Below are 57671 nucleotides of genomic sequence, written 5' to 3' on the forward strand. Positions count from 1 at the left end.
GTCCTGAGCCAGGATCAAACTCTCCGTGAATGTTTTCCCGTAATCGGGATCACAACACGAGAGCGGAACGACCGATCGGAATAAGAACGGTCGTTCACAGCGTCCTCGCTGTTGTTGCCCACCGGACCGGTAAAGGCCGGCAGGACTTTTCAAAGGAACCACCAACCTGCCGAAGCAGGCCGGGGTATCAACATATCTGGCGTTGACTTTTGGCACGCTGTTGAGTTCTCAAGGAACGGACGCTTCCTTCGGTCCCGTTTCACCGGGCNCCGGGCGCTTCCCTTCGTTCTTGCGTTTCCGACTCTATCAGACTCTTTCGCGTCCGATTCCCGGTCGAAGCGGGCTGCTTTCCAGTTCTTCGCTTTCGCGTTTCCCTTTCCGGCGATTCCGACTCTACCAGACTCTTTTCCGTTCCGTTTCCGGTTCGAATTCGATTCCAGTGGCCTGCGGAGGGCCTTTGCCTTTCGGCGTGGCCGACTTTATCAGAGGTTCTCGGTCGGAATTCTCCGCCGTGGCGAGCAGCTTCCCGGCGCACACGTGCGCGGGCTGCTTCCCGTTCAGGCGGAGACGTAAACGTACTGGAGCGGGGCTCCCCGATGCAAATCGGGAAGCCCCGCTCCAGGTGGGCGGCCGCCGGGGTCAGACCTCGACGACGACCGGAAGGATCATCGGGCGCCGGCGGTAGGTGTCGGACACCCACTTGCCCACCGTGCGCCGGACCAGTTGCTGGAGCTGGTGCGGCTCCATCACACCGTCCTGGGCCGACTTGTTGAGGGCGTCCTCGACCTTGGGCACGACGGCCGTGAACGCGCCGTCGTCGATGCCCGAGCCACGGGCCTGGATGTGCGGGCCGCCCACGATCTTGCCCGAGGAGCTGTCCACCACGATGAAGACCGAGATGATGCCCTCGTCGCCGAGGATGCGGCGGTCCTTGAGCGAGGTCTCCGTGACGTCGCCGACCGAGAGGCCGTCGACGTACACGTAGCCCGCCTGGACCTTGCCCACGATCTTGGCCTTGCCGTCGACGAGGTCGACGACGACGCCGTCCTCGGCGATGACGATGTGGTCCTTCGGCACGCCGGTCAGGGCACCGAGTTCGGCGTTGGCCCTGAGGTGGCGCCATTCGCCGTGGACCGGCATCAGGTTCTTCGGCTTGCAGATGTTGTAGAAGTACAGCAGCTCGCCGGCCGACGCGTGACCCGAGACGTGGACCTTGGCGTTGCCCTTGTGGACGACGTTCGCACCCCAGCGGGTGAGGCCGTTGATCACACGGTAGACCGCGTTCTCGTTCCCCGGGATCAGGGAGGACGCGAGGATCACCGTGTCACCCGGGACGATCCGGATCTGGTGGTCGCGGTTGGCCATGCGGGACAGGGCGGCCATCGGCTCGCCCTGGGAGCCCGTGCAGACCAGCACGACCTCGTCGTCGGGCAGGTCGTCGAGCGTCTTCACGTCCACGACGAGGCCGGCCGGGACCTTCAGGTAGCCCAGGTCCCGGGCGATGCCCATGTTGCGGACCATCGAACGCCCCACGAAGGCGACCCTGCGGCCGTACTCGTGGGCGGCGTCCAGAATCTGCTGGATGCGGTGGACGTGGCTCGCGAAGCTGGCCACGATGATGCGCTTCTGCGCGTTGGCGAAGACCGTCCGCAGGACGTTGGAGATGTCCCTCTCCGGCGGGACGAAGCCGGGGACCTCGGCGTTCGTCGAGTCGGAGAGCAGCAGGTCGATGCCCTCCTCGCTCAGCCGCGCGAACGCGTGGAGGTCGGTGAGGCGGCCGTCCAGCGGAAGCTGGTCCATCTTGAAGTCGCCGGTCGCGACGGCCAGGCCCGCGGGGGTGCGGATGGCAACCGCGAGAGCGTCCGGGATGGAGTGGTTGACCGCGATGAACTCGCAGTCGAAGACTCCGATGCGCTCACGCTGTCCCTCGGCCACCTCGAGGGTGTAGGGACGGATGCGGTGTTCCTGGAGCTTGGCCTCGATGAGCGCCAGGGTCAGCTTGGAGCCGATCAGCGGGATGTCCGGCTTCAGGCGGAGCAGGAAGGGGACACCGCCGATGTGGTCCTCGTGGCCGTGCGTGAGGACGATGCCCTCGATGTCGTCGAGGCGGTCCCGGATCGTGGTGAAGTCCGGCAGGATCAGGTCGATACCGGGCTGCTCCTCCTCGGGGAAGAGCACGCCGCAGTCGACGATGAGCAGGCGGCCGCCGTACTCGAAGACCGTCATGTTGCGGCCGATCTCGCCCAGGCCACCGAGCGGGGTGACCCGCAGGCCGCCCTTCGGGAGCTTCGGCGGGGTACCGAGTTCAGGATGCGGATGACTCAAAAGACTCTCCTTACCACGCGCGCCACGTACCGCTGAGGGCACGTGGCGCGCATGTCATTCGTGCACTTGCTGTTGTCAGAGGGTGTTCCGGTCGCGAGTCTCCTCGCGTATTCAGTTGTGAAGTCCGTGGTTACAGGTGTACCCCGCCGGCGGCGAGATCGATCTTGAGCTGGGCCGTCTCCTGCGCGGTGAGTTCGACCATGGGCAGGCGCAGCGGCCCCGCGGGCAGTCCCTGCAGGGTGAGTGCGGCCTTGGTGGTGATCACACCCTGGGTGCGGAACATGCCGGTGAAGACCGGGAGCAGCTTCTGGTGGATCTCGGTGGCCTTCTGCACGTCGCCCCCCAGGTGCGCCTCCAGGAGCGCGCGCAGCTCGGGGGTGACCACGTGCCCGACGACGGAGACGAAGCCGACCGCCCCGACCGAGAGCAGGGGCAGGTTCAGCATGTCGTCGCCCGAGTACCAGGCGAGGCCGGACTGGGCGATGGCCCAGCTGGCGCGGCCGAGGTCACCCTTGGCGTCCTTGTTGGCGACGATCCGGGGGTGCTCGGCGAGCCGGACGAGCGTCTCCGTGTCGATCGGTACCCCACTGCGGCCGGGAATGTCGTAGAGCATGACCGGCAGCCCGGTGGAGTCCGCGACGGCACCGAAGTGCCGCAGCAGGCCCTCCTGCGGGGGCTTGTTGTAGTACGGGGTGACCGCGAGGAGGCCGTGGGCGCCGGCGCGCTCGGCGGCGCGGGCCAGCTCGATGCTGTGCCGCGTGTCGTTGGTCCCGACGCCGGCGATGACGTGGGCCCGGTCTCCCACGGCTTCGAGGACCGCCCGTACGAGCTGGTCTTTCTCCACGTCGCCGGTGGTCGGGGACTCGCCCGTGGTGCCGTTGACGATCAGGCCGTCATTGCCTGCGTCCACCAGATGGGCGGCGAGCCGCTGGGCGCCGTCGAGGTCGAGAGCGCCGTCCGCCGTGAAGGGCGTGACCATAGCGGTGAGGACCCGCCCGAAGGGGGTCTGCGGAGTGGAGATCGGAGCCATGGGTAACACGCTACTCGTTGCTCGGAGCGCCGGGTCCCCTCGGGGGACGGAGAAGAGGAGCCCGGCACTGCCTGCTCGGGGGTTCAGGCAGTACCGGGTCCGTTTGATCAGCCTAGATGAACTTCTCGAAAGCCCGCAATACGGACACCGCCTACGGGGCTACCCGGCCGTTTTTATTGAAGGCGGCATGAGTGAGCGGCATCAGGGTCTGCCAGTGCTGCTCCATCTGTTCGCCGACCATTTCGATCTCGCGCTGCGGGAAGGACGGGACCTTCGCCAGCTCGTGCTGGGTGCGCAGGCCCAGGAAGTGCATCAGCGAGCGGGCGTTGCACGTGGCGTACATCGTCGAGAACAGCCCGACCGGGAGCACCGCGCGGGCCACCTCACGGGCGACTCCGGCCGCCAGCATCTCCTGGTAGGCCTCGTACGCCCGGCGGTAGGAATCCTCCATGACACGGCTGGTGAGCGCGTGCTGTTCCGGGGTCCCCTCGACGAACTCGTACTTCCCGGGCCGGCCCTGCTGGATCAGCTTGCGCGACTCCCCCGGGACGTAGAAGACCGGTTCGAGCTCCCTGTAACGGCCCGATTCCTCGTTGTACGACCAGCCCACGCGGTGCCGCATGAACTCGCGGAACACGAAGATCGGGGCGCTGATGAAGAAGGTCATCGAGTTGTGCTCGAACGGGCTTCCGTGCCGGTCGCGCATCAGGTAGTTGATGAGCCCCTTCGAGCGCTCGGGGTCCTTCGTGACCTCCTCCAGGGACTGCTCACCGGCCGTCGACACACGGGCCGCGAAGAGCACGTCGGAGTCGGTGGCAGCCGATTTCACCAGGTCAACGGTGACATCGCTTCGGAAGTGGGCCTTCGTGGGCTCGGGGGTCTCGGTCACCGGCGGGGGTCCTTCCAATGGCGTCGCTCGTGCGGCGTCCACTCTACGGGCCCCCGGGGTACGCCTCCGTCAGCGGGAAATTCTCGGACGGATCGGCGATTCGGGGCACCGATCGGGCCGTCCGTACGTCTGACTCGACAGCAGCACCCGTCACAGAGTTCAAGGAGAGCTTCCTCATGTTCCGCCGGCGTGAATCCGTCCCGTTCTCGTTCGTAGCCGAGGCCGACCGGTTCCGCAGCAATGTCACTCCGCCTCCCCGCGAACGGGCCAGCGTCTCGCAGCTGGCCGGCCGCTCCCTCGTGGGACTCACCCTCATCGCCGGTTTCGCCGGGGCACTGCTGTTCGGCGTCCCCGCCCTCGAGACCGGCACGGCACCGTCGCACGGCCAGACGTCCGAGGCGTCGCAGCACCGCTGACCCGTACGGGGCCCCTGGGGTGGCCGCCCCGGGGGCTGCTCGGTAGCCTCACCGGGCACAGCAATCGAGCGTGCTTGTGAGTGAGGATCAGTCGTGCCCCTGCCCTTCCTGACGGCCGACCGCGCATTCGACGCGGGCGCGGAGGACATCGCGCTGCCGTTCGACGACCACGACAGCTGGCGGAGGCCCTACCGGCCCGGTCCGTGGCGGGTCTCGGCGGCGGCCACCCTGCTGCTGCTGGCGTCCTTCGTGCTGCTCGCGGCCATGGTCATCTCGTTCGCCGGATCGCTGTCCGGCGCCACCGCGTGCTTCGCCCTCGCGGGCGTGGCGATCATCTGCGCGCTGCGGCTGCTGCGCGTGGGCGCGTGGGTCAGCCGGCACGGTGTCCGCCGGGTGGGCTTCCTCCGTACGACCACGGTGCCGTGGGACCGGACCGAGTCGGTCCGCACGGTCCAGCAGCCGGTGCGGTGGCTCGGCTTCCCGCGCACCGTCCAGGGCCAGGCCCTGATCGTCGTACGGCGCGGCGGCGAGGCGCTGCCGCCACTGGTCACGGACCACAACGCCGACTTCCTGGCCCGTGCCGAGGCGTTCGAGCGCGCCACCGACACGATCGAGGCCTGGGGCGACGAGTACCGCACCGGCTGACGCCGGTATGACACACGGACAAGCCGGTGCGGCGCCTCTCAGGCGCGTACCGGCTTGTCCGCGTGCAGGGCGATGGCACGCTGCATCGCCTTGCGGGCCCGTGGGGTGTCCCTGGCGTCCTGGTAGGCGACGGCCAGCCGGAACCAGCAGCGCCAGTCGTCCGGGGCGTCCTCGGTCTCCTCGCGCCTCCGCGCGAACACCGCGTCGGCCGAGGCACGGTCGATACGCCCGGACGGGGTGCGCACCAGCTCGTCGACGGGCAGGCCGCCCTCCGCGTCCAGTTCCGCCGCCAGGGCGTTGGCCCTGCGGACGAACTGGGTGTTCTTCCAGAGGAACCAGACGCCGATGGCCGGCAGGATCAGCACCGCCACGCCGAACGTGACCGTCAGCAGCGTGCCGTGCCGGATGAGCAGGACGCCACGGCTGCCGGCAAGGACGAAGTAGAAGACCAGGACGGCGGCGGTGACGGTGTAGGTGAGCTTTGCGCGCATGGGGGGTGCCCCGTCAGTTCAGGTCGAGGAAGTGTTCCAGGCCGAAGGTGAGGCCGGGAGTGGCCACCACGCGGCGGGTGCCGAGCAGGATGCCCGGCATGAAGCTGCTGTGGTGCAGTGAGTCGTGGCGCAGGGTGAGGGTCTCGCCCTCGCCGCCCAGCAAAACCTCCTGGTGGGCGAGGAGGCCGCGGAGCCGGACCGAGTGGACCGGGACCCCGTCGACGTCAGCGCCCCGGGCGCCGTCCAGCGCCGTGGCGGTGGCGTCCGGCTGCGGGGCGCAGCCGGCCTTCTCGCGGGCCGCGGCGATGAGCTGGGCGGTGCGGGTGGCGGTGCCGGAGGGGGCGTCCGCCTTGTTCGGATGGTGGAGCTCGATGACCTCGACGGACTCGAAGTAGCGGGCGGCCTGCTCGGCGAACTTCATGGTGAGGACCGCGCCGATGGAGAAGTTCGGCGCGATGAGCACTCCGGTTCCGGGGGAGCCGGCGAGCCAGGTGTTCAGCCGCGCGAGCCGTTCGTCGGTCCATCCCGTGGTGCCGACGACCGCGTGGATGCCGTGCCGGACACAGAAGTCGAGGTTGTCCATCACCGACCCGGGGGTGGTGAGCTCGACGACGGCCTGGGCGCCGGTGTCCGTGAGGGTCTCCAGCCTGTCGCCGCGGCCGAGTGCGGCCACCAGCTCCATGTCGCCGGCGGCCTCGACGGCTCGCACCGCTTCGGACCCGATGCGTCCCTGGGCGCCGAGAACGGCCACGCGCAGCTTGCTCATGTGCTCTGTTTCCTTACGGGATTAGGAGACCGCTTCGTGGAGGCGGTCCGCCTGCTTGTCCTTGAGGGGGCCGATGACCGAGAGCGAGGGCCGGTGTCCGAGGACTTCGGCCGCCACCGCGCGGACCTCGTCGGGGGTGACGGCCGCGATCTTCGCCAGCATGTCGTCGACCGACATCTGCTCGCCCCAGCACAGCTCGCTCTTGCCGATGCGGTTCATCAGGGCGCCCGTGTCCTCCAGGCCGAGGACGGTGGAGCCGGCGAGCTGGCCGACGGCGCGTCCGATCTCCTCGTCGCCGAGGCCGTCGCTCGCCACCCGGTCGAGCTCGTCGCGGCAGATCTTGAGGACGTCGTGCACCTGGCTGGGCCGGCAGCCCGCGTAGACGCCGAAGAGTCCGCAGTCGGCGAAGCCGGAGGTGTACGAGTACACGCTGTAGGCGAGACCGCGCTTCTCCCGTACCTCCTGGAACAGGCGCGAGCTCATGCCGCCGCCGAGCGCGGTGTTCAGGACACCGAGGGCCCAGCGGCGCTCGTCGGTCCTGGCCAGGCCGGGCATGCCGAGGACGACGTGGGCCTGCTCCGTCCTGCGGTTCAGCAGCTCGACCTTGCCTGCCGTGCGCAGGGTGCGGGTGCCTTCGCGCGGCGCCGTGGGGACGGCGTCGGTACGGGACAGGGCGCCGGCCCGCTCGAAGGCCCTGCGGACCTGGCGTACGACCGTGGCGTGGTCGACGTTGCCCGCGGCGGCGACGACCAGGTGCGTGGGGTCGTAGTGCTTCTTGTAGAAGCGGGCGATCTGGCCGCGGTTCAGCGCGTTGATCGTGTCGACGGTGCCGAGGACCGGCCGGCCCAGCGGGGTGTCGCCGAGCATGGTGTGCGCGAACAGGTCGTGCACGCAGTCACCGGGGTCGTCCTCCGTCATCGCGATCTCCTCGAGGATGACGCCGCGCTCGGCGTCGACGTCCTCGGAGGCGATCAGCGAGCCGGTCAGCATGTCGCAGACGACGTCGATGGCCAGCGGCAGGTCGGTGTCCAGGACCCGCGCGTAGTAGCAGGTGTACTCCTTCGCCGTGAAGGCGTTCATCTCTCCGCCGACCGCGTCGATCGCGGACGAGATGTCGAGTGCGCTGCGCTTGGCGGTGCCCTTGAAGAGGAGGTGTTCGAGGTAGTGCGTCGCGCCGTTCAGGGTGGGCGTCTCGTCGCGTGACCCGACGTTGGCCCAGATCCCGAAGGTGGCGGAGCGTACGGAGGGCAGGGTCTCGGTGACGACCCGGAGGCCGCCGGGGAGAACGGTGCGGCGGACGGTGCCGATGCCGTTGGTGCCCTTGAGGAGCGTTTGGGTACGGGCGACGGCCCGCCCCTCGGAGGAGGGGCGGGCCGTCGTCACGGAACTACGCGACGTCACTGGGCGGCGTCGTCCTTCTTCTCGTCGGCCTCTTCGCCCTCGATCACGGGGATCAGGGAGAGCTTGCCGCGGGAGTCGATCTCGGCGATCTCGACCTGGACCTTGGCACCGACGGCGAGCACGTCCTCGACGTTCTCCACGCGCTTGCCACCGGCGAGCTTGCGGATCTGCGAGATGTGCAGCAGACCGTCCTTGCCGGGCATGAGGGAGACGAACGCACCGAAGGTGGTGGTCTTGACGACCGTACCCAGGTAGCGCTCGCCGACCTCCGGCATGGTCGGGTTGGCGATCGCGTTGATCGTGGCGCGGGCCGCCTCGGCCTGCGAGCCCTGCTGGGCACCGATGTAGATGGTGCCGTCGTCCTCGATCGTGATGTCGGCGCCGGTGTCCTCCTGGATCTGGTTGATCATCTTGCCCTTGGGGCCGATGACCTCACCGATCTTGTCCACCGGGATCTTGACCGTGATGATCCGCGGGGCGTTCGGGGACATCTCGTCCGGGACGTCGATGGCCTCGTTCATGACGTCCAGGATGTGCAGACGCGCGTCACGGGCCTGCTTCAGCGCGGCGGCCAGGACCGAGGCGGGGATGCCGTCGAGCTTGGTGTCGAGCTGGAGCGCGGTCACGAACTGCTTCGTACCGGCGACCTTGAAGTCCATGTCGCCGAAGGCGTCCTCCGCACCGAGGATGTCGGTGAGGGCGACGTAGTGGGTCTTGCCGTCGATCTCCTGGGAGATCAGGCCCATGGCGATACCGGCGACGGCGGCCTTGAGCGGCACACCGGCGTTCAGCAGGGACATGGTGGAGGCGCAGACCGAGCCCATGGACGTCGAGCCGTTGGAGCCCAGCGCCTCGGAGACCTGGCGGATCGCGTAGGGGAACTCCTCGCGCGACGGAAGCACCGGCACGATGGCGCGCTCGGCGAGCGCGCCGTGGCCGATCTCGCGGCGCTTGGGCGAGCCCACGCGGCCGGTCTCACCGACGGAGTACGGCGGGAAGTTGTAGTTGTGCATGTAGCGCTTGCGGGTCACCGGGGAGAGGGTGTCCAGCTGCTGCTCCATGCGGAGCATGTTGAGGGTGGTGACGCCCAGGATCTGGGTCTCGCCACGCTCGAACAGCGCCGAGCCGTGCACGCGCGGGATGGCCTCGACCTCGGCGGCGAGCGTACGGATGTCCGTGACGCCGCGGCCGTCGATGCGGACCTTGTCCTTGATGACGCGCTCGCGGACCAGCTTCTTGGTCAGCGCGCGGTAGGCACCGGAGATCTCCTTCTCGCGGCCCTCGAAGGCCGGGAGGAGCTTCTCGCCGGCGATCTCCTTGATGCGGTCCAGCTCCGCCTCGCGCTCCTGCTTGCCGGCGATGGTGAGCGCCTTGGCGAGCTCGGTGCTGACGGCGGAGGTGAGCGCCTCCAGGACGTCGTCCTGGTAGTCGAGGAAGACCGGGAACTCGCCGGTGGGCTTGGCGGCCTTGGCGGCGAGGTCGGACTGGGCCGTGCAGAGCGCCTTGATGAAGGGCTTCGCGGCCTCGAGGCCGGCGGCGACGACCTCTTCGGTCGGGGCCTCGGCGCCGTCCTTGACGAGCTGGATGGTCTTCTCGGTGGCCTCGGCCTCGACCATCATGATCGCGACGTCGCCGTCCTCCAGGACGCGACCGGCGACGACCATGTCGAAGACGGCGTCCTCGAGCTCGGTGTGCGTCGGGAAGGCGACCCACTGGCCCTTGATCAGGGCTACCCGGGTGGCGCCGATCGGGCCGGAGAAGGGCAGGCCGGCCAGGATCGTGGAGGCGGAGGCGGCGTTGATCGCGACCACGTCGTACAGGTGGTCGGGGTTGAGCGCCATGATCGTCTCGACGATCTGGATCTCGTTGCGCAGGCCCTTCTTGAAGGAGGGGCGCAGCGGGCGGTCGATCAGGCGGCAGGTGAGGATCGCGTCCTCGGAGGGCCGGCCCTCACGGCGGAAGAAGGAGCCGGGGATCTTGCCGGCCGCGTACTGCCGCTCCTCGACGTCCACGGTGAGGGGGAAGAAGTCGAGCTGGTCCTTGGGCCGCTTGGAAGCGGTGGTGGCCGACAGCACCATGGTGTCGTCGTCCAGGTACGCGACGGCGGAGCCGGCGGCCTGCTTGGCCAGGCGGCCCGTCTCGAAGCGGATGGTGCGGGTGCCGAAGGTGCCGTTGTCGATCACGGCTTCGGCGTAGTGGGTCTCGTTCTCCACTAGTGATTTCTCCATACTCGTCGTCTTTCGTCCTGCCGCCCGTGTGGCGGAGGACGGTGCGGAGAAGCGCACCGTGTGTGCGGGCCGGTCTTCGATCGAAGCTCCCGGGCGTTGACCCCCGGGGGCCACTACCGAGGACCGGCGGCGGCCGTCAGGCGCCTCTCCTCGTTCTTGTGTTGTGCGTCCAGGTTACTGAGCGGAACCCCTGTCCCGCACGTACAGCAAAGGGAGCGGCCCCCTGGAACCGGGGAACCGCTCCCTCTCACAGCGTGCTTACTTGGCGCCGCCGGCCGCACCACGGCGGATGCCGAGGCGGTCGACGAGCGCACGGAAGCGCTGGATGTCCTTCTTGGCCAGGTACTGAAGGAGGCGGCGACGCTGGCCGACCAGGATCAGCAGACCACGACGGGAGTGGTGGTCGTGCTTGTGCGTCTTGAGGTGCTCCGTCAGGTCCGAGATCCGGCGGGAGAGCATGGCGACCTGGACCTCGGGGGATCCGGTGTCACCCTCCTTCTGGGCGAACTCGGACATGATCTGCTTCTTCGTAGCGGCGTCGAGCGGCACGCATACTCCTCTGAGTGTTCGATGCGCCCACGAGTGCCCCTGGTCTTGACCGCAGGGGAGCTTCCGTGACTCGGAGGCGAAGGTCCGATGAGCGCAGTCCCCAGGGATGATCCGGGAACGCGTACACAAACGGCCACCAGTCAGAGTACCAGCCGTTCCGGGGCTCCTCCGACGGGCGTCAGCCGGTCATGGCGCGGGCCCGTGCGTAGACGTCGAGTACGGCCAGGCAGAGCGGGACCAGGGAGAGCAGCAGGGCGCTCTCCGTGAGGTCGAGGAGGCGGCCCCAGAACGGGGAGAGGCCCTTGCGCGGGATGATCAGGCCGATCGCGGTGAGCAGGGCGGCGCCCGCCGCGACCGCCGCCGAGAGCCAGATCGTACGGATGTCCAGCGAGCCCCGGTCCCCGTAGCGCACCAGGTCGTACAGCAGGTCGGCCGGCGGGTTGAGCGAGAGTCCGAGGACGAGCAGGGCGATCGCGCCGAGGCCGGCCACCAGGACGCAGGTGACCTGGGAGGAGTACCGGAAGAGGCGGGCGCGCAGCAGCATCGCGAGCCCGGCGGCCAGGGCCAGGACCTGCCCCCAGATGTCGTCGGAGAAGCCGAGGACCGCGGCGGATCCCACGACGACCGCGGAGCAGCCGCCGACCAGGCCGAGGAGCATCTCGTGGCCGCGGCGGGCCTGGGCGGCGATGCGGTCGGCGTCGACGGGTTCGGCCTCGGGGGTGGCGCCGGGCTCGGCGAAGGCCTCGTCGTAGCCGGCGGGTCCGGGGCGGGGGGCGGCGTAGCCGATGGGCAGCCGGGCGAAGCGCGCGGAGAGGCCGGGCAGGAAGGCGACCAGGCCGAGGGCGACCGGGGCGCAGACGGCGGCGGTCCGGGTGGCCGTGGCCTCGGTGAGGATCGCGACGAAGGTGGCGAGGGTGCCGACGGTGGCCAGGAAGGTGGCCGCGACGAAGGGGGCGTCACCGCTCGGGGTGAGGGCGACCAGGACGACCGAGGCGAGCAGGACCGCGACGCAGCCGAGCAGGAACTGCAGCCGGCCGGGGCCCTGACCGGCGTCGGGGCCGATGACGCCGGAGCCCGCGATGAGGACGAGGGGCAGGGCGCCGAGGCCCAGGGCGACCGCCGTGGCCCGGTCCGCGTAGACCCGGGCGCGCACTCCCGCGAAGGCCGTCAGCAGGAGTCCCGCGGAGCCGGCGATGATGCCGGGCAGGCTGTGCATGTCGTGCCGCACGGGGTCGGCGAACCAGAGCACGAAGCCCATCAGGACGAGCAGCAGCACGCCGCCCACCAGCCCCGCGCCGCGCAGGAGTTCGTCGCTCCACAGGTGGCGGTCGCGGGTGACGGCGGAGGCGACGGCGTCCGAGACGTCGTCGAAGACGGCGGGCGGCAGTGACTGCGCGAAGGGCCGCAGGCTGAGGAGTTCGCCGTCGAGTACCTGCTGCGCGGCGAGGGTGCGGGCGCCGTCCAGGACGGTGCCGTCGCGGCGTACGAGGTGATAGCCGGTCGGTGTTCCGGCCGCCTGGGTCTGGCCCGTGAGACGCAGGATCTCGGGGTAGACGTCGGCGACGGCGATGTCCTCCGGGAGGGCGACGTCGATCCGGCTGTCGGGTGCCACGACAGTGACGCGGCAGAATCCCGTCGCTGCGGTCGTACTCACGTGTCTGGTCCCCCTGATTCGCGGTTGCGCACAGTGCGCGCGCCACCCTACCGGGAGGGGGGAAGGCGATCGGCACGTAGGATCACCGTCGCGCGGATCGAAGTCCGCAGCAAACGCAGCCACGGGGGCGTCGGTGCGGACAGAACCGGCCTTCCGCCCGTCCGTACCGAGGGATTGATGTTCCGGTGAGCCAGATCGTCGTGAAGCGTCCTCCGCGGTCTCTGCCGCCGGAAGTGCCCGTCGAGGAATTGGTGTTGGAGGCTCCTCCCGAACTGCCCCGCGGGCAGCAGGAGGGCATGCTGATGCAGATCCTGCCGGTGCTCGGCATGGGGTCGTCGGTGGTCTTCTTCTTCTCTCCGCAGGCCCCTCCGTTCATGCGGATCATGGGCGTCCTGATGCTGGTCTCGACCGTCGGTATGGTCGTCGCCCAGATCGTCCGGCACCGCCGTGGTACGCAGGGGCAAATGGGCGATGTCCGACGTGACTACCTGAAGTACCTGGCGCAGACGCGCCGCGCGGTGCGCAGGACGGCCCGCGCGCAGCGCGACGTCCAGCTCTATCTGCACCCCGCGCCGGAGCAGTTGTGGTCGGTGGTGGCCGAGGGCAGCCGGGTCTGGGAGCGACGCGTCGGCGACAACGACTTCGCCCAGGTGCGGGTGGGCCTGGGCGCCCAGCAGCTGTCGACCCCGCTGGTCGCCCCCGACACGGCTCCGGTGGACGAGCTGGAGCCGATGTGCGCGGGGGCGATGCAGCAGTTCCTCGCGGTACACGGTTCGCTGGACGGGCTGCCGATGGCCGTGTCGATGCGGGCGTTCTACCACGTGACGGTGTCGGGCCGGCCGGAGTCGGCGCAGTCGACGGCGCGCGCGCTCGTGGCGCAGCTGGTGACCCTGCACTCCCCCGAGGACCTGATGGTCGCCGTCGTGGCGGCACCGGGGGCGGTGGCGCGGTGGGACTGGACGAAGTGGCTGCCGCACACGCAGGTGCCGGGGCAGGTCGACGGTGCCGGTACGAGGCGGCTGTTCGGCGACGATCTGGGTGAGCTGGAGACGCTGCTGGCGAGCCGGCTGGACGGGCGGCCGCGGTTCGGCCGGGAGAGCCAGCCGGTGCTGGACCAGCCGCACATCGTAGTGGTGCTGGACGGTGGGATGGTGCCGCCCGACTCGCTGTTCGCGGCGGCCGAGGGCCTGCAGGGTGTGACGATCGTCGAGGTGGTGCCGGGCGAGCTCGACGAGCCGCGCGGCGGCCTGTCGGTGGTGGTACGGCCGGGGCTGCTGCGGCTGGAGTCGGGTGCCGGTCTGGCGTACGAGGGCGTGCCGGACAGCCTGTCGCCGGAGGCCGCGGAGGCGCTGGCGCGGCAGCTGGCGCCGCTGCGCACGGGCGGGGGTGACGACGACGAACCGCTGCTGGCCAACCTGGACTTCACGGACCTGCTCAACCTGGGGGACGCGGCTTCGGTCGACGTGGCCCGCACCTGGCGGCCCCGCTCCGTGTCGGAGCGGCTGCGTGTGCCGATCGGCGTGGGCGAGGACGGCCAGCCGGTGATGCTGGACCTGAAGGAGGCCGCGCAGGACGGCATGGGCCCGCACGGGCTGTGCGTGGGCGCGACGGGTTCCGGGAAGTCGGAGCTGCTGCGGACGCTGGTGCTGGGGCTCGCGGTCACGCACTCCTCGGAGACGCTGAACTTCGTGCTCGCCGACTTCAAGGGCGGTGCGACGTTCGCCGGGATGTCGCAGATGCCGCACGTGGCGGCGGTCATCACCAACCTCGCGGACGACCTCACCCTCGTCGACCGCATGGGAGACGCGATCCGCGGTGAGCTGCAGCGGCGCCAGGAACTGCTGCGCTCGGCGGGCAACTACGCGAACATCCACGACTACGAGAAGGCCAGGGCGGCGGGCGCGGCGCTGGAGCCGCTGGCCTCACTGGTGCTGGTGATCGACGAGTTCTCCGAACTCCTCACGGCCAAGCCCGACTTCATCGACATGTTCATCCAGATCGGCCGCATCGGCCGCTCGCTGGGTGTCCATCTGCTGCTGGCGTCGCAACGTCTGGAGGAGGGCAAGCTGCGGGGGCTGGACACGTACCTCTCCTACCGGATCGGTCTGCGGACCTTCTCGGCGGCGGAGTCGCGTACGGCGCTGGGTGTGCCGGACGCGTACCACCTTCCGTCGGTGCCGGGTTCGGGCTACCTGAAGTTCGGTACGGACGAGATGACCCGCTTCAAGGCGGCGTACGTGTCGGGGACGTACCGGACGGGCGGTCCCGACCTGTCGGTGGGGCAGCTGCCGATCGAGCGGCGGCCGGTGGTGTTCAGCGCCACCCCGGTGCCCGTCGTCTACGCGGCGCCCGATCCGGCGCAGTCGGCCGCACGGGCGGCGGCGGACGACGAGGCACTCGCGGACACGGTGCTCGACGTGATCGTGCGGCGGCTGGAGGGTCAGGGGGTGCCGGCCCACCAGGTGTGGCTGCCGCCGCTGGACCGGGCGCCGACGCTCGACCAGCTGCTGCCGGGGCTCGCGCCGACCGCGGAGCGCGGGTTCACGGCGACCGAGTACACCCGGCCCGGCGGTCTCACCGTGCCGCTCGGACTGATCGACAAGCCGTTCGAGCAGCGGCGTGAGGTGCTGTACCGGGACTTCTCCGGTGCGGCCGGTCACATGCTGGTCGTGGGTGGTCCGCAGTCCGGCAAGTCGACGATGATGCGGGCGCTGATCTCCTCGTTCGCCCTCACCCACACGCCGCACGAGGTGCAGTTCTACGGGCTGGACTTCGGCGGTGGCGGTCTCGTCTCGCTGGCGGAGCTGCCGCATGTGGGCGGCATGGCGTCACGGCTGGATCCGGAGCGGGTGCGGCGTACGGTCGCGGAGGTCGGGGGTGTGCTCAACCGGCGTGAGGAGTTCTTCCGCGCCCACTCCATCGACTCCATCGCCACCTACCGGCGTAAGCGCGCCCAGGGCGAGCTGCCCGGCGAGGCGTGGGGCGACGTGTTCCTGGTGATCGACGGCTGGGGCGGCTTCCGCGCCGAGTACGAGGGGTTGGAGCAGGTCGTCACGGAGATCGCCGCGCGCGGTCTCGGGTACGGCGTCCACGTGGTGATCACGGCGGCCCGTTACATGGAGGTGCGGGCGGCGCTGAAGGACCAGATCCTCGGGCGGCTCGAACTGCGGCTCGGTGACGTCATGGACTCCGAGTTCGACCGCAAGGTCGCGGCGAACGTGCCCACGGGTGTGCCGGGTCGTGGTCAGGTCCCGGAGAAGCTGCACTTCATGGGTGCCCTGCCGCGCATCGACTCCGTGAGCAGCGGCGACGACCTCTCGGAGGGCACCGCCGCCTTCGTCGGGGCCGTGAGGTCGAACTGGGCGGGTCCGGCGGCGCCTTCGGTGCGGCTGCTGCCGCGCAAGCTGCCGGCGGACCAGTTGCCGAAGGGCTTCGAGTTCCCTGAGCGGGGCATCGCGATCGGGATCGACGAGACCTCGCTGGAGCCGGTGTTCGTCGACTTCGAGACGGACCCGTTCTTCCTGATCTTCGGCGAGAGCGAGTCGGGCAAGACCAACCTGCTGCGGCTGATCGCCAAGCAGATCGCGGAGCGCTACTCCCCCGACGAGGCGAAGCTGGTCGTGGGCGACTACCGGCGTGCCCTGCTGGGTGCGCTGCCGGAGTCCCATCTGCTGGAGTACGCGCCGATGGCGAGCGCCATGCAGATGCACATGGAGGCGCTCGCGGGGGTCTTCTCCCGGCGCCAGCCGCCCACGGACGTGACACCGCAGCAGCTGCGGGACCGCAGCTGGTGGTCGGGACCGCAGATCTTCATCGTCGTCGACGACTACGACCTGGTCGCCACGAACGCGGGCAATCCGCTGGCCCCGCTCGCGGAGTACCTGCCGTTCGCCCGGGACACCGGGGTCCGGTTCATCATCGCGCGGAACTCGGCGGGTGCGTCGAGGGCGATGTACGAGGGCTTCATGCAGCGCATCAAGGAACTGGGCGCGCAGGGCGTGGTGCTGGCCGGCGACCCGTCCGAGGGCGAGCTGATCGGCTCCGTACGCGGCCACGCGATGCCGCCGGGGCGCGGGTACTTCGCGTCGCGCCGGCGCGGGACCCCGCTGGTACAGACGGGACGGCTGCCGGAGCAGCACTGACGCCGGGGCGGGCCGGGGCGGGCCGGGGTACGGTCCGCCCCGGGCCGCCTCGCCGGAATGTTCCGTGTACTAGCCTCTCTCGGAGCGACCCGCCCGGAGTCCGGGTCCGGGCCACCGGCCGGGACGGCCGGCCGCTGGAGCATCGGTACGACGGGGGATTCGATGGGCTTCGACGAGGAGTGGGGCCTGCTGCGTGCCGGGGCCACGCACCAGCAGGACACGTCCATGCGGTTGAACGGTGCGGACGACGGGCCGTTGCCCGGTCCCGGGGGTCAGACGGACCTGGCGTCCACCCCTGCGGAGAAGAAGGCCGCGGCCGACACCATGGAGACCGAGCCGGAGCCGGACACCAGGAAGGCCACCGACCGGGCGGACGAGTCCTCCGCCGCGGCCGTCAAGGAGTTCGGCGGCCGGGACACCGGGGCGGGTCCGAAGAAGGTGACGGAGCCCTGGGACAAGCAGGTCAAGGTCCTCATGGGCCGGCGCTCCGCCGAGAAGAACGCCCCTCGGGGGGCCTCCGCTCCTTTCGGCGGCAACGAACCGGAGATCCACTCCCGGTTCGCTCCCGTCCTCAGGCCCCGGTCGGCCCGTAGGCCTCCGGTCTCGACGGACGGTAGAGGCGTGCCTCCGACGGCGGACCGACGAGAGCGGGGTGCGCTCACGCGCACGTCCCGCTACGGGGCGCACTGCGCGGCGGTACTGGTGGCGGCGCTGCTGACCGGCTGCCAGGCGGACGGTGGCAGTGGGGCGGGTGTACCCGTGAGCGTCAAGGGCCTCGCCGAGATGGCGGAGGAGGTCGGCCCCGACGGCACGGACACCTGCCCGCTCCCGTACGACTTCGCGCAGGCGGTGTCCGACGCCGGGATCACCGGCGAGGTCGCCGCCGGCCCGGTGCCCGGCGGCTCGGAGGGTCCCGCGGTCACGGCGGAGAACGGCTACGAGGCCGACGAGGACACGCCGTTCGCCGGCAACCCCGGCGGGCTGGTCAGCTGCTGGTTCCACGTGGGCCGGCAGTCGGTGGAGGTGCACCTCATCGCGGCGGAGAAGCCGCAGCCGGAGTACCTGCTGACGCCCGTGATGCGAGAGGTGAGCGATGAGGACGTTCCCGCGCTCAACGCCTATCTGCGTGCGACGGGCAAGGGCGAGCCGGGCCGGCCGGTGCTGGGCAGGACCGGCGACTACGCCAACGTGCGGGTCGAGCCGGACGGCGAGGGCCACGCCGCTCTTCTGCTGACGCTGGGCGACACGGACACGGACCGCCTCGACGAGCGGCAACTGACGGCCCTGAGCCGGGCCCTGTACGGACAGATCAGCTAAGGGCTGCGCCCGCGACAGCCTGCGTACGAAGACGACGAGTGCGACGGGTGACGGGGACGCTGCCGGAGCAGTGCCTGGACCACTTCCCGGGAGCGTTCAAGGATCTGCGACTGATCCGACGGGCGCGCCGTGCAGGCCGGAGTCCGCGATCGTCCGGTTCCGGTGACCCCCGGGCGGCGGAGCAGGAATAATCAGTGGCCAGGCCGTAAGCACGAACACCCGGTGGTGGGCGCTTCTCCGCCGGGAAGAAAGGCGTCCGATGGGCACTCAGCAGGAGAAGGACGAGCTGTACGCACTCGACATCTCGGGGGTGGAGTGGCTGAGCGCCCCCGGCACCGAGGAGGCCGAGGAGCGGGTGGAGATCGCACATCTGCCGGGCGGGGCCGTCGCGATGCGGTCCTCGCTGGATCCGGAGACCGTGCTGCGCTACACGGAGGCCGAGTGGCGGGCCTTCGTCCTGGGGGCGCGGGACGGCGAGTTCGACCTGAAGTAGCCGAACCAGGGTCGCCGTCACACGGAAGAGGGGCACGCCCACCTGGCGTGCCCCTCTTCCGTGTACCGGTGGCCGGGTCAGTACGCCTCGTCGAACAGGCGCGAGGCCTTGACGTCCGTGGAGCGGTAGCTGTCCTTGCCGTTCTCGATGATCTTCGCCGTCTGCTCGAGACGGTCCTTCATGTGGTCGGCCTTGCCCTTGTACTTGCCCTGGAGGACGACGTACCCGGCGTGGGCGTCACCGTCCCACGTGTCGGTGACGACCTTCAGGGCGGCGTCCATCTCCTCGAGGTCCTTGATGATGTTGCGCGAGACCACACGGATGCGGTTCGCCATCTCCTGGACGCTCTCGTACTTGACCTTGGTGTTCGGATCTCCGGCCATCTGTCTGCTCCTCCGTGATCAGGCGTGCGGCGTGTGCGTGGGTGCGGTGGGGCTCAGATGTTGTTGAGCCCGGACGTGTTGCCCGAGGACGCCGACTCCTTCACGGCGGCGAAGGCCGCACGGACCTCGTCGTCGTTGGCGTTGCTGAGGTTCTTCGTCTGGCTCACACCGTTGAGGAGTACCTGCAGCAGGCGGCGGATCTCGTCGTGGTCCTCGTTGATGGTGATCTGTGCGGACGTGAATCCGCCGGCACCGACGCCGGTCCAGCCGGCACTGACGGTGGCGAGGATGTCGGCGAGCTCGCGGGACTGCTTGGACACCGCCTCGGCCGTCTCGATGATCTTGTTCTTCGCCTGGACGATCGGATCGTCGGCAAGTCCGAAACCGGAACCGGTGTTGCTCATCCGGAAGTCCTATCTCTCAGTTCCCGGGCCTGCCCGCAGGTCGCGGACAGGGTTGTACTGCGCGGGTTCCCAGAAGCGTCCGGCGGCGCTGACGCACCCCGGAACCGGACTCGGCCACTTCTCGTTCCCCCGTCACACACGTGAAGTCCGGTCCCACCCTAGTCATATCGTCAGCTCTCCCCAACCGGTCTCCGCGGGGAGAGATCCAGTTCACGGACGGCGTGTTCAGCGCGGGGCGCGCCGCCGCCGGACATCCCGGACGACCGTCGCGGTGCCGGCCACGACACCGACCAGGACGACCGCGAGGGCGAGTGTGTAGGTGGCGTAGCGCTCGCTGCGCTCCTGCGAGGTCTCCGACATCGCCAGGTGCGCGGGTTCGGGCGCGGGCGCCTTGGGCGGCGCCGGGTCCGGGCGCGCGGCCTGCAGCGGTACGTCGTCCTTGTCCCCCGCGAGTGCCCGGACGGGGTCGACGACGCCCCAGCCGACGTAGGCGTCGTGGCCCGTGACGGAGCGTTCGGCCGTCTGCTCGATGCGGGCGACGATCTCGTTGGGCTTCCAGTCCGGGTACTTGGCGACGAGGAGGGCCGCGACACCCGCGACGTAGGGGGCGGAGAAGCTGGTGCCGTTGTCGGTGCACTGGCCGTCGCCCGGGACGGTGGAGACGATGTCGACGCCCGGAGCGGCGACGCCGACGAACTCACCGGCCTGGGAGAAGGCGGCGCGTTCGTTGTTGCGGTCGGAGGAGGCGACGGCGAGCACACCGGGGAAGGCGGCCGGGTAGGTCGTCTTCAGCTTGCCGTCCATGCCGTCGTTGCCGGCCGAGGCGACCACGACGACGTCCGCGGCGAGCGCCCTGGCCACGGCCCTGCCCAGCGCCGAGTTCTCGGTGAGCGGCTTGGTGGTGTCCTGGGAGATGTTGATGACGTCGGCACCCTTGGCGATCGCGTGGTCGATCGCGGTGGCCATCGTCGTGTCCTTGCCGCTGTTCTTCTCGTCGTTCTGCCGGATCGGGATGATCGTGGCCTCGGGGGCCAGCCCCACGAAGCCCGTTCCCTCACGCGGGCGGGCGGCGATGATGCCGGCGACCTTGGTGCCGTGCCCGACCTCGTCGGTGGTCCCGTCGCTCCTGCCGCCCTTGAGGAGGTTGCGACCGGCGGAGGTGTCCACGGCCTTCCTGAGCTGCGGGTTCGCGGTGTCCACGCCGGTGTCGATGACCGCGACCCGGACGCCCTTGCCCTTGGTGTCCTGCCAGAGTTCGTCCAGCATGACGCGCTGGAGGGGCCAGGGGCGGCCCTCGAACTGCTTCTTCATCGGGAAGGTGCATTCGCCGCTGCCGTCCAGGGCCGGGCCCGCCGGGCCTTCCGGTCCCGCTGCGGCGTACGCGCCGGCCGGCCACGCCAGTGCGGCGAGTGCGGCGGTGGCGGCCGTCAGTCCGGCCGTCTTGCGGTACATCATGTGTTCCTCTCCCCCGGTCCCGCGTTCGTCCCCGTGGTACGCGCGGTCAGGAGCCCTGGGGCTGGCGGGCGCTGTTGGTGTCGAGCCGGGGGCCCTTGGACAGGAACTCGGACCAGGCGATGGGCACGAGCGAGGGGGTGACCTTCTCGTACCCCAGGCGGATCTGGGCCTGGCTGGCCTCGGGCCTGCCGTCCTGGGCCTCCGGCTGGTCCCCGGCGCCGATGTCCGAGCGCTCGGCGTCGCTGTCGCCGTTCGCCTGCACCGCGTACCGAAGTCCGGTGTCGGTCACCAGGAAGAGCGACCCGTCGGGCCTCGTCTGCTTGCCCCGGACCTGGGTGTAGAGCAGGCCGCTGCCGGGGGTGACGTAGGTGCTGGTGCCGCCGGCGTTGATCGCGGCGGGGTAGGCGGTCCCCGCCCAGGTGGTCAGGGTCGTACGCCCCCTGTCGTCGACCTTGCGCAGCACGCTGCACACCGTGTCACGACTGCCGCTGCCCGTGGTGGAGTTGACCTGTACGGCCTTGTGCGCGGGCCACCGGGCGGCCTGGCCGGCGAAGGTCCGCGTGTCGGGCACGAAGTCCTGCAGACCGACGGACCGGGCCTCGCTGTCGAGGTTGAGCTGCGCGGTCTGCGGGGAGTTGATCAGCAGCCAGGCGGTGAACTCGGAGACCGGCTGGACCGTGCCCTCCAGGACGACGTAGAAGGCCGTTCCCTCGCCGGTCCTGGTGCGCAGGACCATGCCGACCTTGTTCTCCTCGGCGGAGAGCTGGCCCTCGATGTGCGCGGGCGCGCCGACCGTACCGGGGATGCGCGGGAAGACGAGCGGGCTGCCCTCGTGGAGGGTGGCGAGCCAGTCGTCGGTGACGGGCTGCGGCCGGCGGCTGCCGACGAGCGCGTTGGTCAGGTGGCCGTCGTCGGTCGCGCTCTCGTCGATGCGGTACTTCGTGCCGCTCGCGTCGACGAGGTAGCGGGCCTCGTCCTGGCCCTGTACGTAGAGCACCTGACCGCCGCTGAGCTGTTTGCCGCCCTCGGTCAGCGCGTTGTCCCGTTCGGCGAAGACGAAGGCCGCCTTCTGCACGGAGTTGCCCTTGCCGCCGGGCTGTACGCAGACCGCCCACCGCTTCGCGGTGCCCGCGTCCTTCGCCTCCGGAAGCCGGTCGGGGGCGTACGGGATGCCGAGGATCGGGCCGCGCGGCGGCTTCCCGGCGTCCAGGATGTCGTCACCGACCTGGACGACGTCGAACTGCTGCGGAGTCAGCAGGAGCCGGGCGGAGGCGAGGTTGAGCACCGGGTGGAGCAGGGTCTTCCTGTCCTTGCCCTTGCCGGTGCTGAGCACGACGTAGCGGGTGGTGGACTTCTTGCCGACGATCACCTTGGTGCCCGGCTTGTCCCAGTCCTTGGGCGCCGTGGGCTTGAACATTCCCCACGCCCCGAATCCCGCCATGATCAGCGCGCCGACGACCAGGCTCGGGACGACGGCACGCAACGGGCGCGGGGCGCCCTCCTCGGTACCGGTGGGCGAGGGTTGGAGGAAGGCGGCCACCGTGCGCTTCTTCGCAAAGGTGTACGCGTTGAGCTCGTCCCGCCGTGATGCCATGAGTGTGTCTGTCTCCCGTGTCTCCCCGCGCGGCCCAGGAGCGTGCGCCTCCCCGCCCCCTGTGCCGGACCCCGGATGCCGGACCCTGGTGCCGGACCGGCCCCCTACTATGCCTGCTGATCGCGCGTGCCTGCGGGGCGGGTAGGGTGATCCAGCCGCCGAAGCCCCGGCGGGAGCGGGGCGAGCGGGTGGAGTTGGGGCCTTATGAACGGGGGAATGCCGGAATGATGGCTTCCGCGACACGGAGACGTCCGGCCGGGAACACGCAGCCGCCGAGGGGGCCCGGAGCGGGCGGCCCGGCAGGTTCCCGCCGCCGTTCACGCACGTCCACGAACGGCCCGGCCGGCCCCGGCGGCGCTGCCGCGCCCCGCCTGGACGGACGGGCCGGACAGATCGGTTCGTTCCGATTGCAACAACTCGTACTGGTCGAGATCGCGGCCGCGCTGCTGCTCGCCGCCTGGGTGATCGAGCCGCTGCTCCTGGTGCCCGCCGGTGTCGTCGCCGCGGTCCTGGTGCTCCTCGCCGTGGTCCGCAGGCACCGCCGTTCGCTCCCGGAGTGGCTGGGCACCGTGCTCGCGCTGCGTGCCCGCGGCCGCCGTGCGGCCTCCTCGGTGGTGCCCGCGGGCACGGAGCCGGGACTGGCACCCGCCGTGGAGTGCGAACCCGCCCTGCGCACGTACTCGTTCAGCGACCGTGACCGGCGCCCGGTCGGGATGATCGGCGACGGTACGTACCTCTCCGCCGTGCTCCAGGTCGAGTCGGACGCCACCGCCCTGCGGCCGGACCGCTCGGCCCGCCCGCTCCCGCTGTCCCTCGTACGGGAGGTGCTGGAGGTCGACGGGATCCGGCTGGAATCGGCGCAGATCGTGCAGCACACCCAGCCCGCGCCCGCCCCGCACCTCCCGCCGCAGTCGGTGGCCGCGCGGAACTACGGCCCGTTGCAGGCGCGGACGGGTTCGCCCGCGCTGCGGATCACCTGGATCGCGCTGAAGCTGAACCCCGAGCTGTGCCCCGAGGCGGTGGCCGCACGCGGCGGTGGCCTCGTGGGGGCGCAGAAGTGCGCGGTTCGGGCGGCGGACCAGCTGGCGAGCAGGCTGACCGGGGCCGGGTTCCGTGCCACGGTGCTGACCGAGCAGGAACTGACCTCGGCCGTGGCCACGTCGGCGTGCGTCAGCCCGCTGGCGATGGCGCAGGCCAGCCGTACGGAGACACCCGGCCGCCGCACCGAGGAGACCTCACGGACCTGGCGCTGCGACGACCGGTGGCACACGAGCTACTGGGTGAGCCGCTGGCCCCACCTGGGCGGCGGCGGCGCCTCGATGCCGCAGCTGGTCGCGTTGCTCACCTCGATACCGGCACTGGCCACCACGTTCAGCCTGACGCTGGGGCACGGCGACCGTTCGGCCGTCTCGGTCACCGGACACGTCCGCATCACCGGGCGCAGCGACGAGGAACTCCTCGCGGCCCGTCACGAACTGGAGCGCACCGCTCGGGGGGTCAAGGCGTCGCTGGTGCGGCTCGACCGCGAACAACTGCCCGGCGTGCTCGCCACACTGCCGCTCGGGGGTACCCGCTGATGTCCGCCACCTCCCCTGCCCGGGCTCGGCTGGGTTTCGGTCTGATCGGTCCGCGCCGCGGCCGGCACACGGTCTCGGTCGACGAACTGGCCTCGCTGGCCGTGCCCGTCGGGGACGACGGCACGGTGATCGGTGTGGACGCCGAGGGCCGGCCCGCGGTGCTGGGCATCAACCGGCCCACCCCGTACGAGGTCACATTGATCGGCGGACTCTGGACGGCCCAGGTACTGGCACTGCGCGCGGCGGCGACGGGGGCCCGGATCGCCGTGGAGACCGGACGGGCGCAGGCCTGGACGGGCCTGGCGCAGGCGGCGGGTGGCGGGCAGCCGTGCATCGCGCTGCACGAGGTGGGACGGGTGCCGCCGCAGGGCGCTTCGGCCGGGTCCCCGGTGGTCGTGGTGCGGGACTGCGGCATGCGGCCGCCGCGCGGCCGTGTGGTGGCCGGGCCCTGGCAGTCCGTGGTCACGCTGCTGCCCTACCTGAGCCCGGTGGCACCCCGGTTGATGGAGAAGTCCGCTCTCGTCGGCGTCCAGCGGGTCTCCCCGGACGAGGCGGCACAGATCGGGCGGATCCTGAACCTGCCGCCCGCGGAGACGCAGGCGCTGTCCACCCTGGCCGACGGGGTCACGTTGTGGTGCGCGGGCGGGGACCGGCAGTTCGTCATGACCCAGGCCACCGACGCCGAGTCAGGACTGCTGGGCAGCGCGCGCCGCATGGACTGAGCGGTCCGCGGGAGAGGCCCCGCCGGGGTACGGACTGGGCCGGAGCGGCCGGTGGCGGGCCCGGCCGTACGCAGCCACCGTGGGGCGGACGCCGGCCCGGTTCGCGGCCCCGGTCGCGCGACAGGTCCGTACGGAGCCCCGGTGGCCCGCGTGGCCGTCGCGACGGAAGCCCGGTCGCGCGACCGGGCGGCGATCCGGGGCGTACGGGCGCGGGTGTCCGCTTCCCCCTCACGTCCGGGGCGCCCGGTTCACTTGTATACGGTGCCCGGCCTACCGGACAGTTCTTCCGTGCGGTACGGCCTGCCGCACCGCCCCCGATGGCGATTAGGGTGGGTGGGGGCGTGGCAGAGGAACCTGCGGGCAGGCACTGCGCGTCGCAAGGGGGAGAGCCGGGCGCACCGGACGACGGGAACGGTCGCCCCCACCCACCACGGCACAAGGGTGCTCGACCACACCAGGAGGCAAAGTGAACGGCGATCGGGACGAGATCCGCGGGGGATGGAACGCACCCGTCGACGAGTCGTCCGACGCGGAACCCGCCGAGATGACGGGTGAGTTCACCATCGACTACACCCCGCCGGCCTGGTACACGCAGAACGCGTCCGGGGAGTCGTCGGGCGGAGCGGGCTCGCACCTGGCGCCCCCGCCGCCGCAGGGCGCTCCGCTGGCACTGCCCGGCCTGCCGGCCGGGGGCGGTTTCGAGCCGAACTGGCCGCCGTCCGTGCCGCCCGCGGCCGCGTCACCGGCTCCGCCCTCCCAGCCCTCTCCGTCCTCCACCTCGCCGTCCGCGCCCACCGCACCGTCCTCCGAGCCCGGGCCCGTGCCGGCCGCCGCTGCTCCCGGCCCCTCCGGGCAGGCGGAGCCGGAGGCGGGAGCCGGCCCGGACGCGTTCGGCGGCGGTGATCTGGAGAGCGGCGCGACGATGCGGTTCTCACCCGCCGCGCTGAAGCGGGAGATCGCGCAGCGCGAGGCCGCCGATGCCGCGGGCAGCGCCTCGGCTCCGGCGGAGGCGCACACCCCGGACGCCGGCCTGCCCGGGTCCACCGGCGACTCCGCGGGTGACCCGGGTACCGGGGAGAGGAGTGACACGGCTCCGTCCGCGGCCGGGGACGGGAGCGGCACGAACGGCTCCGCGGCGAGCGGGGAGACGGCTTCGGAGAGCGGGAGCGATATCGTCCCGGGCGCGGACGCGGACTCCGTGCCGGCCGGCGCGCATGCCGTCCCCGACTCCGTACCGGCCGACGCCCCCGCCGGCGCGTCCGGGCCGAAGACCGCACCGCCGGATGCGGATCCGCAGGACGCGGTACCTCAGGACCGGGCGCCCGCGGGCACGCCGACGACCGGTGCCGCACCGGCGGAGGCAGCACCGTCCGGGGAGCCCCAGGACGCCGTACCGTCGGACGTGCCGGCGCCGTGGTCCCCTACGCCGCCCGTGCAGGGCGCCCTTCCGCCCCTCCCGCCCGCCTTCCAGCCGGCCGCGCCGCAGCCCGGTGCGCCGCAGTCCGCGCCGCAGTGGCCGGCGGCCACGCCCGCGCCGTCCGCCGAGGCGCAGGGCGGCTACGGCTTCCCCCAGGCCCCCGCGCCCGCACCCGCCGCTCCCCTGCCGCCGGCCCGGACCGACGCACCGCCGCCGCAGGGTGGTTACGGCTTCCCCCAGCAGCCGCAGCAGTTCCCGGCGCAGGGCGGCTACGGATTCCCGCCCGGCCCCCCGCACGCCCCCAGGCCGCATCTCCCCGCGCAGGGCGCCCCACTCCCCCCGCAGGCGCCCTATCCTCCCCAGGCCCCGCAGGCCGCGGCGCCCCCGCAGCAGCAGTCCCTGCCGCCCCAGGGCACACCGCAACTCCCCGCCCCGCAGGCCCCGCAGGCCGCTCAGCAGCCCGACGCCTACCGGCCCCAGCAGCCGGGCCCCCAGGCACCGCCCGTCGATCCGCGCACGGGGGCGGCCTGGCCCACCCCGGTCACCCACGACCAGCGTGAGCGTTCGGTGCCGGGGGCGCCGCTCGGTTACACGGCAGCGGTGGAGCTCTCCTCGGACCGGCTGGTCCGCGGCAAGCAGAAGGCCAAGAGCAGCCGCAACCCGTCCGGCGCCTCACGGTTCAAGCTGGGCGGCAAGAAGGAGGAGCTCGAGCGGCAGCGCAAGCTGGACCTGATCCGTACGCCGGTGCTGTCGTGCTACCGGATCGCGGTCATCAGCCTCAAGGGCGGCGTGGGCAAGACCACGACGACCACCGCGCTGGGCTCCACCCTGGCCACCGAACGCCAGGACAAGATCCTCGCCATCGACGCCAACCCGGACGCCGGCACCCTCGGCCGCCGGGTGCGCCGCGAGACCGGGGCCACCATCCGTGACCTGGTCCAGGCGATCCCGTACCTCAACTCCTACATGGACATCCGCCGCTTCACCTCGCAGGCGCCCTCCGGTCTCGAGATCATCGCCAACGACGTGGACCCGGCGGTCTCCACGACCTTCAACGACGAGGACTACCGGCGGGCGATCGACGTCCTGGGCAAGCAGTACCCGATCATCCTCACCGACTCGGGCACCGGACTGCTCTACAGCGCGATGCGCGGGGTACTCGACCTCGCCGACCAGCTGATCATCATCTCCACGCCGTCGGTGGACGGCGCGTCCAGCGCCTCCACCACCCTGGACTGGCTCTCGGCGCACGGATACGCGGACCTGGTGCAGCGTTCGCTCACGGTCATCTCCGGGGTCCGCGAGACCGGAAAGATGATCAAGGTCGACGACATCGTGCAGCACTTCGAGACGCGCTGCCGGGGTGTGGTGGTCGTGCCGTTCGACGAGCACCTGTCGGCGGGCGCCGAGGTCGACCTGGACATGATGCGGCCCAAGACCCGCGAGGCCTACTTCAACCTCTCCGCCCTCGTCGCCGAGGACTTCCAGCGGGCCCAGCAGCAGCAAGGCCTGTGGACCTCCGACGGCGCGAGCCCGCCGCCGCAGTTCGCCCCGCCGATGCCGGGTCAGCAGGCCCCGGGGCAGCAACCGTACGCGCCCCCGCAGCACCCCGGACAGCCGTACGGCGACCACCGGCCCTACCCGGGTCAGCCGCAGCAGCCCTACCCGCCCCACCCTCAGCAGCCGTATCCGCAACAGCCCTACGGAGGCCGGCAGCTCCCGCCCCAGCAGCAGGCCGCCCCGGGACAGCCCTACCCGCCGCACCCCGGCCCCGGCGCGCAGCACGACGGCTGGCAGCAGAGCGGCCGGCAGCAGGAGAACGCGGCGCAGCCGCACGGCGGGCAGCCGAACGGGGCTCCCTACGACGGCTGGCAGCAGTCGCCGCCCTCCCAGGCTCAGGCGGGCGCGCACCCGGCCGGACCGCCACCGGGACCCGCCCACCCCGGTGGCCAGGCACATCAGTCCGACCAGCCCGAACTGCGGGGCCCGGTACCGCCGGACGGGCGCCCGCAGTACCCTCCGCAGCCGCCGCCAGCGTCTCAGCAGTGAGGCAGTAGAGGTCTAAACCAATGAGGGCCCGCACCGTTCCTTCGGTGCGGGCCCTCTTGCATTCCCGCAGCCCACACGCGGTTTGGCCGACCGTTGACGCGACTCGACCGCCGCTGATAAACCTTCGCTTCACCAGCTGGCGAACCAGAGATCTGCCCGCCTTCACCGTGCGAGTCATGACGCGAGGTCCACGTCCTATGGTCACAAGATTCCCACCGCGCTCCTCCCGCCCACGTGGGCGCGTGCGCATCCTGCTCGCCTCCGGCGCCGCCGCTCTGGCCCTGGCCGCCGGTTCCGTCGTCCCCGGGAACCCGGTCGGCCCCGCCCCGCAGGAGGCACGGGCGGCCGACGGCGGGAAGTCGACACTCACGGTCGCGGTCGCGCAGAGCGTCGACTCGCTGAGCCCCTTCCTGGCGCAGCGGCTGCTCTCCACGAGCATCCACCGGCTGATGTACGACTTCCTGACCAACTACGACGCCAAGGACAGCCACACGGTCCCCGGGCTCGCCACCGCGTGGGAGCCGTCGCCGGACAAGCTGACGTGGACCTACACCATCCGGTCCGACTCCACGTGGTCCGACGGTGAGAAGGCCACCGCCGAGGACGCCGCCTGGACCTTCAACAGGATGATGACCGACGAGGGCGCGGCCACGTCGAACGGCAGCTTCGTCGGCAACTTCAAGAAGGTGACCGCTCCGAGCCCGGACAAGCTGGTCATAGAGCTGAAGCAGCCTCAGGCCACGATGACGGCGCTGGACGTGCCCATCGTTCCCAAGCACGTCTGGGAGAAGGTCGGTGACTTCTCGAAGTTCAACAACGACACGAAGTTCCCGATCGTGGGCAACGGCCCGTTCATCCTGACGGACTACAAGGTCGACAGCTATGTGAAGCTCGAGGCCAACAAGGACTTCTGGCGCGGCGCGCCCAAGTTCGACGAGCTCGTCTTCCGGTACTACAAGGACCAGGACGCCGCCGTAGCCGCCCTCCGCAAGGGCGAGGTCTCCTTCGTGGCCGGCAGCCCCAGCCTGACCCCCGCCCAGGCCGCGTCGCTGAAGAGCGCGGACGACATCAAGGTGAACGACGCCCCCGGCCGGCGCTTCTACGCCCTGGCCGTGAACCCGGGCGCGCGGACCAGGGACGGCAAGAAGTTCGGCGACGGGCACCCGGCGCTGCTGGACCAGAAGGTCCGTCAGGCGCTGTTCACGGCCGTCGACCGCACGGCCGTCATCGACAAGGTCTTCCAGGGCCACGCGGTCGAGGGCGAGGGCTACATCCCGCCGCGCTACGGCTCGTACTTCTGGCAGCCCTCTCCCGAGCAGAAGCTCGCCTACGACCCGGCGAAGGCCGCCGCCCTCCTCGACGAGGCCGGCTACAGGAAGAACAGGGCGGGCAAGCGGACCGGCAAGGACGGCAGGCCGCTGGACTTCCGCATCCTGTGCCACGCCACGGACCCGAACGACAAGGCGATCGGCAAGTACCTCCAGGAGTGGTGGGGCGACCTCGGGATCGGTCTGGAGGTCGACTGCCGCGACAACGTCTCCGACCCCTGGTACGCGGGCGAGTACGACCTCGCCTTCGACGGCTGGTCCGTCAACCCGGACCCCGACTTCGTGATGTCCATCCACACCTGCGCGGCGCTGCCCGCGAAGGCGAAGGAGTCGGCGGCGACGGACAACTTCATCTGCGACAAGCAGTACGACGAGCTGTACGCCCGGCAACTGGCGGAGTACGACCCCGCCAAACGGGCTGACCTGGTCAAGCGGATGGAGTCGCGGCTGTACGACACGGGGTACATGAACGTCATGGCGTACCCGAATGCCGTCGAGGCCTACCGCACCGACCAGATCGCGTCGATCACGACGATGCCGTCCGACGCGGGCAACATCTTCGGTCAGGACGGCTACTGGAGCTGGTGGTCGGCGGTTCCGGCCGCCGGCGCGTCGGGCGGTCCGTCCGGCGGCGGCAGCTCCACCGGTGTCCTCGTCGGCGTCGGTATCGCCGTAGTCGTCCTCGCCGGTGGCGGGCTCCTGTTCGCCATGCGTCGTCGTTCCACCGCGGAAGACCGTGAATAGCACATGAGCCCAGACAGCACTCCCGCGCTCCTGACGGGCGCGGCGGGCGTGGACGCCGCGCGGGCCGACGGTCCGGCTCCGGCCGGGCCGTCGGCCCGCGGTCCACGTGCCCGCAGCACGACCGCCTACCTCCGTTACGCGGCGGGCAAGCTGGCCGGTGCGGCCGTCTCGCTGTTCGCCGTGCTCGTCACCAGCTTCTTCCTGTTCCGGCTCATCCCGGGCGACCCGGTCAAGCAGATGACCGGCGGCCGCCAGGTCTCCACGGAGCAGATCGCCGCGATGCGCCGGGAGTTCGGCCTGGACCTGCCGCTCTGGCAGCAGTTCACCGAATACTGCGGCAAGGCCCTGACCGGGGACTTCGGTACGTCGTACCAGTTCCACGCCCCGGTCATGGACAAGATCACCGAGGCGCTCCCGGCGACGCTCCTGCTCACCGGCACCGCCTTCGTGATCTACACGGCGATCGGCATCTGGCTGGGTGCCAGGTCCGCCTGGCGTAACGGTTCTGCCGCGGACCGCTTCCACACGGCGTTCGCCCTGACGCTGTACTCGGTGCCCTCGTTCTGGCTCGGCCTCCTCCTGATCATCACGCTCTCGGTCGGCATCGGCCCGATCCCCGGTCTCTTCCCGACCGGCGGCATGGAGTCCGGGAGCGGGAGCGGCTTCGACCACGTCGTCGACGTGGCGCACCACCTGGTCCTCCCCGTCGTCACGCTCGTCGCCGTCGAGTACGCGCGCACCCTGCTCGTGATGCGCTCCTCGCTGCTGGACGAGATGGGCAGCGACTACCTGACGACGGCACGGGCGAAGGGCCTGCGCGACGACCTCGTACGCCGCCGCCACGCCGTGCCGAACGCCATGCTGCCGACGGTGACCCTCCTCTTCGTGAACCTGGGCAACACGGTTGCGGGAGCCATCCTCGTGGAGACGGTGTTCTCCTGGCCGGGCCTGGGCGGCCTCTTCTACCAGGCGCTGAGCGTGCCCGACCTGCCCCTCGTGCAGGCGCTGTTCTTCGTCTTCGCCGCCGCGGTGATCCTGATGAACACGCTCGCCGATGTGATCTATCCGCTCCTCGATCCCCGGGTGGGCCGATGACGACCACGACGACCGACACCGCGCGGACCCCCGGCCCGCGCGCCCTCGCCCGGGCCCGCAGGCGCCGTGCCGCGGCCCGTTTCTGGCGTCAGTACCGCGACCACCGGGCCGGGGTCGCGGGTCTCGCCGTACTGGTGCTGATCGCGCTGGTCGCGCTGGCCGCCCCGCTGCTGGTGGGCGCCGGCTCGCAGAGCGTCACGGACGCGCCCGGCGGCCCCCTGGAGCCGCCGAGCGGCGCCTTCCCGCTCGGCACCGACCAGTTCGGCCGGAGCCTCCTGGCCCTGCTGGTCTGGGGCACCCGGGTGTCGCTGACGGTCGGCCTGCTCGCCGCCTTCCTCTCGGTGGCCATCGGCACCCTGGTGGGCATCACGGCCGGTCACTTCAAGGGCTGGTACGGGAACGTCGTCATGCGCGTCACCGACTGGTTCCTCGTGATGCCGACGCTCGTGCTCGCCATCGCCCTGGCCACCGTGCTCTCGCGGTCCCTGTGGACGACGGTCCTCGCCATCGGCGTGACGACCTGGCCGACGACCGCGCGGCTCGTACGGGCGCAGACGCTGTCCGTCGAGTCCCGCCCCTACATCGAGCGCTCCAGGGCGCTGGGCGGCGGGCACGGCCACATCATGTCCCGGCACGTGCTGCCCAACGTGATGCCGCTGGTGCTCGCGCAGACCACGCTGGTGATCTCCACCGCCATCCTCACCGAGGCGACCCTCGCCTTCCTCGGACTGGGCGATCCCACGATCGTCTCCTGGGGCGGGCTGCTCCAGGACGCCCGGGAGGCCGGAGCGGTCAGCTCCGGCAACTGGTGGTACCTCGCTCCGCCCGGACTCGCCATCGCGGTCGTCGCCCTCGCGTTCACGCTCTGCGGCCGCACCGTCGAGTCCGTGCTCAACCCCAGACTGGGGGTGAACCGTTGACCGCCGTGAAGACGGAGACCGTGACGGAGGGCGGGACCGGGCATCCGTTGCTCGAGGTCCGCGACCTCCATGTCACCTACGGATCGGGGGCCCTCGCCGTCCCCGCCGTGCGGGGCGTCGACCTGCGGGTCGACGCGGGGCAGAAGCTCGGCATCGCCGGGGAGTCCGGCTGCGGCAAGTCCACGCTGGCGCTCGCGCTGCTGCGGCTGCTGCCCGCGTCCGCGACCCTGAGGGGAGAGATCCTGCTGGACGGTGAGGACGTCCTCACCATGAAGTGGGGCCGTCTGCGGGCCGTGCGCTGGGCGGGGGCGTCGATCGTCTTCCAGGGCGCCATGCACTCGCTGAACGCCGTGCACCGCATCGGGGACCAGATCGCCGAACCGATTCTGCTGCATCGCCCGTCCACCCCGGCCGCAGCGCGGCGGCGGGCCGGCGAACTGCTCGAGCAGGTGGGGCTCCCCGCGGCGCGGGCCGCCGCCTATCCGCACGAGCTGTCGGGCGGGCAGCGCCAGCGCGTCATGATCGCCATGGCGCTGGCCTGCGACCCGCGGCTGATCATCGCCGACGAGCCGACCACCGCGCTCGACGTGATGATCCAGGCGCAGATCCTGCGGCTGATCGAACGCCTCGTCGCCGACCAGGACCTCGGCCTGATCATGATCAGCCATGACCTGGCCGTCCTCTCCGACACCTGCGACCGCCTCTCGGTCATGTACGCGGGCCGGGTCGTCGAGGAGGGCCCCGCACGGCAGGTCCACGAGAACGCCCGGCATCCCTACGGAAGCGCCCTGTCGGCCGCCTTCCCCCGCATCGGTGACCTGTCCTCCCGGCACGCGCCGCGCGGCCTGCCGGGCGACCCGCCGGACCCGGCCGCCCTGCCGTCCGGCTGTACGTTCCATCCGCGCTGCCCGGTGGCGCTGGACTCCTGCGCCACCGAGGACCAGGAGCTGCGGCACGCCGGCCAGGACCGGCGGGCCGCCTGCGTGCTGGTGGAACCGGGCGCCGTCACGGCATCGGGACCGCACGGCGGCGCCGAGGAATCGAGGAGCATCTCATGACCACCACCCCTCCCGCGGTCCCGCTGCTCAGCGCCGAGGCACTGAAGGTCATGTTCCCCGGCCGCCGCGGGGCGGCTCCGGCCCGAGCCGTCGACGGGGTCGACCTCGACATCCGGCCGGGCGAGATCGTCGCCCTGGTCGGGGAGTCGGGCTGCGGCAAGACCACACTGGCCCGCTCGCTGCTGGGCCTCGTACCCCCCACGTCCGGCCGGGTCACCTTCGGCGGGGAGCCGCTCGGCCGGTCGGCCCGGGCGCTCAAGGCGTACCGCAAGCGGGTGCAGCTGGTGCTCCAGGACCCGAGCGGCTCCCTGAACCCGCGGCACACGGTGTACGACGCGGTGGCGGAGGGACTGCGCATCCACGGGTACGCCGGTGACGAGCGGGCGGCCGTGTCCGGTGCTCTGGCGCGGGCGGGGCTGCGGCCTCCGGAGCGGTTCTTCCTGAAGTACCCGCACGAGCTGTCCGGTGGCCAGCGCCAGCGCGTCGTGATCGCGGGGGCGCTGGTCCTGGAGCCGGAGCTCATCGTCGCGGACGAACCGGTGGCCTCGCTCGACGCGTCCGTGCGGGGCGAGATCCTGGCGCTGCTGCTGCGGCTGCGCGAGGAACTGGGCCTGTCGGCACTGGTCGTGACGCACGATCTGGGCCTCGCCTGGAACATCGCGGACCGGGTGGCGGTGATGTATCTGGGCCGCATCGTGGAGACGGGTGACGTGGAGCAGATCCTCACGGCACCCCGTCACCCGTACACCCGGGCACTGCTGTCCGTGCTGCCGGAGGCGGAGGGCGAGCCGGTGATCCTGACGGGCGAGCCGCCGGACCCCTCGAAGGTGCCGCCCGGCTGCCGCTTCCACGCCCGCTGCCAGGTCCTCGCCTCGGGCGAGGCCGAGCGTGCGGGAGTGGCGGACGCGTGCCGTACGAAGGACCTGCCGGTGCTGGCGGGCGGTGCGGAGACGCGGGTGGCGTGCCACTGGGCGGCGGCTTCGGTGGGCGCGGTCACCTGAGGCGACGCGGCGGGGGCGGTACCGGGCCGGCGGCCTCTCCTGCGGGTGCGCTTCCGCGGCCCGCGAACGCGGCGAGCCCGGGGGCCTCCGGCCCAGGGCCGGCGCGCCCGCGCCTCCCGGCCGTGGAGGGCAGGGACCACCGGCACTCGTCCAGGACACGCCCGGCACCGCCTCCCGGCCGGTGCCGGGCCCGTCCGCGAGGTGCTCCGACCGGAAGGTCAGGCCCCGTTCCGCCGGGTCCGGTGGATGGCTCCCGTCAGCTCGCTCAGCGGGCGCCCCGTACCGCCCCAGCGGTGCCGGACGATCTCGGCGGCGATGGACACCGCCGTCTCCTCCGGTGTTCGGGCCCCGAGGTCGAGGCCCACGGGTGAGGCGAGGCGTGCCAGACCTTCCTCGTCCACCCCGGCCTCCCGCAGCCGGGCGATCCGGTCGGCGTGGGTGCGGCGGCTGCCCATGACACCGATGTACGCGGCGGGCGTCCGCAGCGCGGCCACCAGCAGCGGCACGTCGAACTTCGGGTCGTGCGTCAGCACGCAGACGACCGTGCGCGCGTCGACCTCGGTCGAGGCGAGGTAGGCGTGCGGCCACGCGCGGACGACCTCGTCGGCCGTGGGAAAGCGCTGCCGGGTGGCGAAGGCCGGGCGGGCGTCGCAGACCGTCACCCGGTAGCCGAGGAAGGAACCGATCCGGGCCGTCGCCGCCGCGTGCTCGATCGCCCCGAAGACCAGCATGCGGGGCGCGGGTGCGAACGACTGGACGAAGACGGTCACGTCCTGCATCCGCCGCTCGCCGTGCGCGCCGTAGCGGTTCTCCGCCGTCGCCCCCTGGGCGAGGAGCCCGCGCGCGTCGTCCGTGACGGCGGCGTCGAGCCCTTCGTCACCGAGCGAGCCGCTGACCCGGTCGGCCAGGACCAGGCGGCGGGATCCCGCGGCCCCGGCCGGGGCCACCACGGTCGCGACCGCGACGCTCTCCCCGGCGGCGACGAGATCGGCGAGCTCGCACAGCCGGTGCCGGTCCGCCGTCGAGACACAGGGCTGGACCAGCACATCGATCGTCCCGCCACAGGTCAGCCCCACCCCGAACGCCTCGTCGTCGCTGATGCCGTAGCTGCGCAGCCGCGGGACGCCGGTGCTGAGCACTTCGGCGGCCACCTCGCACACGTCGCTCTCCACGCAGCCCCCGGAGACACTCCCCGCGACTCTCCCGTCGGCGTGCACCGCCATCGCGGCGCCCGGCCCGCGCGGCGCACTGCCCCGGACCGCCACGACGGTGGCGAGGGCGAAGGGCGTCCCGGCGGTGTGCCAGTCGCGCAGTTCGGAGAGTAGTTCACGCACGGTGCGGGCCTCCCGGTCTCGTCGTCCCCTTCCTCCGACGATGCCCGGGTGAGGGCCTGCCCACCACCTGGCCGGTGCTCCTCCCGGCGAGCTCGGCCCCGTCGCACCGCCCGCCCACCTCACGGTCGCCGGGACGGAGGTCGAGGGGCGAGCCGTCCTGAACGCTCCGTCCGGCGACCTCGTGAAGGGCTCTCGGAATGGCGCTGCACCTGGCCTCACAACTCAACAGCGGCATACGATAGTTGAGGGAACCTGACGGTCTGGGGGCGGACGTGACGGACGTGATGGACCTCGCGAATGCCGCGGTGGAGGCAGTGGCACAGGGGACCGCCGGTGCGATCGGCGGCACCGTCGCCGATCTGGTGCGCCGCCGGTTGAGCGGCATCGGCCGGCAAGACGCAGCCGTCGCAGCGGTGCAGGAGTCTCCGGACGATCCCGACGCGCGCTCGCGGTTGCGCGAAAGGCTGGCGGAGGTGCTGTCCGAGGATCCGGCGTTCGCCGCGGAACTGGCGAGCGTCCTTGCCCTGCCCCGGCCGAACGTGGCGTCCACCGTTTCGCACAGCATCAACGTCGACCGCGGCAGCCGCGCCCGTGGCACCTTCGTGCTCGGCGATCAGGCGGTCACCAAGATCCGCAAGGGCGATCCCTGGGCGCTCATGGCGGTTGTCGCGGCAGTCGCCGTGATGGCGCTCTTGATCTACGGGATCATCCGGTCGGCCACCGATGACGACGGCCCGCCGTCGGCCGCGCCAGGACACAGGGTCACCGCGCTCGAGGACCCCACGACGATCAAGGCTGTCGCCCCGGATCTCCACAGCATGCCGAGCGGCTGGACCAGCAGGGAGTCCACGTCTCTCACGACGGGTGGTGCCGCCTGCCGGGAACTGCCGGCAGACCGGTGCCCAGGGCTCCTCGGCGTGGCCCAGGGGGCCTTCGACAGCCCTTACGACCAGGAAGCGATCTTCGTCGTGGCGGCGTGGGATTCGGCCGACGCGGCACAAGGCTTCTACGACCGCCTGGCACGGCAGCTGACTAAGGCGGGAGAAGCCACGCAGGTGGCCATGCCGGCCTTCGGTGACCGGTCGATCGCCATGGAGTTCTCGGACGACGACTCGAACGAACACGGCGAAGCGCTGGTACAGGTGGGCACCGTCCTCGTCGCGGTCCGGGAAGGAGACACCGCGCAGTATTACGGGAGATACCAGCTGGATACGTTGCAGGCGCTCACACGCATGGTGGCGGAACGCGCCCAGCAGGCCCAGGACGGGCAGACGCCTTCCGCGACGGTTCGCGGCCTGATCGGCTCGTGACGTCGGGCCGCCCGGGTCCGCCGGAGGCCCTCGGCCGGACTGGCGCGCAGCACGTCACCCGGGGGGTCCCGGTCCGATCCGCGAGCGCCTCCAGGGTTGCGGCGCGGGACGGTCACGACGCGGATCACCGGAGAACGGCCCGCCCCGTTCGGTGGTGGGGAGCCGGGCCGCGCACATCACCCGGCCGACGTCGGCGACGGCCGGGTGCGCCCCGTCCGTGACCGGCTGACGCACGGCGCCCCCTCGTCGAGGACGGGGCTCAGGACCCTTCGTGGGACGAGCCGTGGGCCCGTCCGTAGGCCGCGATCAGCTCACGCGACCGCTGTACGTCGTCGGCCATGGCCACGAGCAGGTCATCGACCGAGTCGAACTTCAGCATGCCGCGCACGTACGCGAGGAAGTCCACGGCGACGTGCAGCCCGTACAGCTCCAGGTCGACGCGGTCGATCGCATACGCCTCGACGGTCCGTTCCGTGCCGTCGAACTGCGGGTTGGTGCCGACCGAGATCGCGGCGGGCATCGCCTCGCCGTTCGCAGTGAGCCAGCCGGCGTAGACGCCGTCGGCCGGGATCGCCGTGTGGGGCAGCGTCTCCACGTTCGCCGTCGGGTAGCCCAGCTCGCGGCCGCGCTGCGCGCCGCGGACCACGATGCCCTCCACCCGGTGGGGCCGGCCCAGGATCTCGGCGGCTCCCTCGACGTCGCCCCGGGCGATCAGGCGGCGGGTGAGCGTGGAGGAGAACGGCTCGCCGTCCCCGGCCTCCCCGCTCACGAAGAGGTCGATGACCTCGACCTGGTAGTCGTACGTGCGGCCGAGCTCGGCCAGGAGCTCGACGTTCCCTGCGGCCTTGTGGCCGAAGCGGAAGTTCGGCCCCTCGATCACCAGCTGTGCGTGCAGCTTGTCGACGAGCACCTTCACGATGAACTCGGCCGGCGCCAGCTTCGAGAAATCGGCCGTGAACGGCAGGATCAGCACCGCGTCCACGCCGAGGTCCGCCATCAACTCGGCACGCCGGTGGTGCGGGGCGAGCAGCGGCGGGTGCGTACCCGGGCGTACGACCTCGCTGGGGTGCGGGTCGAAGGTCACGACGACGGACGGAACGCCCAGCTCGCGCGCCCGCTCCACCGCCCGGCCGACGATCAGCTGGTGCCCGCGGTGCACCCCGTCGTAGGAGCCGATGGTGACGATGCTGCGTCCCCAGCCCTCGGGGATGTCCTCCAAGCCACGCCAGCACTGCACTGTGACCGCTCCTCGCCCGAACCTGTGTACGTGTGTGTGTCCTTACGCAGGTCTAAGACTGCCATGCTCACGTCCCGCCGACTGCATCGGCACCGTCATCGCCGGCTGCGGACCGTCCAGGGCCTCCACCGTGCGCCGGACGCCGGGGCCCACGACCACCGCCCATTCCCGGGGGGCGTCGGCCAGCCACCCGGTGACGAGCGCCGCGAAGCCGGGCACCTCGCGGGCGAGGTCGACGAGTTCGCGGTCGAAGCGCGCGGCCCCCTCGGGCGTCCGTACGAGGAGCATCCCGGTGCGGTGCACCATGGCCCTCGTACGCGCTCGCGGACGCCGCCCGGAACCGGTGGCCGCGGCCCGCAGCAGGGCGGCCGGCACCTCCGGGTCCCGGCCGGTGTCCTGCTCGAAGTCCAGCAGCACCTCCGTCAGCTCGTCCCGCGACGGCCTGGACACCGCACTCCCCGGGGCGGAGAACACCCGGGCCAGCGCGGCGCGCACCGCAGGCGGTACGGGGGGCTCCCGCAACAGGCCGGTCACCAGGGGCAGCAGCAGCGCGCGGGCGGCAGGGCCGTGCTCGAGCCGGCGCTCCACGTACGCGGCCACCCGGTCCGCGGCCCCGGGGCCCGGGTGGGTGTCGATGTACTGCCGCAGGAGGCCGGGGGCGTGCAGGGCCAGCGCGGGGGCGTCCGTTCCCGCCAGCTCCCGCAGGACGTCGTCGGCGGGCTGCCCGGGCAGCGCCAGCCGGGCGTGCAGCGCGGCGAGCACCGGCTCGGGATGCTCGGCGGACACCTCGGCCAGCAGGGCCACGGGCAGCCGCGGGTCCCCGGCGGCGAAGACCCGCAGGGCCTGGGGCAGGTACCGCCCGGCGGTGTGCGGATCCCGGACGAGGAGGGTGAGCGCCTGGGCGTGCAGCACCGCGTCTGCCGGGCGGGCGAGGAGGGCGAGGGCCGCGCCGCGCAGCAGGACGCGGTCGTCGTCCGAGGTAGCGAGGTTCGCGGTCCGCGTGGCGTGGACGGCGGCGGCCGCCCGGCGTTCGGGCCGCTCCTCGTCACGGGCCCAGCGGTCGACGGCCCGGCAGAGCGCGGACGGCTCGTCCTCGGCGAGGGCGGCGAGGAGTTCGGCGGCGCGCGGATGCGGCAGGTCGACGAGCGCTTCCGTCAGGTCGTCGACCGCGAGCTCACGGCGGGCGTACAGCAGGGCCTGGGCGGCCGCCGCCACGGTGAGCCGCATCCCCGCGCCGTCCTCGGTGTGCAGCGGGGTCTCGTCGTCGAACCAGCGGCAGAGCAGGGGCTGGACGGTACGGGGGCAGGCGGTGAGGCGCCGGGCCACGGCGTCGAGGTAGCGCTCCTCACCGTCGGGGCGCGGAGCGCTGTCGGCGGGCACGAGCCGGCGCAGGAGGTCGAGGCGGTCCGCCTCCGGAAGCCGGATCCGCCGCCAGAACCAGGGGCCAAAGGCGGCGTACGGGCCGGGCGCGGCTCCCCCGTCGTCCCGGGAGCGCCGGGTGACCCGCCCGGCGAGCACCCGCAGCACACCGAGGTAGGGCAGTGCGTCGGGCACGCGCAGCAGGCTCTCGCGGAGCACGTGGGCCGCCCACCAGGCCGCGTCGGCGTGCCGGCCTGCCGGGGGGCCGCCCCGGCCGGCCGACAGGCGGTCCATCGCCCCGATCAGGTCGGCCATGCGGTGGGCGGGCGCGGCGCTCCCCCTGCGGCGTTCCAGCAGGAGCATCGCCTGGATCACCGGGCCGATACGGTGACGCGGTACCGGGAGGTTGCGGGGCTCCGCCGGGACGGACGGTACGCCCGGCTCCGCCGCGGCCACCGGGCCCGTCAGCTCCGCCGGGCGTGCCCGCCCCGCCGCCACCGGCCGTACCGGCACCGCGGGTCCCGCCCGGTCCGGCCGGGTGAGGGGCCACGCCTCCCCGCCCTGCCCGCCCGGGCCGGCCTGCTCCGGCCCGTCCTCCGCGTGCCAGCGGTGGACCAGCGACCGCAGCGCGGCGTCGAGATCCAGGTGGGCGCCCTGCAGCCAGTCGCCCAGTTCCTCGTCGGCGAAGCGGTATCCGGCGCCCGCCGGGACCAGGAGGCCCTCGGTGAGGACCGCCGACGCCCACCCCGTGCGCCAGGGGAAGATCTCCTCGAAGGCCGCCCTGTCCAGCTCGCCCTGGCCCGGCCCGAGGCAGCGCCGGGCCACCTCGTGGACCCGGCCGGCCACCTTCGCCGCCAGTCTGCGGACGGCCGTCCCCCGGAGCCGGGGTTCGGCCTGGGAGCCGATCCGGACGGCGATCCGTACGCACGTCAGGTCCAGATGGGCGGCGAAGACCTCGTCCGTGCCCGGCCGCCCGGGCACGTCGGGCGGCAGTGCCTCCCGCACCCCGGCGAGCAGACGCAGCGTGAGGGGGTGCCGGTCGTGGCCCGGAGCGATCGCCCCCGGCGGGATGCCGTACCGCTCCCTGGCCCGTTCGGCCTGCCCGGCGGTGAGGTCGCCGAGCCGGACCGCGGGCGGAAGTCCCCGGGCGGGCCGCTCCGGGACGTGCAGGGCGCCGGGGGGATACAGCGCCCCCGCGGTCTCCCAGTGCTCCGGGCGGCAGGCGACGACCATCCGCGCGCCGTGGGAGCGGAGCCAGCCGGCCGTCCCCCCGGTCCACGCGACGAGCCGGTGGGCCAGCGGCGGGGGCATCTCCTCCGGTCCGTCCACCACGACCAGCAGCGGGCTGCCGGACGCGGCGGCGAGGGCGGCGATCCGTTCGGGGGTGGCCGTCGCCATGTCGCCCGGTGCGCCGGCGGCGGCGACGATCCGCGCGGAGCGGCGGAGCACCCGGGCCATCGCGTCGGCCACGCAGGTGTCCTCGGCCAGCAGGTCGGCCCCGCGCAGCCAGAGCGTGAGGGCGGGTACGGCGCCGCGGGCCCGGCGGGCGGCCAGCTCGGCCAGCTCGGTGGTGCGGCCCGTCCCGGGTCCGCCGACCAGGCCCAGCACGGAGCCCGTACCGGTCTCGAAGGCGGTGAACTCGGCGCCGATGTAAGGGCGTTCCACCGGCTCCGCACCGTCCGGACGGCCCGGGTGGCCGAGGGAGGTGGCGGTCAGCTGCAGTGCTCCGGCGAGGTTGAGGTCGCATCCGTAGCCGGGAACGCTGCCGGCGTTGCGCCGCAGCAGCTCGCGCAGTGGCCCGTGCCCCGCGCCGGCGGTGATCGGCACCACGAGCCCGGCCGCCTCGTGTCCGGCGCGCAGAGCGGTGGAGAGCACCCCGAGGACGGCGCCGGTGCGCGGATCGGTCACCGGTCCGCCGACGGCTGCCCCGCCCGAACGCACCGCGTCGCGCCCGTCCGTGCCGAGGGCGAGCTCCAGGGTCTCCCCCAGCGCGTGCTCGCGCCCGCCCTCCGTGTACGTGGCAGGCGTCGTCCCGAGTACCCGCGCCTCCCGCAGGCCGTGGGCGGCGATCCGCACGTACGTGCCCGTCTCGATCCGGTCGCGTACGGCGATGGGGAGCGGCTCCACGTCGAGGATCCCGGGCCCGCCGGTGCGGAGCAGGGCGAGGCCGAGCTCCGGCAGGGCGGTGATGTCGTCGGGGCCGAGTGCGCGACTGCGGCCGTCCGCCGTGTGCAGCACCACGCCTCCGGCCGGGGCGACGGCCTGATGGCAGGTGAGTACGGTGCCGCGGTCGTCCGCGACGAACCCGGTCCCCCGCGGCCGGCCGGCCGCGTCGCAGATCCTCACCAGTGCCGACCGGTCCCCGCTGCCCATGCCTCAGACGGTAGGTGCCGGATGATCGGTACGCGTAGCGCGCAGGGCGAACGCGCCCCCCGCACACCCCCCAGTCACTCCGAGCGCCCGTCCGGTGGGGTGAAAACGCCGGCTTCCCTGGACAGGGATGGCCGGCGGAGGGGGATCGTGGAGCGGGCATCGGGAGGACTGCCCGCTCCACGACGGGACGGCTGTACGGACTCTCGTCAGGCGAAGACGGCGAGGCTCCTGGCCTTGCCCTTCTGCTCCTCGACCAGCACGAGGAAGGTCCCGTCGGGCCCGAAGACGGCGACCGGCCCGGGCGGAGAGGCCGGCATGTCCAGCCGTACGCCGTTGAGCAGCAGCCTGGCCCGTTTCTCGTCCACGTCCCACCGGGGGAACGCGGAGGCGGCCGCCTCGGACACCGGCATCACCGTCAGCTCCTGCTGGTGCTGCTCGAGCGTCCTGGCGGCGTCGAGCCCGTACGGGCCGACCCGGGTGCGCCGCAGCGCGGTCAGATGCCCGCCGACGCCGAGCCCGGCGCCGAGGTCGCGGGCCAGCGCCCGGACGTACGTCCCCGAGGAGCAGACGACCGAGACGACCAGGTCGACGACGGGCGTGCCGTCCTCCGCGACGGCCTCGCGGACGTCGTAGACGCGGAAGGAGGAGATGGTCACCGGGCGGGCGGGGATCTCGAACTCCTCGCCGCCCCGCACCCGGGCGTACGAGCGCTTGCCGTCGATCTTGATGGCGCTGACCTTGGACGGCACCTGCATGATCGCGCCCGTCAGCGCGGCGACCCCGGCGTCGATGCCCTCCCGCGTCACGCCCGAGGCGTCGGTGGACGAGGTGACCTCGCCCTCCGCGTCATCGGTGACGGTGTCCTGGCCGAGCCGGATCGTCCCGAGGTACTCCTTCTCGGTCAGTGCGAGATGGCCGAGCAGCTTCGTCGCCCTCTCGACGCCGAGCACCAGGACGCCGGTGGCCATCGGGTCCAGCGTGCCGGCGTGACCGACCCTGCGGGTGCGGGCGATACCGCGCATCTTGGCCACGACGTCGTGCGAGGTGAAGCCGGACGGCTTGTCGACGATGACAAGGCCGTCCGGCGTCCTGTCCTGCTTGTTCTGCGTCATGCGGACGGCGAACCCTCGTCGTTCCCGTCGGACTCGTCGTCCTCGGGCTTGCGGTACGGGTCCGCGTCACCGGCGTAGGCCGCGCCGGAGGACGCCTCGCGGACCTTGGCGTCCGAGGCGCGTGCCCGGTCGAGCAGATCCTCGATCGCCTTGGCGTTGTCCGGCAGGGCGTCCGCCACGAAGGACAGGGTGGGCGTGAACTTCGTCCCCGCCGCCGCGCCGACCGCCGAGCGCAGGACGCCCTTGGCGCTCTCCAGGCCGGCGGCCGCGCTCGCCCGCTCCTCGTCGTCACCGTAGACCGTGTAGAAGACCGTGGCCTCCCGCAGGTCGCCGGTGACACGGGTGTCCGTGACGGTCACGTGTGTGCCCAGACGCGGGTCCTTGATACCGCGCTGCAGTTTCTCGGCGACCACCACCTGGATGAGGTCCGCCAGTTTCTTTGCCCGCGCGTTGTCGGCCACTGGTCCTTCTCCTTCTCAGCCATCGTCTTCGTCGCTGTGCAGCCGCCGTCGTACGGACAGCAGCTCCACCTCAGGCCGGTTCGCGATCATGCGTTCGCACCGGTCGAGTACGTCTGTGAGGTGTCCGGTGTCCCCGGAGACCACGGCAAGACCGATCTCGGCCCTGCGATAGAGGTCCTGGTCGCCCGTCTCCGCGACGCTCACCCCGAACCTGCGGTGGATCTCGGCGACGATCGGGCGGACGACGGAGCGTTTCTCCTTCAGCGACCGTACGTCGCCGAGGAGAAGGTCGAAGGACAGAGTCCCCACATACATGAATGTCCGGATGTCCCGCCGGTTCGGGGTCTGGGCCCCGCCATCGCTTGGCGGGGACACCAGAACCGTACACGGAACGGCCGGGGCCGATCGACGGGAATACGACCCGTCGACCGGCCCCGACCTCCCAGGAGGGACCGGGAGTCACCCCCCGGCCCTCCCCGTGGATCAGCCTCGCGGCTTCTCGCGCATCTCGTACGTCGCGATGACGTCGTCGATCTTGATGTCGTTGAAGTTCCCGAGGTTGATACCGCCCTCGAAGCCTTCGCGGATCTCGGTGACGTCGTCCTTGAAACGGCGCAGACCGGAGATGTTGAGGTTCTCCGCGATGACCTTGCCATCACGCAGCAGGCGCGCCTTGGTGTTGCGCTTGACCTCACCGGAGCGGACCAGCACACCGGCGATGTTGCCCAGCTTGGACGAGCGGAAGATCTCGCGGATCTCCGCCGTGCCGAGCTCGACCTCTTCGTACTCCGGCTTGAGCATGCCCTTGAGGGCCGCTTCGATCTCTTCGATCGCCTGGTAGATGACCGAGTAGTACCGGACGTCCACGCCCTCGCGCTCGGCCATCTGCTCGGCACGCCCTGCGGCGCGCACGTTGAAGCCGATCACGATGGCGTCGGAGCCGGTCGCCAGGTTGATGTCCGACTCGGTGACCGCACCCACACCGCGGTGCAGGACCCGGATGTCGACCTCTTCACCGACGTCGAGCTGGAGCAGCGAGGACTCGAGAGCCTCCACCGAACCGGACGCGTCGCCCTTGATGATGAGGTTGAGCTCCTGGACCAGACCGGCCTTGAGCGCCTCGTCCAGGTTCTCCAGGGAGAACCGGACACCCTTGCGGGCGAAGTTGGCGTTGCGCTCACGGGCGGCACGCTTCTCGGCGATCTGACGGGCCGTACGGTCCTCGTCGACCACCAGGAAGTTGTCGCCGGCACCCGGCACGTTGGTGAGACCCAGTACCAGGACGGGGGTCGAGGGACCCGCTTCCTGGACGTTGTTGCCGTTGTCGTCGAGCATCGCCCGGACACGGCCGTACGCGTCGCCGACGACCATCGTGTCACCGATGCGCAGCGTGCCGCGCTGGACGAGGACGGTCGAGACGGCACCGCGGCCGCGGTCGAGGTGGGACTCGATCGCAATACCCTGCGCGTCCTGCTCCGGGTTGGCCCGCAGGTCGAGCGAGGCGTCGGCGGTGAGGACGACGGCCTCCAGCAGTGCCTCGATGTTGAGGCCCTGCTTGGCGGAGATGTCGACGAACATCGTGTCGCCGCCGTACTCCTCGGCCACCAGACCGAACTCGGTGAGCTGACCGCGCACCTTGGTCGGGTCGGCACCCTCGACGTCGATCTTGTTGACCGCGACCACGATCGGCACGTCGGCCGCCTTGGCGTGGTTCAGCGCCTCGATCGTCTGGGGCATCACACCGTCGTTCGCCGCCACCACGAGGATCGCGATGTCGGTGGACTTCGCACCACGGGCACGCATGGCGGTGAACGCCTCGTGACCCGGGGTGTCGATGAAGGTGATACGGCGGTCCTCGCCGTTGACCTCGGAGGAGACCTGGTACGCACCGATGTGCTGCGTGATACCGCCGGCCTCGCCCGCGACGACGTTCGTCTTGCGGATCGCGTCCAGCAGCCGGGTCTTACCGTGGTCGACGTGACCCATGACAGTCACGACCGGCGGACGGGAGACCAGGGCCTCCTCGCCGCCCTCGTCCTCGCCGAACTCGATGTCGAAGGACTCGAGCAGCTCGCGGTCCTCCTCCTCGGGGCTGACGATCTCGAGGACGTAGTTCATCTCCTCGGCGAGGAGCTTCAGCGTCTCGTCGGAGACGGACTGTGTCGCCGTGACCATCTCGCCGAGGTTCATCATCACGGCGACGAGCGACGCCGGGTTGGCGTTGATCTTCTCCGCGAAGTCGGTGAGGGAGGCACCGCGCGACAGACGGACGGCCTGTCCGTTGCCGCGGGGCAGCATGACGCCGCCGACCGACGGGGCCTGCATGGCCTCGTACTCCTGGCGCCTCTGCCGCTTCGACTTACGGCCACGACGCGCGGGACCGCCGGGACGGCCGAACGCACCCTGTGTGCCACCACGGGCACCCGGGCCGCCGGGACGTCCACCGAAGCCGGGACGGCCGCCGAAGCCGCCGCCACCGCCGGGACGGCCTGCGCCGCCACCGCCACCGGGACCACCGGGACGGCCTGCGAAGCCGCCACCGCCGCCACCGGGACCGGCCGGACGGCCTGCGAAGCCGCCGCCACCGGGACGACCGCCGCCGCCACCGGGACGACCGCCGCCGCCACCGGGACCACGGCCACCGCCACCGGGACCACCGCCGGGACGCGGACCCGCGGCGGGACGCTGCGGCATCATGCCCGGGTTCGGACGGTTACCCGAGGGGGCACCGCCCGGCCGGGGAGCCTGCGGACGGGGCATGCCGCCGGGGGAAGGACGTGCGCCACCCTGGCCCTGCGGGCGCGGGGCGCCGCCGGGACCACCCTGCGGGCGCGGGGCGCCGGGGCGCTCCTGACCGCCGCCGGGGCGCGGGGCACCGCCGGGACGGGGCGCCTGGGGGCGCGCCATGCCGGTGGAACCGCCGGAGGTGAAGGGGTTGTTGCCCGGACGAGGGCCGGCCGGGCGTGCGCCGGGCCGTCCGGAGGCACCCGGTGCGCCCTGGCCGGCGGGACGCGCGGGGCGGTCGCCGCCACGCTCGCCACCACGGCCGCCGTCACGCTGACCGCCGGCCGGAGCCGGACGGGCGGGGCGGGGACCGGGGGTGGCACCCGAGGGACGCGGGGCCTGCTGGGGTGCGGCCGGCTGCTGGGCCGGGGCCGGTGCCGAGAACTCGGCGGCGGGCACCGGAGTGACCGGGGCCGGCTTCGGCGCGGGCTTCGGGCCCGGACGCGGGCCTGCGGAGGGTGCCGCGGGGGTGCTGCTCACCGGGGTCTCGGCCGCGGCCGGCTTGGGGGCCGGGGCGCCGGGCTTCGGGGCAGCGGGACGTGCCGCAGCGGCCGGGGAGGGCGCTGCGGGCTTCGCGGGGGCGGCCTTGCGGGGCGCCCCGGGCTTCGCAGCGGACCTGCCGGCGTTGCCGCCGGGCCCCTGCAGTGCGTCGGTCAACTTGCGTACAACCGGCGCCTCGATCGTCGAGGACGCCGAACGGACGAATTCACCGAGTTCTTGGAGCTTGGCCATGACGACCTTGCTCTCGACGCCGAACTCCTTGGCGAGTTCGTATACCCGGACCTTAGCCACTTCGCTCCTTTTAGGTCCGGGTTACCGCCGGACCGTCGCTACTTCATGGGCGTACTCATCGCGTACTCATCGAGTGCTCATCGCAATCTCGACCTACTTCCAACTCGCGAGGTACCTGACCGCACGGGGACCCGTGCCGTTCATTTTTCCTGCTGTGTCACCCGCTCGACGAACCGCTGCAGTACCGCGGTGCCGAACGGCCCCTTGGCCTTGAAGGCCCGGGGGAATGCCCGGCGGCGGACCGCCAGGTCGAGACAGACGGAGGCGGGGTGCAGATACGCACCCCGGCCGGGCAGCGTACCGCGTGGATCAGGGACGACCTCTCCCTCGTCCACCACGGTGCGCAGCAGCTCGCTCTTGGCCGCCCGCTCCCGGCATCCCACACAGGTTCGCTCGGGGCAAGCGCGGGCGTGCGTCCGGCCAGACACGTCTAAGTCTACCTCCCCGCACCGACCTCACCCCTGCGGGGCAAAAATCGAACGGATGTTGTCGTGATCTCAGCGGCTTCGCGCCTCGATCTATTCCTTCGTCCCTTGCCCGGGGCGGTCCGCACCGGGCAAGGCGGCCAGGTCAGCCGCGCTCCGCACGCTCCCGGGCACGCTCGGCCCGCTCGCGGTCGGCCGTCTCCCGCTCGGCGTCGGTCTCGGTGTCCGGGCGGATGTCGATGCGCCAGCCGGTGAGCCGCGCGGCGAGGCGGGCGTTCTGGCCCTCCTTGCCGATGGCCAGGGAGAGCTGGTAGTCGGGGACAGTGACCCGGGCGGAACGGGTGCCGAGGTCCACGACCTCGACCTTGCTCACCCGGGCGGGTGACAGCGCGTTGGCCACCATCTCGGCGGGGTCGTCGGACCAGTCCACGATGTCGATCTTCTCGCCGTGCAGCTCGGCCATGACGTTGCGCACCCGGCTGCCCATCGGGCCGATGCAGGCGCCCTTGGGGTTCAGGCCGGCCCGGGTGGAGCGTACGGCGATCTTGGTGCGGTGGCCGGCCTCGCGTGCGATGGCCTCGATGACGACCGAGCCGTCCGCGATCTCCGGGACCTCCAGCGCGAAGAGCTTCTTCACCAGGTTCGGGTGCGTGCGGGACAGCGTCACGGAGGGACCGCGCACACCCTTGGCCACGCGTACGACGTAGGTGCGCAGCCGCAGGCCGTGGGTGTACTCCTCGCCCGGCACCTGCTCCTGGACCGGCAGGATCGCCTCCAGCTTGCCGATGTCGACCAGGACGTTCTTCGGGTCCTTGCCCTGCTGGACGACGCCGGTGACGACGTCGCCCTCGTGGCCCGCGTACTCGCCGAACGTCCTGTCGTCCTCGGCGTCGCGCAGCCGCTGCAGGATGACCTGCTTGGCGGTGGTCGCGGCGATACGGCCGAAGCCGGACGGGGTGTCGTCGAACTCCTTGGGCTCCTGGCCCTCCTCGAGGTCGGCCGGGTCCTCCTTCGCCCACACCGTGACGTGGCCGCCGGCGTCCAGCTCCACCCGCGCACGGCGGTGGCTGCCCTCGGTGCGGTGGTACGCGATGAGGAGGGCCGACTCGATCGCCCCGACGAGCACGTCGAAGGGGATCTCCTTGTCCTGCGCCAAGCCCTTCAGAAGCTTCACATCGATGTCCACGGCTACGCCTCCTCTTCCTTCTTGTCCTTGCGGTTGAATTCGATCTCCACGCGGGCCTTGGCGATGTCGCCGAAGGCCACGCGGCGTGCCGTGGGCTTGCGGCCCTTGACGCCCGGCACCTCGAGGTCCAGCCCTTCGTCGTCGACCCCGAGGATGCGGGCGACCAGTTCCCCGCCGTCGTGGAGGGTCAGTCCGGCCAGCCGGCCGACGGCCCGTACGTAGTGGCGGTGCTCGGTCAACGGGCGCTCGGCACCCGGAGAGCTCACTTCCAGGACGTACTCGCCCTCACCCATCGCGTCGGTCGCGTCGAGCGTCTCGGAGATGGTGCGGCTCAGCTCGGCGCAGGTGTCGAGCTCCACGCCGTCGTCGGAGTCCACGACGACCCGCAGCACCCGGCGGCGGCCTGCCCGGGAGACCTCGATCTCCTCGAGGTCCAGCTCCTTGGCGCTGACGAGCGGTTCGAGCAGCCCGCGCAGCCTCTCGCTCTCGGTCGTGCTCATCCGGGTGACTCCTCGGCCGCGTGTGCTGTTGTGGGGATCGTCGCGTGTCAGGTCAAAGGGTATCCGGTCCGCAGGGGTGTTGCCGTCCGCCTCCCGCCCGGACGCGGGTACGCTCGCCTGCGGTGATCACTTCCAGACAGAAACCGTCATAAAGCGGCTCGAAGGAGACAAGTGCGGCGCACGGGGACGACGCGCAGGGGTGCGTTGACGACGACGGGAGCCCTCGCCCTGGGCGCCGTCCTGACCGGCTGCGGCGACGGCGGGGACGGCGGGGAACGACGGAAACCGGCCGGCGCGGATGCCCGGACGGCCTCGCTCCGCGCCCAGAAGGCACTCCGGGCGGCCGCCGCCCGGGCCAGCGCCGCGCTGCTCACCCGGTACGAGAGGGCCGCGTCCGCCCACCCGGCCACGGCGGCCGGCCTCGCGCCCCTGAGCGCCGCCGTGCGGGAGCACGCCGCGGCCCTGGGCGCGCCCGTGAGGGCCACCACGCCCGCACCCGTGGACCCGGCGGCCGCCCCCGACGCGAGGACGGCACTCAAGGAGCTGGCCGCCGCGGAGCGGGCCCTGGCCGACGACCGCGCCAGGGCCCTGCTGGAGGCCGAACCGGAACTGGCCCGCCTGCTGGCCTCGCTCGCCGCGGCCGGTGCCGTCCACGCGTACCTGCTCAACGAACTGGCCGAGGAGACGCCGTCATGACACGAGGGGCCGGACGGGAAGGGCGGGACCGGGCCGCGGACGGCGACGCGTCGGGGACGCTGCGCGCCGCCCAGGCCGCACTCGCCGCCGAACACGCCGCGGTGTACGGCTACGGGGTGCTGGGCGGCCGTCTGGAAGGCGGCCGGCGCGCCGAGGCGGCAGCCGCCCACGCCGGGCACCGGGCACGGCGGGACGCGCTGGTGCGGACGGTGGGCGGTCTGGGCGGCAGGCCGGTGGCGGCGGACGCGGCGTACGCGCTGCCGTTCGCGGTGCGGGACCCGGCGGGCGCGATGCGGCTCGCCGCCGTGCTGGAGGACCGGGTCGCGGGTGTCTACTCCGACCTCGTACGGGCAGCCCGGGGCCCGCTCCGGCAGGAGGCCGCGGGGGCGCTGCGGGAGGCCGCCGTGCGTGCCGTGCGCTGGCGCGGCAGCGGCGTAGCCTTTCCGGGGCTCGCCGAGAAGGCCGGGGCACATCCGCCGGAGACCACGGCGGAGGCAGGCGCCGAGGGCGTCACGCCCTGAAGCAGCTCTGAAAGGGAACAAGGCAGGTATGGGTTTCGAACCGCCGCAGCGTCTGGTGCGAGCGCTCGGCGAGACGTACGGGGAAGCGGCCGCCGCCGACTGGCTGGGCAGGCTCCCCGCGCTCACCGAGGAGGCACTGTCGGCGGCGGGACACGACGTCGCCGTGGACCGGGTGGTCGCGCCCGGCGGGCGCAGCAGCCTCGTCCTCCTGGTGCACCGCCGGGACGGCACACCCGCCGTGCTGAAGATCGCGCCCGCCGGCGCCGCCCCCGCCCTGGAACGGGCGGCTCTCGCGCAGTGGGACGGGTGGGGCGCGGTGCGGCTCCTGACGCCCGGGGACGGCGCGGCGCCCGAGGGCTCCCTGCTGCTGGAGCGGCTGCACCACGAGGTGTCCCTGCGCTCCCTGCCCGACGCCAAGGCCCTGCTGGAGGCGGCGGGCACGGTGCGGCGCCTGTGGGTCGAGCCCCCGCCCGGTCATCCCTACGAGTCCGTCCAGGAGCGCACCGGCCGGCAGGCCGGGCCGATGCTGGCCGTCGCCGCGGCCGATCCGGCGCTGGAGCCCCTGGTCTCCGAAGCCCTGGCGGCCCGCGCGGAACTGGTCGCGTACGCCCCGGAACTCCTGCTGCTGCACGGCAACTTCCGGCAGAGCAAGGTGCTCTCCGGCGAGCGGTCCCCGTGGCTCGCGGTCGGCCCGGAGCCCCTGGTGGGTGAGCGCGCGTACGACCTGGCACGACTGGTACGCGACCGGGTCGAGGACCTGATCGCCTCGCCCGGCGGTGCGGCGACCGCCCGCCGGCGGATCAGGAAGCTCGCGGACTCCCTGGAGGTGGACCAGGCGCGGCTGCGCGGCTGGACGCTGTTCCGGGCCGTGGAGTCCGGCACACGTGCGCTGGCGGCGGGGCGCCGCCAGGACGGCGAACTCTCGCTGGAGTTCGCAGGCTGGCTCTGAGCGGGCGGTCCGGACCGCGTTCCCGGACGGCGGCCGGACCGTCCGTCACGGCGGAGGCCCCCCACGCGCTCGCGTGGGGGGCCTCCGCCGCCGGTTCAGGCCCGGGCGGCCAGACGGGCGACCGCCTCCTCGACGGTGAGCTCCTCGCGCTCGCCCGTGCGGCGGTCCTTCAGCTCCAGGACGCCCTCGGCGGAGCGGCGGCCGGCGACGAGGATCTTCGGGACGCCGATCAGCTCGGCGTCGGTGAACTTCACACCGGGCGAGACACCCGCGCGGTCGTCGACCATGACCCGGACACCTGCGGCGTTCAGCTTCTCGGCCACGTCGAGGGCCAGCTCCGTCTGGAGCACCTTGCCGGCGGCGACGACGTGGACGTCGGCCGGCGCGACCTCGCGGGGCCAGCACAGGCCCTTCTCGTCCGCGGTCTGCTCGGCCAGCGCGGCCACGGCGCGCGAGACGCCGATGCCGTACGAGCCCATGGTGACGCGCACGGGCTTGCCCTGCTGGCCGAGGACGTCGAGGGCGAAGATGTCGGTGTACTTGCGGCCCAGCTGGAAGATGTGGCCGATCTCGATGGCGCGGTCCACCTGGAGGCCGGCGCCGCAGTTGGGGCAGGGGTCGCCCGCCTCGACGACGACGACGTCGAGGTAGTCGTCGACCTCGAAGTCCCGGCCCGCGACGACGTTCTTCGCGTGCGTGTTCTCCTTGTTGGCGCCGGTGATCCAGGCGGTGCCGGGGGCGACGCGGGGGTCGGCGATGTAGCGGACCTTCTCCAGACCCTGCGGGCCGACGTAGCCGCGCACCAGGTCGGGGCGGCCCACGAAGTCCTCGGCGGTGACGAGCTCGACGACGGCCGGGGCGAGGTGCTCGCCGAGCTTGCCGAGGTCGACCTCGCGGTCACCGGGCACGCCCACGGCCACGATCTCGCCGTCGACCTTGACCAGCAGGTTCTTCAGGGTGGCGGAGGCCGGGACGCCGAGGTGGGCGGCGAGCGTCTCGATGGTGGGGGTGTCCGGGGTGTCGAGCTCCTCGACGGGGCCGGCCGCCGAGGCGTCCGCGGCGGTGGCCTTGTAGGTCACCGCCTCGGTGTTGGCGGCGTAGTCGCAGTTCGGGCAGTCGACGAAGGTGTCCTCCCCGGCGGGTGCCGGGGCGAGGAACTCCTCGGACGCGGAGCCGCCCATGGCGCCGGAGACGGCCGAGACGATGCGGTGGTCGAGGCCGAGCCGCTCGAAGATCCGGATGTAGGCGGCGCGGTGCAGCTGGTACGCCTCGACGAGGCCTTCGTCCGTGGTGTCGAAGGAGTACGAGTCCTTCATCTGGAACTCGCGGCCGCGCAGGACACCGGCGCGGGGGCGGGCCTCGTCGCGGTACTTGGTCTGGATCTGGTAGAGGATCACGGGCAGGTCCTTGTAGGACGAGCACATGTCCTTGACGACCTGGGTGAAGATCTCCTCGTGGGTGGGACCGAGGAGATAGTCGCTGCCCTTGCGGTCCTGGAGCCGGAACAGCAGGTCGCCGTACTCGTCGTACCGGCCGCTGGCCTCGTACGCCTCCTTGGGCAGCAGGGCGGGCAGCAGCACCTCCTGGCCGCCGATGGCGTCCATCTCCTCGCGGACGACGCGGGTGACGTTCTCGAGGACCTTCTTGCCGAGCGGGAGCCAGGTCCAGATGCCGGCCGCGGTGCGACGTACGTACCCGGCCCGGACGAGGAGCTTGTGGTTGAGCGTCTCGGCGTCCGCCGGGTCGTCGCGCAGTGTCTTGATCATCAATCGGGACATGCGCTGGACCTGGGCCATGATGAACTCCTGCTCGCAAGGGTGATGGCCCGAGGTTAGCCGGGCGCCCCGCGCGGGCGGAAATCCATAACGCCCGGTGGCCGGGTGAAGCGGCGTCTCAGCGGCGGAGCGGAAGAGGCGCGCCCATCACCGCGTACGGCTTCGGGGCACCGGGGAAGAGCACCTGCCGGGCCAGGTCCTGGTAGCCGAGCGACCGGTACAGGCCCCGGGCCGGGCTGTCGGTGTCGATCGCGGAGAGGATGGAACGGGGCTGGTCGACGGCGTCCGTGATGGTGGTGATCAGGCGCCGGCCGATGCCGCGCTGCTGGAAGTCCGGATGGACGTGGAGTTCGGTGATCACGAACGAGTCGTCGAGCCAGGCCTCGGAGCCGGTGGCGCGGAGGTAGGGCTCGACGACCGTGGACCACCAGTGCGCGCGGTCGTTGGGGAGCCCGTAGACGAACCCGACGAGCCGTCCCGCGGCGGTGGTGGCCCCGAGGGCGCGGGCCCGCGGGTGGTCGAGGTGCCTGAGGACGATGTGGCGGCGCACGGCGATCTCGTCCTCGCCGAGACCGAAGGCACGGGCCTGCACGTCCAGCGCCTCGTCGACACGGGCGGCGAGGTCGACCGGTCCGACCAGGATGCCTGGGGCCCCGGAGCCCCTGGGGGATGCGGGGGTTGCTGCTGCCATGCCGGAACCCTACTGGCCGGGTCCCGCGGTCAGAACAGCACGCTCATGAACGCACCGGTCTCCCGGAAGCCGACGCGGCTGTAGGACCTGCGTGCGGCGGTGTTGTAGTCGTTCACGTAGAGGCTGACGACGGGGGCCACATCGGCCAGCGCGTACCGCAGGACGGCCGCCATGCCGCTCTCGGAGAGTCCGCGCCCGCGGTGCGCGGGTGCGACCCAGACGCCCTGGATCTGGCAGGCGCGGGAGGTCGCGGCGCCGATCTCCGCCTTGAAGACGACCTCCCCGTCCTCTATGCGGGCGAAGGAGCGGCCGGCGGCGATCAGCTCGGCGACCCGCGCCTGGTAGAGCAGCCCGCCGTCACCGGCCAGCGGGGAGATCCCGACCTCCTCGGTGAACATGGCCACGCAGGCGGGCATGAGGACGTCCATCTCGTCCTTGCGGACCCGGCGTACGAGAGGGTCGGGCGCGACCTCCGCGGAGGGGCCCTCGGTGACCATGAGCGGCTGGTTCGGCCTGACCTCGCGGGCGGGTCCCCAGCTCGGTTCGAGCAGGCGCCACAGCTGGGCCGTCGGGCCGGCCGGGCCGACGATGGACGAGCAGCGGCGGCCGGCCCGCCGGGCACGGTCGGCGAAGCCCCTGACGGCTTCCGGTGTGGCGCAGATCGGGACGAGGTTGGCGCCGGAATAGCAGAGCGACGTCAGCCGTCCGTCGGCGTACCAGCCCCACATCTCGCCGCCCAGGCGCCAGGGGTCGAGCCCGGCGATCTGCACGCGGGACGTCACGAACGCGTTGTCCACGGGTTCGCTCTCGAGGATGGCGAGCGCGGCGGGGAGCTCGCCGGGGTCGAGGACCCGGGTAGTGGTCTGCGTCAACACTAAGGGGCCTCACCATACGGTCTGCTGATTTCCGCACTGTACCGAACAAGCCTGGGCGACGCCGCCCCCGAGAGGGGCACCGGCTCCGGACAACGCGGCACCCCGAAACGCGTGATCCCCGCAACTCCCTGGATTCCAGGGCGTTGCGGGGATCACGGGAACCGGCCGTGGTCCTGCGGGCCGGCCGTCAGGCAGGAGGGGTCAGCCCGCGATGGAGACCTGGGGCTCGCCGGAGGCGATGCCGTCCTTCTCCATCTGTTCGGCGATCTTCATGGCCTCCTCGATGAGGGTCTCCACGATCTTCGACTCGGGGACGGTCTTGATGACCTCGCCCTTCACGAAGATCTGCCCCTTGCCGTTGCCCGAGGCCACCCCCAGATCGGCCTCACGGGCCTCGCCGGGACCGTTCACCACACAGCCCATCACGGCGACGCGCAGCGGGACCTCCATGCCCTCCAGGCCCGCGCTCACCTCGTCCGCGAGCTTGTACACGTCCACCTGCGCCCGCCCGCACGACGGGCAGGACACGATCTCCAGACGCCGCTGCTTGAGGTTCAGCGCCTCCAGGATCTGCAGACCGACCTTGACCTCCTCCGCCGGCGGAGCCGACAGCGAGACGCGGATCGTGTCCCCGATCCCCTCCGACAGCAGCGCCCCGAACGCCACCGCGGACTTGATCGTCCCCTGGAAGGCCGGACCCGCCTCCGTCACCCCGAGGTGCAGCGGGTAGTCGCACTGCGCGGCCAGCTGGCGGTAGGCGTTCACCATCACGACCGGGTCGTTGTGCTTCACCGAGATCTTGATGTCCCGGAACCCGTGCTCCTCGAACAGCGACGCCTCCCACAGCGCCGACTCCACCAGCGCCTCCGGCGTCGCCTTGCCGTACTTCCTCAGCAGCCGCGCGTCCAGCGATCCCGCGTTCACGCCGATCCGGATCGGGGTGCCCGCGTCCCCCGCGGCCTTCGCGATCTCCTTGACCTTGTCGTCGAACTGCTTGATGTTCCCCGGGTTCACCCGCACCGCCGCGCATCCCGCGTCGATCGCCGCGAACACGTACTTCGGCTGGAAGTGGATGTCCGCGATCACCGGGATCTGCGACTTCCTCGCGATCGTCGCCAGCGCGTCCGCGTCGTCCTGGGTGGGACACGCCACCCGCACGATCTGGCACCCCGACGCGGTCAGCTCCGCGATCTGCTGCAACGTCGCCCCGATGTCCGACGTACGCGTCGTCGTCATCGACTGCACCGACACCGGTGCGTCCCCGCCGACCGCCACCGACCCGACCTGGATCTGACGGCTGACCCGTCGGTCGGCGAGCTTGGTCGGAACGGCCGGCATTCCGAGAGAAATCGCAGTCATGCGCTGAGCATCCCCAAGGTGTGGATCGGTGTGGATCGAGGTCCCGAGAAGGGTGGACTCCGGGCTTCGAGGTTACGTCACCGGAGGTCATCCGGGCGCACCACCGTCGTCGGAGCCGCCGCATGGCGGGCGGCCGGACGCCATCCGTGTGACCGGCCGCCTCCCCCGGGACGGGTGAGCTGTCAGGTGATCTTCACCGGGTTCACGATGTCCGCGACGAGGACGAGCAGCGTGAAGCAGATGAAGACGCCGGCGACGACGTAGGCGACCGGCATGAGCTTGGCCACGTCGAACGGGCCGGGGTCGGGCCGCCGGAAGACCCGGGCCACGTTGCGGCGCAGCGATTCCCAGAGCGCGCCCGCGATGTGCCCGCCGTCCAGCGGCAGCAGGGGCAGCATGTTGAAGAGGAACAGCGAGAGGTTGAAGCCGGCCAGCAGGAACAGCATCATCGCGATCTGGTTCTGCGCCGGGACGTCGAGGTTCATCACCTCGCCGCCGATCCTGGCCGCGCCGACCACGCCGACCGGCGAGTCGTCTGCGCGCTCGCCGTCGCTGAACGCCGCGTTCCACAGGTCGGGGATCTTGGAGGGCAGGGCGATGATCGAATCGACGCCGTTCTCGATCATGTCGCCCATGCGGACGACCGAGTCGCCGAAGGAGAGCGGAAGGATCTCGGTCTTGGCGGCGAAGCCGAGGTACCCGGCGCTGACGTACTGGCCGGGGACGACCTCGCCGTGGGAGTCCTTCCTGGCTACGGCGTTCTTCTGGAGTACGGCGTTCAGGGTCTGTTCCCTGCCGTCACGCTCCACGGTGATGGTGGCCGGGCCGATGGTCTGCCGGATCCGGTCCGAGAGGGTGGCCCAGTCGTCGATCCGCTGTCCGTCGAAGGCGACGATCGTGTCGCCCTCGCGGAGCCCGGCGGCCCGGGCGGGCGAGACGGGGTCGGACGCCTTGCAGGCGTCGCGGTTCTCGCTCTGGGCGATCACGCACTTCTGGACGCCCGCGACCTCGGTGGTCTGGGTCTGGAAACCGAAGGTCATCGCCACGCCCATGAAGATCGCGACCGCCAGCACCAGGTTCATGAAGGGCCCGGCGAACATCACGATCACGCGCTTCCAGGGCTTGCGCGTGTAGAAGAGGCGTGAGTCGTCGCCCGGCTGCAGTTCCTCGAAGGCGGCCGACCGGGCGTCCTCGATCATGCCCCGCCAGGGTGAGGTGGAACGCGCTTCGAGCCTGCCGTCGGGACCGGGCGGGAACATGCCGATCATCCGGATGTAACCGCCCGCGGGGATGGCCTTGATGCCGTACTCGGTGTCGCCCTTCCTCCGCGACCAGATGGTCGGGCCGAAGCCGACCATGTACTGGGGCACCCGGATGCCGAAGAGCTTGGCGGTCGAGAGGTGGCCGAGTTCGTGCCAGGCGATCGAGAACAGCAGACCCACGGCGAAGATGGCGATCCCCAGGACCGTCATCAGGATCGTCGTCATACTCATGCGTGCGCCTCCGCTGTCGCTTCCGCCGAGAGCTCCCGGGCCCGGGCCCGGGCCCAGGTCTCCGCTTCGAGGACGTCCGCGACCGTCAGTGAAGTTCCCGTGGCGGGGGTGCCGTGTTCGGTCACCACCGTGGTGACCGTATCCATGATGCCGTTGAACGGCAGCCGTCCCGCCAGGAACGCCTCCACGCACTCCTCGTTGGCGGCGTTGAACACCGCGGGGGCGGTACCGCCCAGCGCGCCCACGTGCCGCGCGAGCCCGACGGAGGGGAACGCCTCGGTGTCCAGCGGGAAGAACTCCCAGCTGGAGGCCGTCGTCCAGTCGAACGCGGGGGCCGCGTCCGGAA

Annotated in this window: 46 protein-coding genes (1 of these 46 cut by a window edge); 17 read left to right on the forward strand and 29 right to left on the reverse strand. The window is 71.9% G+C overall.

Going from position 1 to position 57671, the window contains the following annotated elements; genetic code table 11:
- Positions 1 to 639 precede the first annotated feature (639 nt).
- The 3 genes from BA175_RS06665 to thyX form a co-directional block, all read right to left on the reverse strand.
- Complete coding sequence (locus tag BA175_RS06665) at positions 640 to 2325, reverse strand: ribonuclease J (protein ID WP_069170371.1); 1686 nt, start codon at positions 2323 to 2325, stop codon at positions 640 to 642.
- Positions 2326 to 2455: 130 nt separating this feature from the next.
- Positions 2456 to 3355, reverse strand: a complete 900-nt coding sequence (gene dapA, locus BA175_RS06670; RefSeq protein ID WP_069170372.1) for a 4-hydroxy-tetrahydrodipicolinate synthase — start codon at positions 3353 to 3355, stop codon at positions 2456 to 2458.
- Positions 3356 to 3506: 151 nt separating this feature from the next.
- Positions 3507 to 4244, reverse strand: a complete 738-nt coding sequence (gene thyX / locus BA175_RS06675; RefSeq protein WP_069170373.1) for an FAD-dependent thymidylate synthase — start codon at positions 4242 to 4244, stop codon at positions 3507 to 3509.
- 176 nt (positions 4245 to 4420) lie between these two features.
- Between thyX and BA175_RS06680 the strand changes: the two genes are divergently transcribed.
- Together BA175_RS06680 and BA175_RS06685 are read left to right on the forward strand one after the other, a co-directional pair.
- Positions 4421 to 4660 (forward strand): hypothetical protein, encoded by a 240-nt coding sequence (locus tag BA175_RS06680; protein WP_069170374.1) that lies wholly within the window; start codon positions 4421 to 4423, stop codon positions 4658 to 4660.
- A 93-nt stretch (positions 4661 to 4753) separates the two neighbouring features.
- Positions 4754 to 5305 carry a hypothetical protein gene (locus tag BA175_RS06685; protein WP_069170375.1) on the forward strand — a complete coding sequence of 184 codons (552 nt, stop codon included), beginning with the start codon at positions 4754 to 4756 and terminating at the stop codon, positions 5303 to 5305.
- Between the two features lie 38 nt (positions 5306 to 5343).
- On the opposite strand, the gene BA175_RS06690 is transcribed toward BA175_RS06685, so the two are convergent.
- The 6 genes from BA175_RS06690 to eccD form a co-directional block, all read right to left on the reverse strand.
- The gene (locus BA175_RS06690) at positions 5344 to 5796 is read right to left on the reverse strand and encodes a hypothetical protein (RefSeq protein ID WP_069170376.1); all 453 of its coding nucleotides are present in this window, start codon (positions 5794 to 5796) and stop codon (positions 5344 to 5346) included.
- A gap of 13 nt (positions 5797 to 5809) precedes the next feature.
- Positions 5810 to 6562, reverse strand: a complete 753-nt coding sequence (gene dapB, locus BA175_RS06695; protein WP_069170377.1) for a 4-hydroxy-tetrahydrodipicolinate reductase — start codon at positions 6560 to 6562, stop codon at positions 5810 to 5812.
- Positions 6563 to 6583: 21 nt separating this feature from the next.
- Positions 6584 to 7963: a M16 family metallopeptidase gene (locus BA175_RS06700; RefSeq protein ID WP_069170378.1), complete on the reverse strand. Its 1380-nt coding sequence runs from the start codon at positions 7961 to 7963 to the stop codon at positions 6584 to 6586.
- The gene (locus tag BA175_RS06705; protein WP_069170379.1) at positions 7960 to 10176 is read right to left on the reverse strand and encodes a polyribonucleotide nucleotidyltransferase; all 2217 of its coding nucleotides are present in this window, start codon (positions 10174 to 10176) and stop codon (positions 7960 to 7962) included. The genes BA175_RS06700 and BA175_RS06705 overlap by 4 nt, the downstream gene beginning before the upstream one ends.
- 273 nt (positions 10177 to 10449) lie before the next feature.
- A complete protein-coding gene (rpsO, locus tag BA175_RS06710; protein ID WP_003965855.1) occupies positions 10450 to 10740 on the reverse strand; it encodes a 30S ribosomal protein S15 in 291 nt (96 codons plus the stop codon).
- A 178-nt stretch (positions 10741 to 10918) separates the two neighbouring features.
- The gene (gene eccD, locus BA175_RS06715; protein ID WP_069170380.1) at positions 10919 to 12394 is read right to left on the reverse strand and encodes a type VII secretion integral membrane protein EccD; all 1476 of its coding nucleotides are present in this window, start codon (positions 12392 to 12394) and stop codon (positions 10919 to 10921) included.
- A 185-nt stretch (positions 12395 to 12579) separates the two neighbouring features.
- Between eccD and eccCa the strand changes: the two genes are divergently transcribed.
- From eccCa to BA175_RS06735, 3 genes are all read left to right on the forward strand, one after another.
- Positions 12580 to 16536, forward strand: coding sequence for a type VII secretion protein EccCa (eccCa, locus tag BA175_RS06720; protein WP_069170381.1), 3957 nt, complete (start codon positions 12580 to 12582; stop codon positions 16534 to 16536).
- Positions 16537 to 16593: 57 nt separating this feature from the next.
- Complete coding sequence (locus BA175_RS31665; RefSeq protein ID WP_254667829.1) at positions 16594 to 17853, forward strand: hypothetical protein; 1260 nt, start codon at positions 16594 to 16596, stop codon at positions 17851 to 17853.
- 259 nt (positions 17854 to 18112) lie between these two features.
- Positions 18113 to 18346, forward strand: coding sequence for a DUF397 domain-containing protein (locus BA175_RS06735; protein ID WP_014048676.1), 234 nt, complete (start codon positions 18113 to 18115; stop codon positions 18344 to 18346).
- 77 nt (positions 18347 to 18423) lie between these two features.
- Here BA175_RS06735 and BA175_RS06740 read toward each other — a convergent pair whose 3' ends face one another.
- The 4 genes from BA175_RS06740 to eccB form a co-directional block, all read right to left on the reverse strand.
- A complete protein-coding gene (locus tag BA175_RS06740) occupies positions 18424 to 18729 on the reverse strand; it encodes a WXG100 family type VII secretion target (protein WP_069170383.1) in 306 nt (101 codons plus the stop codon).
- Between the two features lie 53 nt (positions 18730 to 18782).
- The gene (locus BA175_RS06745) at positions 18783 to 19133 is read right to left on the reverse strand and encodes a hypothetical protein (RefSeq protein ID WP_069170384.1); all 351 of its coding nucleotides are present in this window, start codon (positions 19131 to 19133) and stop codon (positions 18783 to 18785) included.
- A 225-nt stretch (positions 19134 to 19358) separates the two neighbouring features.
- Positions 19359 to 20588, reverse strand: a complete 1230-nt coding sequence (gene mycP, locus BA175_RS06750) for a type VII secretion-associated serine protease mycosin (protein WP_069170385.1) — start codon at positions 20586 to 20588, stop codon at positions 19359 to 19361.
- Positions 20589 to 20634: 46 nt separating this feature from the next.
- The gene (eccB, locus tag BA175_RS06755) at positions 20635 to 22182 is read right to left on the reverse strand and encodes a type VII secretion protein EccB (protein WP_069170386.1); all 1548 of its coding nucleotides are present in this window, start codon (positions 22180 to 22182) and stop codon (positions 20635 to 20637) included.
- Between the two features lie 227 nt (positions 22183 to 22409).
- Between eccB and eccE the strand changes: the two genes are divergently transcribed.
- The 8 genes from eccE (at position 22410) to BA175_RS06795 (ending at position 34093) form a co-directional block, all read left to right on the forward strand.
- On the forward strand, positions 22410 to 23759 hold the full coding sequence (gene eccE / locus BA175_RS06760) for a type VII secretion protein EccE (RefSeq protein WP_438947331.1): 1350 nt from the start codon (positions 22410 to 22412) through the stop codon (positions 23757 to 23759).
- On the forward strand, positions 23759 to 24481 hold the full coding sequence (locus BA175_RS06765; protein WP_069170388.1) for a hypothetical protein: 723 nt from the start codon (positions 23759 to 23761) through the stop codon (positions 24479 to 24481). Before eccE ends, BA175_RS06765 begins: the two co-directional genes overlap by 1 nt.
- Before the next feature lie 466 nt (positions 24482 to 24947).
- Entirely contained in the window at positions 24948 to 27947 is a 3000-nt protein-coding gene (locus BA175_RS06770; RefSeq protein ID WP_069170389.1) for an SCO5717 family growth-regulating ATPase, read from the forward strand.
- A gap of 197 nt (positions 27948 to 28144) precedes the next feature.
- On the forward strand, positions 28145 to 30019 hold the full coding sequence (locus BA175_RS06775; protein ID WP_069170390.1) for an ABC transporter substrate-binding protein: 1875 nt from the start codon (positions 28145 to 28147) through the stop codon (positions 30017 to 30019).
- A gap of 3 nt (positions 30020 to 30022) precedes the next feature.
- Entirely contained in the window at positions 30023 to 31114 is a 1092-nt protein-coding gene (locus tag BA175_RS06780; RefSeq protein ID WP_069170391.1) for an ABC transporter permease, read from the forward strand.
- Positions 31111 to 32034, forward strand: a complete 924-nt coding sequence (locus BA175_RS06785) for an ABC transporter permease (RefSeq protein ID WP_069170392.1) — start codon at positions 31111 to 31113, stop codon at positions 32032 to 32034. The genes BA175_RS06780 and BA175_RS06785 overlap by 4 nt, the downstream gene beginning before the upstream one ends.
- Positions 32031 to 33092 carry an ABC transporter ATP-binding protein gene (locus BA175_RS06790; protein WP_069170393.1) on the forward strand — a complete coding sequence of 354 codons (1062 nt, stop codon included), beginning with the start codon at positions 32031 to 32033 and terminating at the stop codon, positions 33090 to 33092. Before BA175_RS06785 ends, BA175_RS06790 begins: the two co-directional genes overlap by 4 nt.
- Entirely contained in the window at positions 33089 to 34093 is a 1005-nt protein-coding gene (locus BA175_RS06795; protein WP_069170394.1) for an oligopeptide/dipeptide ABC transporter ATP-binding protein, read from the forward strand. Before BA175_RS06790 ends, BA175_RS06795 begins: the two co-directional genes overlap by 4 nt.
- 218 nt (positions 34094 to 34311) lie before the next feature.
- Here BA175_RS06795 and BA175_RS06800 read toward each other — a convergent pair whose 3' ends face one another.
- Positions 34312 to 35427, reverse strand: a complete 1116-nt coding sequence (locus tag BA175_RS06800; protein ID WP_069170395.1) for an XdhC family protein — start codon at positions 35425 to 35427, stop codon at positions 34312 to 34314.
- A gap of 272 nt (positions 35428 to 35699) precedes the next feature.
- Here BA175_RS06800 and BA175_RS06805 point away from each other — a divergent pair, with 272 nt between their 5' ends.
- Positions 35700 to 36737 (forward strand): hypothetical protein, encoded by a 1038-nt coding sequence (locus BA175_RS06805; RefSeq protein WP_069170396.1) that lies wholly within the window; start codon positions 35700 to 35702, stop codon positions 36735 to 36737.
- 259 nt (positions 36738 to 36996) lie between these two features.
- Here the strand turns inward: BA175_RS06805 and BA175_RS06810 are convergent, their stop codons facing one another.
- The 9 genes from BA175_RS06810 to rimP form a co-directional block, all read right to left on the reverse strand.
- Positions 36997 to 37974, reverse strand: coding sequence for a bifunctional riboflavin kinase/FAD synthetase (locus tag BA175_RS06810; protein ID WP_079159428.1), 978 nt, complete (start codon positions 37972 to 37974; stop codon positions 36997 to 36999).
- Positions 37975 to 38016: 42 nt separating this feature from the next.
- Positions 38017 to 41706 carry a serine protease gene (locus tag BA175_RS06815; RefSeq protein WP_069170398.1) on the reverse strand — a complete coding sequence of 1230 codons (3690 nt, stop codon included), beginning with the start codon at positions 41704 to 41706 and terminating at the stop codon, positions 38017 to 38019.
- Positions 41707 to 41912: 206 nt separating this feature from the next.
- Complete coding sequence (truB, locus tag BA175_RS32095; RefSeq protein ID WP_069170399.1) at positions 41913 to 42818, reverse strand: tRNA pseudouridine(55) synthase TruB; 906 nt, start codon at positions 42816 to 42818, stop codon at positions 41913 to 41915.
- On the reverse strand, positions 42815 to 43279 hold the full coding sequence (gene rbfA / locus BA175_RS06825) for a 30S ribosome-binding factor RbfA (RefSeq protein ID WP_069170400.1): 465 nt from the start codon (positions 43277 to 43279) through the stop codon (positions 42815 to 42817). The genes truB and rbfA overlap by 4 nt, the downstream gene beginning before the upstream one ends.
- A 15-nt stretch (positions 43280 to 43294) precedes the next feature.
- Positions 43295 to 43594, reverse strand: coding sequence for a DUF503 domain-containing protein (locus tag BA175_RS06830; protein ID WP_069170401.1), 300 nt, complete (start codon positions 43592 to 43594; stop codon positions 43295 to 43297).
- A gap of 168 nt (positions 43595 to 43762) precedes the next feature.
- Entirely contained in the window at positions 43763 to 46855 is a 3093-nt protein-coding gene (gene infB / locus BA175_RS29310; RefSeq protein WP_079159429.1) for a translation initiation factor IF-2, read from the reverse strand.
- Positions 46856 to 46995: 140 nt separating this feature from the next.
- On the reverse strand, positions 46996 to 47283 hold the full coding sequence (locus tag BA175_RS06840) for a YlxR family protein (protein ID WP_079159430.1): 288 nt from the start codon (positions 47281 to 47283) through the stop codon (positions 46996 to 46998).
- A gap of 142 nt (positions 47284 to 47425) precedes the next feature.
- The gene (gene nusA, locus BA175_RS06845; protein ID WP_069170404.1) at positions 47426 to 48466 is read right to left on the reverse strand and encodes a transcription termination factor NusA; all 1041 of its coding nucleotides are present in this window, start codon (positions 48464 to 48466) and stop codon (positions 47426 to 47428) included.
- A gap of 2 nt (positions 48467 to 48468) precedes the next feature.
- Positions 48469 to 48966: a ribosome maturation factor RimP gene (gene rimP / locus BA175_RS06850; RefSeq protein ID WP_069170405.1), complete on the reverse strand. Its 498-nt coding sequence runs from the start codon at positions 48964 to 48966 to the stop codon at positions 48469 to 48471.
- A gap of 171 nt (positions 48967 to 49137) precedes the next feature.
- Here rimP and BA175_RS06855 point away from each other — a divergent pair, with 171 nt between their 5' ends.
- From BA175_RS06855 to BA175_RS06865, 3 genes are read left to right on the forward strand one after another with little or no spacing between them, the layout of a single operon-like run.
- On the forward strand, positions 49138 to 49662 hold the full coding sequence (locus BA175_RS06855; RefSeq protein WP_069170406.1) for a hypothetical protein: 525 nt from the start codon (positions 49138 to 49140) through the stop codon (positions 49660 to 49662).
- Positions 49659 to 50183, forward strand: a complete 525-nt coding sequence (locus tag BA175_RS06860) for a ferritin-like domain-containing protein (protein ID WP_069170407.1) — start codon at positions 49659 to 49661, stop codon at positions 50181 to 50183. Before BA175_RS06855 ends, BA175_RS06860 begins: the two co-directional genes overlap by 4 nt.
- A gap of 28 nt (positions 50184 to 50211) precedes the next feature.
- Positions 50212 to 51132, forward strand: coding sequence for an aminoglycoside phosphotransferase family protein (locus BA175_RS06865; RefSeq protein ID WP_069170408.1), 921 nt, complete (start codon positions 50212 to 50214; stop codon positions 51130 to 51132).
- A gap of 95 nt (positions 51133 to 51227) precedes the next feature.
- Here the strand turns inward: BA175_RS06865 and BA175_RS06870 are convergent, their stop codons facing one another.
- The 6 genes from BA175_RS06870 to dxr form a co-directional block, all read right to left on the reverse strand.
- Positions 51228 to 52928 carry a proline--tRNA ligase gene (locus BA175_RS06870; protein WP_069170409.1) on the reverse strand — a complete coding sequence of 567 codons (1701 nt, stop codon included), beginning with the start codon at positions 52926 to 52928 and terminating at the stop codon, positions 51228 to 51230.
- A 97-nt stretch (positions 52929 to 53025) separates the two neighbouring features.
- On the reverse strand, positions 53026 to 53598 hold the full coding sequence (locus BA175_RS06875; protein WP_069170410.1) for a GNAT family N-acetyltransferase: 573 nt from the start codon (positions 53596 to 53598) through the stop codon (positions 53026 to 53028).
- A gap of 29 nt (positions 53599 to 53627) precedes the next feature.
- Positions 53628 to 54473 carry a GNAT family N-acetyltransferase gene (locus BA175_RS06880; RefSeq protein WP_069170411.1) on the reverse strand — a complete coding sequence of 282 codons (846 nt, stop codon included), beginning with the start codon at positions 54471 to 54473 and terminating at the stop codon, positions 53628 to 53630.
- Between the two features lie 201 nt (positions 54474 to 54674).
- Positions 54675 to 55832: a flavodoxin-dependent (E)-4-hydroxy-3-methylbut-2-enyl-diphosphate synthase gene (ispG, locus tag BA175_RS06885; protein ID WP_079159431.1), complete on the reverse strand. Its 1158-nt coding sequence runs from the start codon at positions 55830 to 55832 to the stop codon at positions 54675 to 54677.
- Between the two features lie 182 nt (positions 55833 to 56014).
- On the reverse strand, positions 56015 to 57325 hold the full coding sequence (locus BA175_RS06890; RefSeq protein ID WP_069170413.1) for a M50 family metallopeptidase: 1311 nt from the start codon (positions 57323 to 57325) through the stop codon (positions 56015 to 56017).
- Positions 57322 to 57671 carry the final stretch of a 1-deoxy-D-xylulose-5-phosphate reductoisomerase gene (gene dxr, locus BA175_RS06895; protein ID WP_069170414.1) on the reverse strand. Its footprint extends 913 nt past the window's final position, so the window shows 350 of its 1263 coding nt (coding positions 914-1263); its start codon lies beyond the right edge, outside the window — the gene reads right to left on this strand; its stop codon occupies positions 57322 to 57324. The genes BA175_RS06890 and dxr overlap by 4 nt, the downstream gene beginning before the upstream one ends.

This window comes from Streptomyces griseus, assembly GCF_001715295.1.
GTDB lineage: Bacteria > Actinomycetota > Actinomycetes > Streptomycetales > Streptomycetaceae > Streptomyces > Streptomyces griseus_G.

Coding starts and splice junctions, on each gene's coding strand:
- BA175_RS06740 (WP_069170383.1), bottom strand. CDS start 18,729: ATGGCCGGAGATCCGAACACCAAGGTCAAGTACGAGAGCGTCCAGGAG.
- BA175_RS06765 (WP_069170388.1), top strand. CDS start 23,759: ATGTCCGCCACCTCCCCTGCCCGGGCTCGGCTGGGTTTCGGTCTGATC.
- BA175_RS06775 (WP_069170390.1), top strand. CDS start 28,145: ATGGTCACAAGATTCCCACCGCGCTCCTCCCGCCCACGTGGGCGCGTG.
- BA175_RS31665 (WP_254667829.1), top strand. CDS start 16,594: ATGTTCCGTGTACTAGCCTCTCTCGGAGCGACCCGCCCGGAGTCCGGG.
- BA175_RS06780 (WP_069170391.1), top strand. CDS start 30,023: ATGAGCCCAGACAGCACTCCCGCGCTCCTGACGGGCGCGGCGGGCGTG.
- eccB (WP_069170386.1), bottom strand. CDS start 22,182: ATGGCATCACGGCGGGACGAGCTCAACGCGTACACCTTTGCGAAGAAG.
- BA175_RS06815 (WP_069170398.1), bottom strand. CDS start 41,706: ATGGGCAGCGGGGACCGGTCGGCACTGGTGAGGATCTGCGACGCGGCC.
- ispG (WP_079159431.1), bottom strand. CDS start 55,832: ATGACTGCGATTTCTCTCGGAATGCCGGCCGTTCCGACCAAGCTCGCC.
- rimP (WP_069170405.1), bottom strand. CDS start 48,966: ATGAGCACGACCGAGAGCGAGAGGCTGCGCGGGCTGCTCGAACCGCTC.
- BA175_RS06745 (WP_069170384.1), bottom strand. CDS start 19,133: ATGAGCAACACCGGTTCCGGTTTCGGACTTGCCGACGATCCGATCGTC.
- BA175_RS06870 (WP_069170409.1), bottom strand. CDS start 52,928: ATGGCCCAGGTCCAGCGCATGTCCCGATTGATGATCAAGACACTGCGC.
- BA175_RS06890 (WP_069170413.1), bottom strand. CDS start 57,325: ATGAGTATGACGACGATCCTGATGACGGTCCTGGGGATCGCCATCTTC.
- BA175_RS06830 (WP_069170401.1), bottom strand. CDS start 43,594: ATGTATGTGGGGACTCTGTCCTTCGACCTTCTCCTCGGCGACGTACGG.
- eccE (WP_438947331.1), top strand. CDS start 22,410: ATGGCTTCCGCGACACGGAGACGTCCGGCCGGGAACACGCAGCCGCCG.
- BA175_RS06690 (WP_069170376.1), bottom strand. CDS start 5,796: ATGCGCGCAAAGCTCACCTACACCGTCACCGCCGCCGTCCTGGTCTTC.
- BA175_RS06875 (WP_069170410.1), bottom strand. CDS start 53,598: ATGGCAGCAGCAACCCCCGCATCCCCCAGGGGCTCCGGGGCCCCAGGC.
- BA175_RS06860 (WP_069170407.1), top strand. CDS start 49,659: ATGACACGAGGGGCCGGACGGGAAGGGCGGGACCGGGCCGCGGACGGC.
- BA175_RS06785 (WP_069170392.1), top strand. CDS start 31,111: ATGACGACCACGACGACCGACACCGCGCGGACCCCCGGCCCGCGCGCC.
- mycP (WP_069170385.1), bottom strand. CDS start 20,588: ATGATGTACCGCAAGACGGCCGGACTGACGGCCGCCACCGCCGCACTC.
- dapB (WP_069170377.1), bottom strand. CDS start 6,562: ATGAGCAAGCTGCGCGTGGCCGTTCTCGGCGCCCAGGGACGCATCGGG.
- truB (WP_069170399.1), bottom strand. CDS start 42,818: ATGACGCAGAACAAGCAGGACAGGACGCCGGACGGCCTTGTCATCGTC.
- BA175_RS06680 (WP_069170374.1), top strand. CDS start 4,421: ATGTTCCGCCGGCGTGAATCCGTCCCGTTCTCGTTCGTAGCCGAGGCC.
- BA175_RS06865 (WP_069170408.1), top strand. CDS start 50,212: ATGGGTTTCGAACCGCCGCAGCGTCTGGTGCGAGCGCTCGGCGAGACG.
- dapA (WP_069170372.1), bottom strand. CDS start 3,355: ATGGCTCCGATCTCCACTCCGCAGACCCCCTTCGGGCGGGTCCTCACC.
- BA175_RS06795 (WP_069170394.1), top strand. CDS start 33,089: ATGACCACCACCCCTCCCGCGGTCCCGCTGCTCAGCGCCGAGGCACTG.
- BA175_RS06735 (WP_014048676.1), top strand. CDS start 18,113: ATGGGCACTCAGCAGGAGAAGGACGAGCTGTACGCACTCGACATCTCG.